This window comes from Nostoc sp., assembly GCF_036917755.1.
Classification (GTDB): Bacteria; Cyanobacteriota; Cyanobacteriia; order Cyanobacteriales; family Nostocaceae; genus Nostoc.
Window position 1 is genome coordinate 1 of sequence record NZ_JBALFC010000068.1, and the last position, 57671, is coordinate 57671.

General features: G+C 41.7%; 40 protein-coding genes and 3 pseudogenes (1 of these 43 running past the window's edge). 20 read left to right on the plus strand and 23 right to left on the minus strand.

All coding sequences use genetic code 11. The features are described from left to right. The 6 genes and pseudogenes from V7L05_RS16020 to mfd form a co-directional block, all read right to left on the minus strand. Window positions 1–792: pseudogene (locus tag V7L05_RS16020) on the minus strand (hypothetical protein); the annotation flags it as partial. Between the two features lie 195 nt (window positions 793–987). Next, window positions 988–1194, minus strand: coding sequence for a DUF5615 family PIN-like protein (locus tag V7L05_RS16025; protein ID WP_335165378.1), 207 nt, complete (start codon window positions 1192–1194; stop codon window positions 988–990). Beyond that, window positions 1191–1415 (minus strand): DUF433 domain-containing protein, encoded by a 225-nt coding sequence (locus V7L05_RS16030; RefSeq protein ID WP_335165380.1) that lies wholly within the window; start codon window positions 1413–1415, stop codon window positions 1191–1193. The genes V7L05_RS16025 and V7L05_RS16030 overlap by 4 nt, the downstream gene beginning before the upstream one ends. A 142-nt stretch (window positions 1416–1557) precedes the next feature. Further along, window positions 1558–1908 carry a DUF5615 family PIN-like protein gene (locus tag V7L05_RS16035; protein ID WP_334946605.1) on the minus strand — a complete coding sequence of 117 codons (351 nt, stop codon included), beginning with the start codon at window positions 1906–1908 and terminating at the stop codon, window positions 1558–1560. Then, on the minus strand, window positions 1905–2234 hold the full coding sequence (locus V7L05_RS16040; RefSeq protein ID WP_335165382.1) for a DUF433 domain-containing protein: 330 nt from the start codon (window positions 2232–2234) through the stop codon (window positions 1905–1907). Before V7L05_RS16040 ends, V7L05_RS16035 begins: the two co-directional genes overlap by 4 nt. A gap of 27 nt (window positions 2235–2261) precedes the next feature. Then, entirely contained in the window at window positions 2262–5873 is a 3612-nt protein-coding gene (mfd, locus tag V7L05_RS16045) for a transcription-repair coupling factor (protein WP_335165384.1), read from the minus strand. Window positions 5874–6113: 240 nt separating this feature from the next. Here mfd and V7L05_RS16050 point away from each other — a divergent pair, with 240 nt between their 5' ends. Continuing rightward, window positions 6114–7442 carry a hemolysin family protein gene (locus V7L05_RS16050; RefSeq protein ID WP_334789981.1) on the plus strand — a complete coding sequence of 443 codons (1329 nt, stop codon included), beginning with the start codon at window positions 6114–6116 and terminating at the stop codon, window positions 7440–7442. Here the strand turns inward: V7L05_RS16050 and V7L05_RS16055 are convergent. The 4 genes from V7L05_RS16055 to V7L05_RS16070 form a co-directional block, all read right to left on the minus strand. Next, window positions 7396–7527 carry a hypothetical protein gene (locus V7L05_RS16055; RefSeq protein WP_335165387.1) on the minus strand — a complete coding sequence of 44 codons (132 nt, stop codon included), beginning with the start codon at window positions 7525–7527 and terminating at the stop codon, window positions 7396–7398. The genes V7L05_RS16050 and V7L05_RS16055 overlap by 47 nt on opposite strands. A 352-nt stretch (window positions 7528–7879) precedes the next feature. Beyond that, window positions 7880–9061: an aldo/keto reductase gene (locus tag V7L05_RS16060; RefSeq protein ID WP_335165622.1), complete on the minus strand. Its 1182-nt coding sequence runs from the start codon at window positions 9059–9061 to the stop codon at window positions 7880–7882. A 414-nt stretch (window positions 9062–9475) separates the two neighbouring features. Next, on the minus strand, window positions 9476–15421 hold the full coding sequence (locus tag V7L05_RS16065) for an amino acid adenylation domain-containing protein (RefSeq protein ID WP_335165389.1): 5946 nt from the start codon (window positions 15419–15421) through the stop codon (window positions 9476–9478). A 231-nt stretch (window positions 15422–15652) separates the two neighbouring features. Beyond that, window positions 15653–16552 (minus strand): methyltransferase domain-containing protein, encoded by a 900-nt coding sequence (locus V7L05_RS16070; RefSeq protein WP_335165390.1) that lies wholly within the window; start codon window positions 16550–16552, stop codon window positions 15653–15655. A 989-nt stretch (window positions 16553–17541) separates the two neighbouring features. Here V7L05_RS16070 and V7L05_RS16075 point away from each other — a divergent pair. The 7 genes from V7L05_RS16075 to V7L05_RS16105 all read left to right on the plus strand — a co-directional run bounded on the left by V7L05_RS16075 (window position 17542) and on the right by V7L05_RS16105 (window position 28694). Beyond that, entirely contained in the window at window positions 17542–18984 is a 1443-nt protein-coding gene (locus tag V7L05_RS16075) for a sugar transferase (protein WP_335165392.1), read from the plus strand. A 408-nt stretch (window positions 18985–19392) separates the two neighbouring features. After that, window positions 19393–20787, plus strand: coding sequence for an oligosaccharide flippase family protein (locus tag V7L05_RS16080; protein WP_335165394.1), 1395 nt, complete (start codon window positions 19393–19395; stop codon window positions 20785–20787). A gap of 66 nt (window positions 20788–20853) precedes the next feature. After that, window positions 20854–21957: a glycosyltransferase family 4 protein gene (locus V7L05_RS16085; RefSeq protein WP_335165395.1), complete on the plus strand. Its 1104-nt coding sequence runs from the start codon at window positions 20854–20856 to the stop codon at window positions 21955–21957. A gap of 7 nt (window positions 21958–21964) precedes the next feature. Further along, window positions 21965–23209: an O-antigen ligase family protein gene (locus V7L05_RS16090; RefSeq protein WP_335165397.1), complete on the plus strand. Its 1245-nt coding sequence runs from the start codon at window positions 21965–21967 to the stop codon at window positions 23207–23209. Between the two features lie 215 nt (window positions 23210–23424). Continuing rightward, window positions 23425–24600 carry a glycosyltransferase family 4 protein gene (locus V7L05_RS16095; RefSeq protein WP_335165399.1) on the plus strand — a complete coding sequence of 392 codons (1176 nt, stop codon included), beginning with the start codon at window positions 23425–23427 and terminating at the stop codon, window positions 24598–24600. Window positions 24601–24738: 138 nt separating this feature from the next. Further along, the gene (locus tag V7L05_RS16100) at window positions 24739–25932 is read left to right on the plus strand and encodes a glycosyltransferase family 4 protein (RefSeq protein WP_335165401.1); all 1194 of its coding nucleotides are present in this window, start codon (window positions 24739–24741) and stop codon (window positions 25930–25932) included. Window positions 25933–26456: 524 nt separating this feature from the next. After that, window positions 26457–28694 (plus strand): GumC family protein, encoded by a 2238-nt coding sequence (locus V7L05_RS16105; RefSeq protein ID WP_335165402.1) that lies wholly within the window; start codon window positions 26457–26459, stop codon window positions 28692–28694. A 540-nt stretch (window positions 28695–29234) separates the two neighbouring features. Here the strand turns inward: V7L05_RS16105 and V7L05_RS16110 are convergent. The 6 genes from V7L05_RS16110 to fabI form a co-directional block, all read right to left on the minus strand. Next, window positions 29235–30590, minus strand: a complete 1356-nt coding sequence (locus tag V7L05_RS16110; RefSeq protein ID WP_335165404.1) for a choice-of-anchor Q domain-containing protein — start codon at window positions 30588–30590, stop codon at window positions 29235–29237. Window positions 30591–31811: 1221 nt separating this feature from the next. Continuing rightward, window positions 31812–33287: an SLBB domain-containing protein gene (locus V7L05_RS16115; RefSeq protein ID WP_335165405.1), complete on the minus strand. Its 1476-nt coding sequence runs from the start codon at window positions 33285–33287 to the stop codon at window positions 31812–31814. 400 nt (window positions 33288–33687) lie between these two features. After that, the gene (locus tag V7L05_RS16120) at window positions 33688–34671 is read right to left on the minus strand and encodes an ABC transporter ATP-binding protein (protein ID WP_335165406.1); all 984 of its coding nucleotides are present in this window, start codon (window positions 34669–34671) and stop codon (window positions 33688–33690) included. 83 nt (window positions 34672–34754) lie between these two features. Continuing rightward, window positions 34755–34895 carry a hypothetical protein gene (locus V7L05_RS16125; protein WP_335165407.1) on the minus strand — a complete coding sequence of 47 codons (141 nt, stop codon included), beginning with the start codon at window positions 34893–34895 and terminating at the stop codon, window positions 34755–34757. A gap of 10 nt (window positions 34896–34905) precedes the next feature. Further along, a complete protein-coding gene (gene hisB / locus V7L05_RS16130; RefSeq protein ID WP_335165409.1) occupies window positions 34906–35541 on the minus strand; it encodes an imidazoleglycerol-phosphate dehydratase HisB in 636 nt (211 codons plus the stop codon). Window positions 35542–35642: 101 nt separating this feature from the next. Continuing rightward, window positions 35643–36419: an enoyl-ACP reductase FabI gene (gene fabI, locus V7L05_RS16135; protein ID WP_335165410.1), complete on the minus strand. Its 777-nt coding sequence runs from the start codon at window positions 36417–36419 to the stop codon at window positions 35643–35645. Between the two features lie 379 nt (window positions 36420–36798). On the opposite strand from fabI, the gene ntcA reads away from it, so the two are divergent. From ntcA to V7L05_RS16155, 4 genes and pseudogenes are all read left to right on the plus strand, one after another. After that, on the plus strand, window positions 36799–37470 hold the full coding sequence (gene ntcA, locus V7L05_RS16140) for a global nitrogen regulator NtcA (protein WP_010998529.1): 672 nt from the start codon (window positions 36799–36801) through the stop codon (window positions 37468–37470). Window positions 37471–37638: 168 nt separating this feature from the next. Beyond that, window positions 37639–39129: a DUF3084 domain-containing protein gene (locus tag V7L05_RS16145; RefSeq protein ID WP_335165412.1), complete on the plus strand. Its 1491-nt coding sequence runs from the start codon at window positions 37639–37641 to the stop codon at window positions 39127–39129. Between the two features lie 153 nt (window positions 39130–39282). Beyond that, window positions 39283–40585: pseudogene (locus V7L05_RS16150) on the plus strand (RNA-guided endonuclease InsQ/TnpB family protein). A gap of 111 nt (window positions 40586–40696) precedes the next feature. After that, window positions 40697–41149, plus strand: a complete 453-nt coding sequence (locus tag V7L05_RS16155) for a Holliday junction resolvase RuvX (RefSeq protein WP_335165414.1) — start codon at window positions 40697–40699, stop codon at window positions 41147–41149. An 80-nt stretch (window positions 41150–41229) separates the two neighbouring features. Here V7L05_RS16155 and V7L05_RS16160 read toward each other — a convergent pair whose 3' ends face one another. The 3 genes from V7L05_RS16160 to V7L05_RS16170 form a co-directional block, all read right to left on the minus strand. Beyond that, window positions 41230–41493: a DUF3146 family protein gene (locus tag V7L05_RS16160; RefSeq protein ID WP_118171445.1), complete on the minus strand. Its 264-nt coding sequence runs from the start codon at window positions 41491–41493 to the stop codon at window positions 41230–41232. Between the two features lie 89 nt (window positions 41494–41582). Beyond that, window positions 41583–41723, minus strand: a complete 141-nt coding sequence (locus V7L05_RS16165; RefSeq protein WP_335165416.1) for a ribbon-helix-helix protein, CopG family — start codon at window positions 41721–41723, stop codon at window positions 41583–41585. 702 nt (window positions 41724–42425) lie between these two features. Then, a complete protein-coding gene (locus V7L05_RS16170) occupies window positions 42426–42842 on the minus strand; it encodes a hypothetical protein (protein ID WP_335165418.1) in 417 nt (138 codons plus the stop codon). A gap of 386 nt (window positions 42843–43228) precedes the next feature. Between V7L05_RS16170 and V7L05_RS16175 the strand changes: the two genes are divergently transcribed. From V7L05_RS16175 to V7L05_RS16190, 4 genes and pseudogenes are all read left to right on the plus strand, one after another. After that, the gene (locus V7L05_RS16175; protein ID WP_335165419.1) at window positions 43229–44095 is read left to right on the plus strand and encodes an aldo/keto reductase; all 867 of its coding nucleotides are present in this window, start codon (window positions 43229–43231) and stop codon (window positions 44093–44095) included. A gap of 134 nt (window positions 44096–44229) precedes the next feature. Continuing rightward, entirely contained in the window at window positions 44230–44556 is a 327-nt protein-coding gene (locus V7L05_RS16180; protein WP_334906336.1) for a DUF433 domain-containing protein, read from the plus strand. Next, window positions 44556–44756 (plus strand): annotated as a pseudogene (locus tag V7L05_RS16185) (DUF5615 family PIN-like protein); the annotation flags it as partial. The gene V7L05_RS16180 and the pseudogene V7L05_RS16185, both read left to right, overlap by 1 nt. A gap of 72 nt (window positions 44757–44828) precedes the next feature. Further along, the gene (locus V7L05_RS16190; RefSeq protein ID WP_335165421.1) at window positions 44829–44999 is read left to right on the plus strand and encodes a hypothetical protein; all 171 of its coding nucleotides are present in this window, start codon (window positions 44829–44831) and stop codon (window positions 44997–44999) included. 263 nt (window positions 45000–45262) lie between these two features. Here V7L05_RS16190 and V7L05_RS16195 read toward each other — a convergent pair whose 3' ends face one another. Further along, window positions 45263–46660, minus strand: a complete 1398-nt coding sequence (locus tag V7L05_RS16195) for an amidase (protein ID WP_335165423.1) — start codon at window positions 46658–46660, stop codon at window positions 45263–45265. Window positions 46661–46868: 208 nt separating this feature from the next. Here V7L05_RS16195 and V7L05_RS16200 point away from each other — a divergent pair, with 208 nt between their 5' ends. Further along, window positions 46869–48332 carry a hypothetical protein gene (locus V7L05_RS16200; protein WP_335165425.1) on the plus strand — a complete coding sequence of 488 codons (1464 nt, stop codon included), beginning with the start codon at window positions 46869–46871 and terminating at the stop codon, window positions 48330–48332. A gap of 283 nt (window positions 48333–48615) precedes the next feature. Here V7L05_RS16200 and map read toward each other — a convergent pair whose 3' ends face one another. The 3 genes from map to V7L05_RS16215 form a co-directional block, all read right to left on the minus strand. Further along, window positions 48616–49443 (minus strand): type I methionyl aminopeptidase, encoded by an 828-nt coding sequence (gene map, locus V7L05_RS16205; RefSeq protein WP_335165426.1) that lies wholly within the window; start codon window positions 49441–49443, stop codon window positions 48616–48618. Window positions 49444–49767: 324 nt separating this feature from the next. After that, entirely contained in the window at window positions 49768–50292 is a 525-nt protein-coding gene (locus tag V7L05_RS16210; protein ID WP_335165427.1) for a cupredoxin domain-containing protein, read from the minus strand. A 102-nt stretch (window positions 50293–50394) separates the two neighbouring features. Then, complete coding sequence (locus V7L05_RS16215; RefSeq protein WP_442937116.1) at window positions 50395–53106, minus strand: M16 family metallopeptidase; 2712 nt, start codon at window positions 53104–53106, stop codon at window positions 50395–50397. A gap of 971 nt (window positions 53107–54077) precedes the next feature. Between V7L05_RS16215 and V7L05_RS16220 the strand changes: the two genes are divergently transcribed. The 3 genes from V7L05_RS16220 to V7L05_RS16230 form a co-directional block, all read left to right on the plus strand. After that, window positions 54078–54869: an SAM hydrolase/SAM-dependent halogenase family protein gene (locus V7L05_RS16220; RefSeq protein ID WP_335165430.1), complete on the plus strand. Its 792-nt coding sequence runs from the start codon at window positions 54078–54080 to the stop codon at window positions 54867–54869. 544 nt (window positions 54870–55413) lie between these two features. Continuing rightward, window positions 55414–55644, plus strand: coding sequence for a cryptochrome/photolyase family protein (locus V7L05_RS16225; RefSeq protein WP_442937115.1), 231 nt, complete (start codon window positions 55414–55416; stop codon window positions 55642–55644). Window positions 55645–55793: 149 nt separating this feature from the next. Further along, a protein-coding gene (locus tag V7L05_RS16230) for a PAS domain-containing hybrid sensor histidine kinase/response regulator (RefSeq protein WP_335165431.1) crosses the window boundary here: on the plus strand, window positions 55794–57671 show its 5' portion. The gene runs 408 nt beyond the window's last position; only the first 1878 of its 2286 coding nucleotides appear in the window; its start codon is at window positions 55794–55796; its stop codon lies beyond the right edge, outside the window.

Below are 57671 nucleotides of genomic sequence, written 5' to 3' on the forward strand. Positions count from 1 at the left end.
TTGGTATCCAAGTTCTGTGGCGAGGTTGGTTAAAATTGCATGACCTGTGTGAAGGTTGGCAACTTGCAAAACAGACTTAACGGGAAAAGTCAGATCCTTTACTACATCCAATACATCACTTTTTTCGTCCCAACCTGATTGTGCTATCTGAGCAATACGATTTCGTAATTCGAGTCCCTGGAGATGCTCAGTCGCATCTTTTTTTGCTAGATGCTCTGCCAGAGAAGCCAACCTCAAAAATCTTGCCTCTTGATTTTGAATTTCTCGACTTTCTCGAAATGCAAATAATCCTTGAAAAATTCGTTTAAGCAAAGGATCAAGGTTGTCAAAAGTACTGCAGGCAGCAGAACAAAGCTCTTTGAATACAGGGTCGTTATATATTTTTCGCACATCTGTAAGCGTTACCCGCATTGGTTTTTGAACAAATTGATAAGGGGAAACTTGTCTAGCAATAAATTTTGCGTGTTGACCATCATCACCAATCCACACACCAGAAATCCCATTTCCAACAGCCCCGACACGCCCGATACTTGTATTATTTCCAGGCTTGAAGAGGAATAATCTAATTACATCGATAATTCTTTCCCCCTGCTCCAGTAATTGCTGTAAAAATTTTTCGTTGTTGTTTAGACTTCCGATTGAAGCTAAATCTTGAGCATTAAAATTTACTTCAAAAGCAATGCAAGTGAAATCCTTAAGTCTCTTAGTTTCCAGACTGTCCATAGCCTCTAGAGTCAAATTATCCATTGCTGAAATAGGGCTAAATAAAGCGTAATCTTTGAATTGAATCACGCCAAGATATTCATATGGCTGACGATACACTTCATGTAGTCCTGTCGGGCTAGGTGTGTAATCTGGCTGACAGCCATATAAAGCAGCCGAGTAAACAACAAAATCGCACGTTAGGTGTAAACCTTCGACTGTAGTAAGAACTTAATACATACAGCAGTAAATAATTTTACAATAGGTATAAGGTTAAACTAGCAATCAAACAATAGCCACCTCTGGAATTGCACCTTGCATTCTCCCGAAAGCATCAATCAAATTCTGCAATTGTTGATCTGCTTTAAAAATCTCAAGGTCTTCAGCATCTCTCAGACCAACATCGCGTAAAGATAAGGCTGTTATCCCAAAAGTGCTAGTAATCCAAGTTGCGATCGCAGGTGACAAATGTGCATCTACCCAGATCATCATGCTACTAACACTGGATGGTTAAGCTTACGCGATGCGTATATAAGTCCTGCTTTAAGATCATCCGCCTCAATATCCGGCATTTCTTCCAAGATTTGTTCAGCACTAAGTCCAGATGCAAACAAGTCCAGTACATCTGACACCCGAATTTTCATACCCCGAATACATGGGCGACCACCACATTGTTTGGGATTAAATGTAATTCTTCTAAGTAAGTCTGACATAGGTTTGTTTTCATTTGATGACTAATCTTTTTCTACTGATCAAACAATAGCCGCCTCTGCGATGTCTACGACGGGCTATGCCTACGCACTTTGCATTTTGTTTGGTCTATGCCGATACATTGATCAACCATTCCAGCGCATTTCAAAGAGGCAGCTTTGCAATCCGATCAACCCATTCCTCTGCACTGGATATCGCCCAAATTATCAGCAGTTCCTCGATCGCAACTTCAACTGGTAGCTTTTGGGAAATAATGATCACTCCTGCACTATGATTGCTGGTAATGAACTCGGCAAACTCTGATGGCATTGTTTTACGGTCATGGCTGACGAGGATACGTCTTTGCTGTGCTGCGATCGCCAATACTTCAGAATCTTTTACACCTTCTAATTCAGCAGCCAAGGCAGTTTGGAAGTCAATGGTGGGTTCTTGTCGCAGAACTCCCGTAACGATCGCTTGATTCAAATCAGCATCGGCTTGGTAGCTAACATTCACGATTCTACCTGTTGTCTTGCTGCCTTGGCTGCCATGAGCTTGTTATACAAAGCAGGATCGGCGGTTTGTAGTGGTTGAGGCATAGTATCAAATGCTGCTGACTCGGCTTTTAGATAAGCATCAATATCAGCACGATTGGCTAGATAAAACGCGATCGCTCCATAAACTTGTTCAAGTGTCAGTAACGGAAAAGAATTAACAATGCTTTCAGGCGATAATCCTTTTTGGAAAGCATAAACAATCGAGTCCAGGGAAATCCGAGTTCCTGCAACCCAATAAGCATCTTGACGATATTCTACGTAAGATTTAACTGTGATAACTGACATAGATTTGTTTTGACTCTATTCATAAAGTTAAACTACAGCCGCCTCTGGAATCGCACCCTGCATTCTCCCGAAAGCATCAATCAAACTCTGCAATTGTTGATCCGCCTTAAAAACTCCTAACCCACGCACCGTCACTTTACCTGGAGAATAGACAAAGCGCGTCTTGAGATTTTCTGGTAAATTCGCCGCCAACAAATTCCAAGCAGGTTCCTCCATTGGCGTTTCTAAAACAATGTGCTGCTTTTGTTCTGGTTTAATCCGGCTAAATCCGATTTTTTTCGCTAGCTGTTTGAGTTCCATGACTCGCAAAAGTTGATTTGCAGGCACTGGTAAACTACCATAGCGATCGCTCCACTCGGCTGCAATTAGCTTTAATTCTGATTTAGATTTAGCTGTAGCCACCGCCCGATAAGCACTCATCTTTTGATCCAAATCGGTAATATAATCTGCTGGGATAAATGCCGTCAGGTTGAGATCAATCTGGGTATCCTCAACTTTCGGTATTTCTTGTCCTCGGATTTCCCGAATTGCTTCTTCTAGCATTTCCATGTATAAATCAAAACCGATGGCATCCATTTGACCGGATTGTTCTGCACCTAGCAAGTTACCCACGCCTCTGATTTCCATATCCCGCATTGCTAGCTGATACCCAGAACCTAGCTGAGTAAATTCCTGAATTGCTCGTAAACGTTGCCGTGCCGCATCAGATAACATCCGTTGCTTCGGATAAAATAACCAAGCATGAGCTTGTATACCTGCACGTCCCACACGACCGCGTAATTGATATAGCTGTGCCAATCCAAAGCGATGAGCATCTTCAATCAAAATTGTGTTGACTCGTGGAATATCTAAGCCAGATTCAATAATTGTCGTACAAACAAGGATGTCTGCGTCGCCATTACTGAAGGTGAGCATGGTCGATTCTAACTCGCTTTCATCCATTTGACCGTGAGCGATCGCAAACCTAGCCCCCGGTAACACTTCTCGTAAATTGGCTGTTGTCTCTTCAATTCCGTCCACTCGTGGAACTACATAAAACACCTGTCCACCTCTGTCTAATTCTTGACGAATTGCACTGCGGATACTTTCGGAATTAATCGGTGACAGATGAGTTTTAATCGGGCGTCTGGTTGGGGGTGGCGTGGTAATCAAACTCATTTCCCGAATTCCCGACAAGGACATATACAAAGTCCGGGGAATGGGAGTGGCTGAGAGGGTAAGCACGTCCACCTGAGTTTTCAGGCTTTTAATTTTCTCTTTTTGGTTTACCCCAAATCGCTGTTCTTCATCCACCACCAACAGTCCTAAATCCCGAAATATCACGCCTTTACCTAAAAGCTGATGTGTACCAATCACTACATCTAATTCACCCGTTGCCAATCGCTTTTGAATATCGCGGCGTTCTTCAGCCGAACGAAAACGGTTGAGTAAACCGACATTTACGGGGTAGGGAGCAAAACGTTCTTTGAGTGTATGGTAATGCTGCTGTGTTAAAATAGTCGTCGGCGCAAGGAGTGCCACTTGTTTACCGGCGGTGACTGCTTTGAAAATAGCACGAATCGCCACTTCCGTTTTTCCGAAACCGACATCGCCACAAACTAAGCGATCCATTGGGCGATCGCTTTCCATGTCACGTTTCACATCTTGAACAGCTTTGAGTTGATCCGTTGTGGGTTGGTAGGGGAAAGAATCTTCCAATTCCTCCTGCCAAGGCATATCACTGGGAAAGCTAAAACCTTGTTGTTGCGATCGCGCTGCATACAGTTTCAACAAGTCCACCGCCAATTTTTTGATCGCTTTGCGGACTTTATTCTTCGTATTTTCCCAAGCTTTCCCGGTCATCCTGTTAAGTTCCGGTGCTTTATCACCTGCGGCGCGGAACCGGGATAAAGCACCGACTTGATCGGCTGCGACTCTGAGTAACCCGTCAGCATACTGCACCGCTAAATAATCACGGGTTTCGTTATTAATCGTCAAACTTTCCAGCTTGACAAATTTGCCAACACCATGATTTCTGTGAACTACATAATCACCTGGACGCAGTTTATTGGGGTCAACTTGTTTAGAAGTAGCTTTGTGACGCTTGCGGATATAGCCGGGAGTTGCCAAGGAATGCTGCCCAAAAAATTCCCGATCTGTAACGATTACTAATCGGTACGTAGGCAGGATAAAACCTTCTAATTCGGCCAGACCAGAATATTTTAGGGCTATGGGAGTATGGTTGATTTGGAGCTTATCGATCGCTAGGTAGTCGCGGGGATTGGGGATAAACTGAGCCGGACAATCATGTTCTTGCAAAAGCGAGACGGAACGCGAAGGTTGAGCAGAAAGCAGCCAGATCGAGAAATTGCGATCGCGTTCTTGGCGGATAGTCTCAGCTAGTTTAGCAAACTGGTGCGGCATGACTGGAACAGGTCGGCTGGCCAGATTGATCCCACTATTTTCCTCTGACAGTTCCGACAAATATAAGGTTTTAAACCTGACAACATCAGCCAAACACTCATCAAACGAACGGTGAATCTTAGGTAATGAATGGGGAGTAGGGAGTGGGGAGTGGGGAGTGGGGGTAGATTCTTCCCAATGCCCCATGCCCAATGCCCCATGCCCAATTCCCCATTGTTCCTCAGCATTTTCTACCCAGCGATCGCTATGAGCATGACACTGTTCTGGCTCGTCAATGGCAATCAGGGTATTTTCTGCTAAGTAGTTTAGCAGAGATGCTGGTTGCTCAAAAGCTAACCCCAAAAACCGACGACTACCCTCAATTAATGATGAGTTATCACTGCTAAGTTCTGAGTCAGAATTTAACTCATAACTCCTAACTCCTAACTCAGAACTATTCTTCAGTGCTGCCATCACGACGGGAGTAAAGCTGGTGGGGGTAAGAATTAACTGGTCAACTTTATCGAGGGCTGAACGTTGAGTTGCTGGGTCAAATTCCCGCATTTGCTCGATTTCATCGCCAAACCATTCCAGCCGCACTGGGAACTCAGATGAAACCGGAAACACATCAACAATATCACCCCGCCGGCTCCACTGTCCTTCCGTTTCCACCAAAGGCACCCGTTCGTACCCCAAAATAGTTATTTTCTCACTAAAGGCATTCAAGTCTAATTCCATCCCCCGCTTCAGGGTAAGACAGAATTGCCCAAAAGCTGCTGGTGGAGGCAAATGAGGTTGCAGCGCCCCTTGAGTAGCCACAATCGCCATCTTAGGTAATTGAGAATTGGAATTTGGGATCTGGTTTTCTTCCCCATGCCCAATGCCCAATGCCCTATGCCCAATGCCCAATCCCCCATGCCCAATGCCCAAATCTGCCAATACCTGCATTTGCCCCCAACTCATCTCAGTTTCCGGGTCAAAAGGTTCGTAAGGAGAAGCCTCGGAGGTGGGGTAAAAATGTACTGTTTGCCATCCCATTGCCTCCAGTTGTGCATAAAGGCGTCCAGCTTCTTCCAGAGTGGCGCAAACCACGAACAAATCCTTGCCACTAGCTTGGGCTAATGCCGAAGCCACCAGAGCCTTGGGCAGCCGGGGAATGCCATTTAACCGCAATTCTTGTTGTCGATTCAGCTTCGAAATAAATTCAGTGGTGAGCGGCGATCGCGCTAAGGCACGCACAATAGAAGAAAATGACATAAGTACTACTAGCGATGGGAGTCTTTGTGGATCAGAAAATCTTGAGGCAGTTTATGTCAACCATTTTAAAAGTGTTAACAGCCTTCTTATTCCTTCGGTGGGAGAATAATGCACAGCCACTAATAGACTTAAGAACTATAACTATTACTTTGTGTACAGTTAAAGCATTTATCGAAGAACCTTTAATACTAGATACTAGGGATTGAGCTACGTTCGCTCTGATAAGCCGCAATTTTAAACATGTCCTCCATCACTTTTGAAATTTTAATCATTTTGGTGCTAATTATTGCCAACGGTGTGTTTTCTATGTCTGAGATGGCGATTGTCTCAGCACGGAAAGTTAGGCTACAACAGCTTGCCAATCAAGGAGATGCCAAGGCAAAGGCAGCATTGAAACTAGCTGAGTCTCCAAATCATTTCCTGTCAACCGTTCAAGTGGGTATTTCGCTGATCGGTATCCTGACTGGTGCTTTTGGAGGAGCAACAATTGCCAACCGACTGGCAATCGATGTAAAACGTGTCCCCTTGTTAGCACCTTATAGTGAACCACTATCTTTCGGAATAGTGGTTTTGCTGATTACCTATTTTTCACTGATAGTTGGCGAATTGGTACCGAAGCGTCTGGCATTAAACAACCCAGAAAGGATTGCATCGATTGTAGCTATTCCGATGCAAGCTTTGGCGGCGATCGCTTCTCCAGTAGTCTTTCTGTTAAGCGCTTCTACAGATTTGATCCTGCGATTACTGGGAATTACAGCTTCTACCGAGCCGCAAGTCACCGAAGAAGAAATTAAAATCTTAATTGAGCAAGGCACTGAGGCGGGAACCTTTGAGGAAGCCGAACAGGACATGGTAGAGCGAGTCTTTCGTTTAGGCGATCGCCCTGTCAGCTACTTAATGACACCCCGCCCCGATATTGTCTGGCTAGACTTAGACGATTCTGCCGAAGAAAATCGCCAAAAAATGGTTGATAGCGCCTATTCTCGGTATCCAATTTGTCAGGGGGGACTTGACAATGTGCTGGGTGTTATCCCTGTCACCGACTTATTAGCCAGAAGTTTCCGAGGAGAACCACTAGACTTGACGATCGGATTGCGACAGCCCGTATTTGTGCCAGAAAGTACTCGTGGCTTAAAAGTTTTGGAATTGTTCAAGCAAACCATCACTCACATGGCGCTAGTAGTCGATGAATACGGCGTGATTCAAGGATTAGTCACTCTCAACGACATCATGAGCGAAATCGTGGGTGATGTTCCTTCCACAGATGGGCAGGATCAACCACAAGCTGTGCAACGCGAAGATGGTTCCTGGCTTTTGGATGGGATGTTGCCTGTAGAGGAGTTTTTGGAACTTTTCGGTATGGAAGAGTGGCAACCCGATGAACGCGGTAGTTATCAAACTTTAGGCGGTTTTGTGATCACCAATTTAGGTCGTATTCCCGCCGCAGCAGATTATTTTGAATGGCAAAGTATGCGAATTGAAGTCATGGATATGGATGGTAATCGCGTTGATAAAGTCTTAGTTATACCAAAGGCAAGTAAATCAGCAGATACGAAAAAATCTGACTAGTATTGGGAATGGGGCATTGGGCATTGGGCATTGGGCATTGGGCATTGGGCATTTGGAATTGATAATTATCGTTTATATTTTCCATGAACTGTGCCCAATATCACATGGTGTGTTAGCCTAAAGCCCCTCCTAGTACTTACGCACTGTACAAATTCATCGTGATGTGAATTAACGAAAATAGGTTGTTTCAGGCTTTTCTTAATTATTCTTTGATCGTAATACCATTTCTTTGTGAAGCTGCGCCAAACCCTTTTAACTTCTTTCTTCGCGTCCTTCGGCGAATTTATTTTGATAAGTTACTAACTGTAGAGGTAATTCTATTTGTTTTGAATGTTGCGAAAATAGAGATTTCATTTTTGTTAGCCAACTTGATTAACTAACTATTGATTGATATGTAGTCACTTATTATATCATTAAATATACTAAGTTTCTAATCCTCAACTCTGAGACAATCGCTTCACCTCTGCACCCGCCAACATCTGATGGGCTTGTTCCAGAAGTTGGGGGATTTTATCAGCGTGGGGATTGCCGGCGAGACATTGGCGCAAGTTTAATTCATCTAGTCGATCAGCTTTGTTACCGGGGAACCAGTGGTCGGCATTACCAAGCAAGTTGTAGCGCATTTTGCCATAGTCTACCAGATCGTAGGCGATCGCTAGATTCCGCAGCCACAAAATCACCCGAATATTTACCTCACCAGGGGTTTGGTCAAAGGTTGGTAGATTTGTCTGCCAAGATTTTACCCAATCTTCTCCCAAAGTAGCGATCGCTTCTGATTCCAACCTTGCTAAAATTGGTGGCAAAATTGACGATGCATGATCTACTAATTCTAAAGTCTTCAGGTGTTCATTAAAATCTTGTGGTTTTGCGGCTCCCAGGCTCAAGGTATGCACCTCTTGATGACTCAAACAAAACAAATCATTAAACACCATTGGACTCAACGGGGCGCAAAGATTTACTAATTTTTGTGGAGGTTCATACAACAAACCTCCTTTATTAGATGGGCTAATGATAAATATCCCCATATCATGGCGTTTAGCTGCTTCAATTGCCGCCCAATTCCATTGATTAATGTAGTACCAGTGCAGGTTCACGTAATCAAATTGATTGGTATTAATTGTCTGTACAATCATATCTGTTGAGCCGTGTGTGGAAAAGCCAATAAATCTGACTTTTCCCTCAGCTTGCAACTGCTGGGCTACTTCTAAACAGCCACCCGGACGGATGCTGTAGTCTAATGACTCAGCATGATTGATGCCATGCAATCCTAATAGGTCAACATAATCTAGTTGGAGATTTTTTAATGATTGTTCAAATGCATTACGAAATTCTTTAGCATCTGCCTGTGGGTTGATTTTAGTCTGAACAATCAACTTTTCACGGGCAAACTTGGGCAATATTCTCCCCAATTGCATTTCGGAAGTGCCATAACCACGAGCAGTTTCAATATGATTAATCCCAACTTCCACCGCTTTTCTAATAGTGGCTTCTAGATTCGCCTGGTTATCAGCAGGAATTTCATTATTGGGAACATCCTGCCATTTGAACTGATATCTCATGCCACCGCAGGAAAACACTGGCATCTGTAATTCTGTGCGTCCAAATCGTCTATATAGCATCATTAGATTGTGGATTGCTTACCAACTTAAAATCTCAAAACGACAGTCATTCGAGCTTTCAGTGCCACAATAACAATAATTACCTCTGTTCAATCTGTGACACTAGCAAGATTCATCGCATTATTAAATCGGTCAGGTCTTTTGATTATTCGACAGTTATAGCGTTTCCTAATCAGATGACGACATCATAACCCCCTCTCGAAGTGCGGGGAGAGGGGGTTGAGGGTGGGGTTCTTGTACGTCACTCAAGCGAGAACCGCTACATCAGTATTCCTGTTCCACAGAGTAATTATCTCATCGTAGTTACCAATAGCAAGCATTTTTCCATTATTCTCTCAATTAGTTTTCAGATTAAGAAATAAGAAAACAACCCAGCAGGGCTGAGTTGATACCCTTCGGGTGACGCTCGTACCGTTAATTCTTTGGAGACTGCGCCTGAGTTAAGCAATTTCTCAAGATTTCGGCTAATACCTGTACGTTGGGTTCCTTAAGTAGGTCAAGATGAGATCCAGGAAGGTAATGGATATCTAATCCTTCAGGCACTAGGTCGCCCCAGCCGAATTGAGGATCGTATTCTGTGCCTATAGCTTCGTCCCGATTTTGATCCTCTGTCCGCAAAAGTATAGCTTGACCAAGATAAGGTGAAAAGATATATTGACTGATGGCTTGAGTGTTAGCATCTATAATTTTTAAGTGCTTGTCAGTTACAGGGAAATCAAGTACCTCTTCCACGTAACGGTTATATCTATTTTCGAGATGCTGCTTCCGCCAATAGCTCCATTTCACAGCCTTTTGCCAAAGGTAGCTAGGCCCTTGTTGAACAATATTATTTAAATGCAAAAAAATTCGCTTCAGAAATGACGCCCGCCAGCTATAACCTAAACGACAACTATCAAGCATAACTAGAATACCAACTTCTTCGCCTTGCTCTTGGAGTTGCCGAGCCATCTCGAAAGCAACTACACCCCCAAAAGAATAACCTCCTAGAAAATAAGGCCCATTGGGCTGAAGGGTCTGAATTTCTTGAATGTAGTGAGTTGCCATGTCTTCAACCCGCCTATGAAAAGGCTGTTTTCCATCTAGTCCTTGTGGCTGTAGTCCATAGAAGGGTTGCTCTGAACCCAGATGCAGTGCCAATTCACGGAAACACAACACTTCTCCACCCAGTCCGTGAATACAGAAAAAAGGTGGTTTGGAACCGTTGGGTTGAATTTCTACTAGGGATGACCAGCTAGATTTTGATTTGTTTAAGGTTAAAGCCAAGTTTCTTGCTATATCTTCTTCTTGGCAGATTATTTTGGCTAGAGCCTCGACAGTACCTGAGTGGAAGAGAATGGCAAGAGGTAGATTTTTACTAAATGTTTTCTCAATTTGCCAAAACAGTTTTACCGCTAATATGGAGTGTCCCCCTAGCTCAAAGAAGTTGTCCCTGACACCGATAGGCTGGACACCTAAAATTTGTTCCCAAATTTGTATTAGCTGGCGTTCCACCTCGTTGCGCGGAGCAACAAAGGTGGCTTCTGGCTCTTGCCTGGATAAGTCTGGTGCAGGTAGAGCGCGGCGGTCTACCTTGCCGTTGGGGGTTAAGGGCATGGTGTCCAGCAAGACAAAAGCCGAAGGTAGCATGTACTGTGGCAACTTTGTCGAGAGGAAACGCCGGATATCGCTAGCCGTAGTTGCTGACTTCTGATTCGGTATAATGTAAGCCACCAAACGTTGATCACCGGGAACATCTTCACGGGCAATGACTACAGTCTGGAGTACGTCTGGGTGTTGGGCTAATACGGTTTCAATTTCCCCTAGCTCAATGCGTATCCCACGGATCTTGACTTGATGATCTCGGCGACCGAGAATTTCTAGAGAGCCATCTGGACGATAGCAGCCGCGATCGCCTGTATAATAAAGCCAATCTTGTTGATCGTTCCGAAAAGGGTTCTTGACAAACCGAGAATGGTTTTCTTCTTGAGCATTAATGTAGCCCAAACTGCGGAATGGAGTTCGGATCACAATCTCGCCCGGTTCACCGATGCCGCACGGTTGGTGATTTGGTGTGAAAACTAGTGCTTGGGTTTGAGGCAGTGGCAATCCTACTGGCTGTACCCCTGGTGGACACTCAACAGGTACTCGGTAATAACATTTAGCCAAAGTTGTCTCTGTCGGCCCATAGAGATTAACAATTTCACCAGATTCTGGAAAAGCTTCGCGCCACCGAAGCACAAGTGTTTCCTTCAGAGGTTCCCCAGCTAAGAACAACCAGCGTAAGTTACGTAAAGAGACTCCTGACGGCACATTGGCTAACCATAATTGCGCCAGCGAAGGGACTGTATGCAGCACAGAAATTTTTTCATTTTCCAAGTAACGCAGAATTTTAGTCGGTTCTAAGTTATCCCCTTCTTCTGGCAAACATAGGGTTGCACCACTAGTCAAAGGTAAGAAGATATCTCTGAGGACGACATCAAAGGAAAGACCAGTTAATTGGGCAACGCGGTCTTGCTGATTAATTTCAAAGGTCTGCCGTTGCCAGTTCAGAAAATGCGCCAACCCTTTGTGACACCCCAGCACCCCTTTAGGTACACCAGTTGTCCCCGAAGTAAAGAAAATATAAGCTGGATCGTCAGCAACGATTTCAGGCAGGTTTACTGCTTGAATGCTCTTGTTGCATGAATTTATGGCTTCTCCTGTGTCTGGGTTTACACAGATGATAGTTAAAGAATCCCATATTTTTTCATTTTCTGGGCGCTGACCATCAATATATAATATATATTTGGCTTTAGCTTCCTGTAGCATCATTCGCTGGCGATCGCTGGGAAGTTTTGGATCGATGGTGAGTAGCACACCGCCACTCAAGAGTACGCCAACCATACTGGCAATCAGTCCAAAGCTCCGTGTCCCAAACAGGGCCACGACATCTCCCCGCTCCACTCCCAAAGACAACATAACCTGTGCTAAGGTTTGAGCTATTTTGCCCAATTCCCCATAGTTCCAAGTGCGAAATCCTTGACGGAGTGATGAATGTTCCGGCGTGCGATTTACCCAAGAGGTAAACATTGTTGTCGCCAATTCATACCGTGGTTCTGGCAAAACCACCGTTGGCTCAGGCAGCAAAGGTCGCGCTTCTGATGTGACAAGAGAATATAAACTAATCTGCCTCTCTGGAGCCGCAACAATTTGATTCAGCAAGTGATGGAACTGATGAAGCATTTCCATCATCCGCTCTGAAGTAAACAAATCGGTGTTGTAGACTAAATCAAGTTTGATTCCTTGGTTTTGTTCTGTAACGTACAAGGTTAAGTCGAACTTGGAAGCTGTTTCTAACATCGAGACTGGTTCTATAGCCACTCCAGGTAGTTCCAGTTGGACGTCCCTAAAGTTGAGCATATTAAACCACACTTGAAACAGTGGGTTGCGACTGGTATCTCGCTCTGGGTGCAGTTCTTCTACCAGTTTCTCAAAGGGCATATCTTGATGAGCATAAGCATCTAATGCCATCTGGCGAACTCGATTTAGCACCGAACTAAAACTGGGGTTGCCGACAAAATCAGTCCGTAAAACAACGGTGTTAATAAAAAATCCGATTAACCCTTCAATCTCAGAACGGTTACGGCCAGCAATCGGAGAACCGATGAGAATATCTTCTTGCCCAGTGTAGCGATGCAGTATTGTCCCAAAAGCCGCCAGCAATGTCATGAATAGGGTGACACCTTTCTGATGCGAGAGTTCTTTTAGCGATGCACTCAAAGTCTGCGGTAGCATCAGGGATTGCACTGATCCCCGGTCAGTTTGGACTGGTGGCCGTGGTCGGTCGGTTGGTAATTCTAATACAGTATTAGCACCTGCTAACTGAGTTTTCCAGTAGTTGATTTGGCCCGAAAGTACCTCACCTGATAGCCATTGGTGCTGCCACACAGCAAAATCGGCATACTGAATGGGCAATTTTGGCAGGGGGGAAGGCTTACCGCTCAAAAAGGCTTCATAAACGGCTGCCAACTGCTGCCAGAGAATGCCTATTGACCAGCCATCTGAGGCAATGTGATGCATTACTAACAAGAGTATATGCTCCTGTTCGTCTACTTGCAGCAAAGTAGCTCGCAGCATCAAGTCAGATTCTAAGTTGAAGGGGCGTTGCGCCTCTTGATTTAGCAGACATTCCACTTGCTCGTGTGTTACCTGAATCGTTTTGAGTTCCACTGGCCGAGGCATGCCAATTACTTGTATGGGGCTACCATCAACTGATGTGATAAAGTTGGTTCGTAGTGCCTCGTGATGGACAACGATCGCATCTAGTGACTGTTGCAATATACCCACATTTAACTTGCCCGTTAAGCGCTGTGCATTCGAGAGGATATATGCTCGGCTGTTGGGTTGCAACTGCTCCAAAAACCAGACTCGCTGCTGGGCAAAGGATAAAGGGGCTGACTCCCGGTTGGCTATTTGGGGAATAGTTTGATTTTGGGGATCATTTTCTTGAGTCTGGTTTTGAGTGATCGCTTCAGCTAAAGTAGCGATCGTGGGATTCTCAAATAAGAGTTGCAACGGTATTTCTATCCGAAAGACTTGGCGAACCCTAGACATAACTTGAGTGGCCAGCAGTGAATGACCTCCCAATTCAAAAAAATTGTCGTGGATGCCTACTTGTTCCAGACGTAAAACTTTTGCCCAGATGCTAGCTAAGACTTCTTCTGTCGAATTCTGAGGTGGAACAAAGTTAGTTGACAACTCAAGAGTAAATGTATCTGGTGCAGGCAAGGCGCGGCGGTCTATTTTACCATTGGGATTTAATGGTAGGGTGTCCAAAAATACAAATAAACTAGGCACCATGTATTCAGGTAGCCGAGTTGACAAAAACCGACGTAATTCAACCTGGCTAGGAATTTGCTCTGGACTGGCAACAACATATGCCACGAGTTGCTTGTCGCCAGGAACATCCTCTCTAGCGATGACTAAAGTCTGTGTCAGTGCCGGATGTTCACCTAATATAGTTTCAATTTCTCCCAATTCAATTCGGAAGCCACGAATTTTTACCTGGTGGTCAATGCGACCAAGGAATTCGATATTACCATCACTTAAATAACGTGCCAAGTCCCCAGTTTTGTAAAGACGTGCCCCTCTTTCAAAGCTAAAAGGGTTAAAAATAAACTTATCTAAGGTCAATTCTGGACGGTTCAGATAACCTCGTGCTAGACCAATACCGCCAATGTGCAGTTCACCTGATTCACCAACAGGCACAGGCTGCAAATTTTCATCGAGGATGTGAATCTCTGCATTCGTAATGGGACGACCAATGGGAGCAATGGCGTAATTAGTACCGCGCTGGCAACTCCAGAAAGTGGTATCAATGGAAGCTTCTGTTGGGCCATAGCAATTATACAGAACATTGTCCAAATTAAGTTGGGCAAAAAAGCGCTCTATGAGTTCGCCAGGTAAAGCTTCACCACCGCAGGTAATGTGCCTGATGAATCGGCAATTTTCAATTCCCTTCTCTTCCAGTAAGACACGCAGTATGGAAGGCACTAAGGCTAGGACGGTGATTTGCTGCTCAGTAATCACCTTCACAAGGTAGGCAGTATCTTGATGCCCACCAGGCCGAGCCATGAACAATTGCCCCCCGAAGCACAATGGCCAGAATATCTGCCACACTGAGGGATCGAAGCTAAAAGAAATAGTCAGTAAAACTTTGTCTGCCTGAGTTAATCCAAAGGTTGTTTGCTTCCAGTAGAGTTGATTGCAGATCCCCCGGTGAGGGATCATTACACCCTTGGGTTGTCCTGTAGAACCAGATGTGTAAATTACGTAGATGAGATTATCAGTTGTCGTCTCATTTACCGGATTTTCTTGACTATTTTGGATATTTCCTTGCCAGTTTGAGTCCAGACAAATTACTTGCGCCTGATGCGGTGGCAAGTTCTTGAGCAATTTTTCTTGGGTTAACAATACTGGTGTCTGCGTGTCGTCCAAGATGAAAGCTAAACGTTCTGAGGGATATGCCGGATCTAAAGGCACATAAGCACCTCCAGATTTGAGAATTCCCAGCAACCCGACAATCATCTCCAAAGAGCGCTCCACGCAAATGCCCACAAGTACTTCCGGCCCAACGCCTAATGTACGTAAGTGGTGCGCTAGTTGATTAGCCCGTTGGTTTAACTGCCGATAAGTCAGGTGTGTACTTTCATATACTACAGCAATGGCTTCAGGCGATCGCTCAACTTGCATCTCAAACATCTGATGGATGCATAGATCCTGATGATCAACTGCTTGGCTGTCATTCCATTCCTGTAAAACTTGAGTGCCGATGATGTGAGTTAAAGTATCTAACGGAATATTTTGTTTATATTCCGAAGTCTGGCTATTATTTATCTGCATTTTCTATATAAGTTTCAGTCGATCTATCAATTGTCGGAGTCATCCACAGCAAAGTAGCGATCGTGTTTAATACAATTGTACTTTGATCTTAATTAAACATCAAAGCACTTCAACTGAAGTTTAGACAAAAGTGGATGTGAGCGATTATAGACCCCAATCTATAGAAAATGAGAGAAATACCACTAACTCTCACATACCAAGATAAAACTTACTAAACTCAAAAGTTGGTGTCTAATTTTTAGTTATTACCAGTACCTTCATTTCCGAATTGAGCAGAGGTTGATGATAATTTTTCTTGATATCTGGCACGGGTTTTCCATCTACAAAAACTTTGTAAATTTTTGCTTGACAATTGCTCGGCAAATTGTCAATAATTCTTGCTTTAAACGCAGCCGGACTATAAGTTCTGGCAAAGCCTTCATATGGACCCCATCCAGCAAAGGTTGCAGTATTGTCAAAAATTGTGAGCGCTGTTTCAACATTGGACTTCTGAATCTGTTTATTATTCCAGATTTCTGCATACTCGTTAGCTAGAAATAGCGGTGCAATTACAAGTTTTCTGCCCACTCTCAATAAACGTACTGCCTCTTTAATAAACTCAATATCCAAATCATCTCGAAAATGTTCAAAAGAGTGATGACAGCTAATTCCATCTAAAGATTCATCTGGGAGAGGGATTGCATCAATAGAGCCACCAATGTATTTAATTCCATCTGCGGCTTTTCCATCTAATAAAGAGTCTTGACAGTAAGCAGTCAATTTAAAGTCACAAACCGCCATTAAAGCCTTGATATATTCAGCTTTTTCACCCCCGGCAGCATCTAGTATTTCATCGCCCTCTTTCAAATCTAACAGAGTCATTGTCGTGAGGTATTCAAGAGGCTTGGAATGGACATAACCAAGCTGATTGTATTTACTAAGTACATCGGAATTTACAAAATTCTTATAATCTTTTTCAGAAAAAGATAAATTGTTTATTTCTACCTGAGTTTTCCCTATTTCCGAATCATCTGTGGGTCGCAAAATCCGATTGACTTTTAAATTATTTAGATGCAACTTTGTCAGCCAACGCCACTTTTGTGTGTTCAGAAATCTGCCTAATCCATTTATATTTAATTTGCTGACTACCATATTTTTACCCCACACTTTATTGATATAAACTCTAGATCACAATTAAATCCAAAGAATTAATTTTTGATTTTAGCCAACAACAAGCATTTAATTAAACCCTTCATTATTTAGTTAAATAATAAGTTTGTGTTTGTTTGGAATTAGCCCATCTCAATAAACTAATCGATTATAAAAGTACATTATCGTTTTTTAGTAAAATCCGCCGAACTAAAAAATAATTCTTACCGAATCTTCATTTTGTTTCCTTATATATAAAATTAATGTAAAGTTATAATATTATTTTCTTAAAGAATTACGCTAACTTCATAAAAGCTATGTAGTTGGGTTTTATTTGTGTAACTTCACTCTTTTGGTAGAAACTATAGTCCCGTCGGTAAGGTAACTGCCCTTTTGGGGCTTCAAAGCTTAACAACATGAAATATGTAAAGTTTTGTAACAATAGTCAACTTTTTGATGCTTTTCGTTATATGTTGTGTGTGTAAGTTTTGTTAATCAGTAATTATGCGTAAATAAACAGAGAAGCTTCTAAGCAAAACTGAATTAGTCTAAGTAAATATGTTAGAGTAATTTTGAAAGGAATATCATTGTATCATAGAAGTGGAACTCTGCAATAGAACTGTAGTCATTCAGTTCATCTATTACGCACATTAAAAATCCTAATATTTTTACCTGACCTACTTAATCATTATTAATGTCAGGAATTTTATTCAACCATAAGTTAACTCAGCAACAAATCTTTTTTGGCATCAAAACTCAAAATTTCCAGGCTAAACTGGATTCTACCCTCCAACAAAAGCTAAGTATCTGGGTAGTAACCGCACTCAAACGATCCTGGAAGATGCTTTTGATCAAGAACTTAAAGTTACTCCAAAGAAAATGGTTAATAGTAGACTACAAAGGGCAGGTTTCTTTGAAATAAAAATGTGAGATCCCCCACTTGTCTTATATAAGTTTGCATCAAATTTTAACTACACCAAGTGTTCCTAACTATGAGTAATCAAAGCATTACAACAAATAAATTCAGTGAAGTACCTTTGGATTTGCGTGCATCTGGATTTGTCAGAGTACGCAAGGGTTCGTGGTGGCTGAGATTAACAACATTGTTTTTAGTAGACTATACTCTTTTATTCCTAGCTTGGATTTTAGCTGGATATCAGTCTTCTTATGGGCATTTTACTTGGTATATACCGAGTAATTATTTACCGATTTTAATAACTATTGGGATTCAAATAGGATCATTAGCTATCGAAGGTATTTATCGAGAAGGTCAAAAACGCTACGACTATTTCAATATTATCAAATCGCTAACTTTCGCTCATGGATTAATACTCCTTGTTTCTTTTTTGTATAAACCAGTTGTTGATATTACACGTCCAAGATTAATATTATTGTCTTGGTTGTTGAGTATATTATTTATCTGTACTGGGAGATATGCAATAAACATTACTCTTGAATATCTGCGTAAGCAGAAAAAAGTAGTTCGTTCTTCGGTATTCATTATTTGCGATCCTCAAGATCATGAGCAGATTGCTAGCTTTATAAAAAAAGAAAAACACTACATCGTATCTGGAACGGCGAATGCTAGTTCATTAGACAGATATCAACGTCAACAAACATTGAATCAACTAAATCAATTAGGTGTAACAGAAGTTTTTATATCTTGGGATGCTCTAAAAAATAGAATGTTTTTATGCTGGTTATTTCAAGCATCGGGTATACAAGTACATATTTTACCGATGGAATTAAAACCAATTTATAGAAACGTAGAATTTCATAAAATCGGAGGAATGCCTTGCCTGAGTTTGGATTGCCCGATAATTACAGGCAAAGATTTTTGGATAAAGCGTACTTGTGATTTTTGTTTCGCGACTTTATTTGTAATGTTATCATTCCCTATTTATATAGCTATAGCCATAGCTATAAAACTGGATTCTCCCGGCACAGTATTTTACAGACAAACTCGTGTAGGTTTACATGGGCAACAGTTTAAAGTATGGAAATTCCGAACTATGAGGTCTGATGCGGAAAAATTACAGAAAGAATTAGAAGCATTAAATGAAACGAAAGATGGGATTATCTTTAAAATTAAAGACGATCCTCGCGTTACCCGTGTTGGAAAATTTCTTAGACTTTATAGCTTAGACGAATTACCTCAACTTTTTAATGTTATTTTTGGAGAAATGAGTATAGTAGGACCTCGCCCTTTACCTACCAGAGATGTTGATAAATTTTCTGAACATCATTTTATCCGACATGAAGTTTTACCTGGAATTACAGGTCTTTGGCAAGTCTCAGGCCGTTCGGATATTTTAGATTTTGAACAAGTGATTAATCTTGATCTTAACTACATCGAAAATTGGTCGCTTGGATTAGACTTTGAAATTCTCCTCAAAACAGTTATGGTAGTTTTGAAAAAAGAAGGTGCCTACTAAGGTAATAAAAACCAAACCATTATACAGTTTAGGTATTAATACAACTATTGCAGTTTGATAGTAAAATTTTTCATGCCTTAAATCTAGATTTTTCTACTTTACTGATTGAAAAAATACGTGTCTAAGCGCGATAAAAGCTTTGGGATTTACAACCCAAGAGATTTGTTAATAAATTTTCTGATGAGTTGCACACTCAAGCGTGCGATGATAGAAGCTAAACGAAAATGCATTTTCGTTCTTGATTCCTATGACTGGTATGTATGGAACATCTCAAAAAACTTCTAACTCTATATCAGAAAAAGTAAGTTATGAGATTTATAGGTATTGGTAATTCAAAATTAACGAAATAAGCTGATTAATAATTTAAGAATGGTAGAAAAGTACAAATTCATAAGTAATTCCCTCTCAATGATAGTCAATCGGTTAGCGCAAAGCATTACAGCCTTTGTATTAACCGCTTCTATTGCTCGTACTCTAGGAGCTGAGGCTTTAGGACAGTATCTCTTAGCATATAGCTACTACTTTATCTTTGTGGGCATTGCTTCACAGGGGCTAAAGACATTGTTTACCAGAGAACTAGCCCGTGAGCCAGAAAAAACACCAATTTATTTAATGAGTGGTACTTGGCTACAGTTAATATTTAGTTTTTTCAGTTATGGGGTGTTGGTAATTGTAGTATTTTTACTTCCCTATAGCTCCAAAACCTCGACTATTTGCTACATCATGGGCTTAACGATCATTCCTTTTGCACTTTCCAACATCACTGAGGCAATTTTTCAAGCTCAAGAAAAGATGCACCTGATTGCCATCTCTACAGTGCCAGTGTACATCCTCCGCGTCATAATAATGATTTGGGCGATGCAACTGAAATACGGAATTGAATCTCTGGGGGCGATTTTATGTTTTTCGGAAACGCTAATTTTAGTAATTGAATGGATTTTCATCATCCGGTTAGTCAAAATAGAATGGCAGATTGATGGGAATTTTGTTTTGAATACAATTAAAAATGCGCGGACATTTTTTGCTATTGAAGGAATAGCTGTACTCAATGGCAGAGTTCAAATATTGATTCTTTCATTGTTAGGAAATGAGTTTTTAGTGGGTCTGTTTGGTGGAATAACACAATTGCTACTACCCTTTTCGATTATTGCTAACAGTATAACTTTAGCAATGTTTCCCAGATTTTCAAAGGCAGTAGATCAAGGACGGGATAGGCAGAGGCAGATAGCTGAAAATGTTATTGAAATTCTCCTAATTATGGCATTACCCTTATTGATTGGTCTGTTATTTTTTGGTAAAGATTTACTAGTTTTGATCTATAATCCTAGCTTTGCTCAAGCAAATTTAGCACTTCGTTTAAGTGCTATATCACTTGTTTTTTTGCCCTTTATCCGCTCACTGGCCTATGTACTTGTAGCCAATGGTTTTGAGATAGTTAACCTGCGTGAAGTGGTTATTACGACTACATTAGGAAGCTTGGGAGGTGTGGCATTAGTTTCCCAATATCAGTTACTAGGTGCAGCGTTAATGGCATTATTAATGACTATTATTGGTTTTAGTCAGTATATTTACTTCACCTATACTCGCCTATTTTCGTTAAATTTATGGCGAATTATGCGCCGACCCTTACTAATATGCTTTTTGATGCTACCTATATTCATTTTATTGGAAAAAATTAGCTTAGACTTTCTGTACACTCTAATTATTGCAACTTGTGCCTATGGTTTATTTGTGATTTATCTCGGTATTCGTGCATTTGGCGGGTTTCGTTTTTTGTGGATGAAACTTTTAAAAGAGCAGTAACTGTTTAATATAGAATCCTACCAGTAAGGCATCCAAATTTGTGGAATAAATAATATAATTTTAATTATGATTAAAGTTGCTTTATTACATTTTTGCTTTGAAGACTACACGATTGAACTAGCAAATAGTCTGGTTAAATATGTTGATCTAACGCTAATTCAGCCGCAAAAAGTGTCAAATGTCTGTAGCAATGTTCTTGATTCTAGTATCCGCGTCATTAGCTTTAAAAAACCACGGATTCGCGACCCGCGCAACCTGTTGTCTATGGGCACTATGATGGATATCATCAAAGACATACAGCCAGATGTTTTACATGTGCAAGAAACTAACGATCCTTGGTACGATTGGACTTTGTTACTCAACAAGATGCCACCATTGGTGACAACTATCCACGATATATTTCGTCACCCAGGGGATAAAATTGCTGTATTTGGTTCCGATTATACCAGGCGTATTGCCTTCTACCGTTCCCAACAATTGATTGTCCATACTTATCAACTAAAAAAGATTTTAATTGAACAATTTCGTATACCTGAACAGCGAGTCAATGTTTTACCTCATGGGGAACTTGGTAGTTTGTATCAGCGTCGGGGTAGTCAAAATATTCAAGCCCGTGAGCCATATACCTTGCTATTTTTTGGACGCATCTTGCCCTATAAGGGATTGAAATATTTACTTGAGGCTATGCCCTTAATTGCTGAATGTATACCTGAAGTCAAGCTGATTATTGCTGGAAGGGGAGAAAACATCAGGCAGTATTTCCCTAATGGTTATGATGAAAAACGCTACGAGATTATTAATGGCTTTATCCCCATTGAAGAAGTAGGTAATCTATTTCAACGCAGTACAGTAACAGTTCTGCCATACATCGAAGCGTCTCAAAGTGGTGTGGCAGCTTTATCTTATGGAATGGGAACGCTGGTTGTAGCTTCTGAGGTAGGGGGATTGAGTGAGATAGTTCAGCATAAAAAAGATGGGTTGTTAGTTCCACCCCGTGATGTTAAAGCTCTAGCTGATGCGATAATTTGTTTATTAAGCGATCGCGACTTACAACAACGCATGCAAACTGCGGCACTAGCTCGTTGTCAGGAAGATTTAAATTGGTCAAATATTGCTGCTCAAACAGCCCAAATTTATTATAAAAAAATGAATATGCAAAATAAAAGTTAATTATTTTATGAGAAAACTACTAATTTATGCGGAGCAGGGATTCACAGTTGCAGCCTTGCTAATTTATTCAGGGGCAATCTTAACTCTCGTCCTGTCAGGAGGAGCAGGACAGGATGAGTTGGTAGAATATGATAGCTCCTTGATTCGGGTTGCTTATTTCATAATCTATGCAATTACCTTATCACTACTAGTTTTGCGTTGGAAGAAAGCTCTTTATATCCTTGTCTTGAATAAAGATATCTTCCTTTATTCTTTATTAATGTTGGCAGTTGTTTCTATTATTTGGTCTTTTGAACCCTCAACAACATTAAAAAATACTTTTACCCTGATTGGTTCCAGTTTATTTGGTCTGTATTTTGTTTCGCGATACAGCTTAAAACAGCAATTCTATTTACTTGCTTGGACTTTTGGGATTGTTATAGTATTGAGTTTCATTTTTGCTCTAGCTTTGCCTAAATACGGGATACAGAGCGACCTTGGTAAACCACTGTGGCGTGGAGTATTCACCCACAAAAACGGTTTGGGAGGAAGGATGGTAACGAGTAGTATAGTTTTTTTTCTCCTTGCTTATCAAAGTCAAAGACGTAGTTGGCTTTTCTGGGGGGGGTTTAGCTTCTCAATAGTACTCTTACTGCTTGCTGGTTCGACTTCATCTCTATTTAATCTATTAATTATAATATTGGCATTTTTTGCTTTTCAAATTTGGCGTTGGCCATACCCGGTGATGATACCAACCCTAATAATGATGGCAACTATCAGCCAAAGTTTATATTTGTGGTTGTCTAATAACGCTAGTGTCGTGTTCACTTCAGTTGGTAAAGATGCCACACTAACGGGTCGAACAGACTTGTGGCCATTAGTAATCGATATGATTTGGAAACACCCTTGGCTCGGTTATGGTTATGGCGGATTCTGGCAAGGATGGGATGGCGAATCTGCTTATATTTGGCTCAATGCTGGATGGACTCCAAACCACCCCCACAATGGTTATCTGGCTCTTTGCCTTGATTTAGGTCTTTTAGGGTTAGGGTTATTCTTCTTAGGATTTTGGCGCAGTTACCTGCAAGGATTCATTTTGATGCGTAGTAGTAATAGCGCATTAGATATTTGGCCACTTATGCATATGACATATATATTTTTAGCTAGCCTTACTGAATCTAACTTACTGGAATCGAATAGTTTGACTTGGATACTTTATGTGGCGGCATGTTTTTCCGTGAGAATGAGACATGAAAGAAAAATAAAATCATGAAACAAAAAAAGACCAATTTATAGCATAGAGATTGCGAAAAAACTCTGAAGCGATTGTTTTTGTGCTTGGCATTTATCCCACACAAAAATTGCTATAATCGCTTTCTGAGCAGGACAAATGAATCTTTAAATAAAAACCTTCCAACTCTAGAATAAAGCAGAAAATCATCGGATTTTAACAAGATTTCATGCAATTACTTTGGTCTTTGAAAAGCAATGATAAATTCTGATTCTTTTGTTGATACATTAACCCAGGAAAGCCCAATTATTCAAAAAGTACAGCCTATGTGCCGAACTAAAACTCTCAAAATTATCCTGTTAGGTCCTAGCTTACTCCAGCAGGGTGGCATTTCCAATTACGAGAAGCTTTTTTTGGAGTATGCTCCTTCTGAAGTTGATATATGTCATATTATTACTCACCAAGAAGGAGCTACAGCAATCAAAATCATGGTATTTTTGAAAGCTATATGTAAATTTTTGTGGATGTTAATCAGTGGAGAAGTTGATATTGTTCAACTTGAAATTTCACAGCGCGGGAGCGTTTTCCGACAGGCAATTATGGTACTTTTAGCTTGGGTATTTCACAAGCCGATAATTCTACATGCTCACGGTAGTCAATTTCATGTTTTCTATGCTGATCTGGCCAAATGGATACAGCAATTGCTAAGTTGGGTATTTTGCAAGTGTCAACGCTTAATTGTATTATCCGAAAGTTGGAGGAGCTTCTACATAGAAAACCTTGGTCTGAAACCTGAACAAGTTGTAGTTTTTTATAATCCAGTAAAAATTCCTGCTGAAGTTCCACATCGTTCCGGATCTAAAAAAGCGAACTTACTTTTTTTAGGACGAATTGGTCAACGTAAAGGCGCATTTGATTTGATCGAAGCCTTTTCTCTTTTGCCCACTGAACATAAAAATATATCTACTCTGATTATGGCAGGAGATGGAGAGATAGAACAAGCACGTAATTTAGTTACGACTTTAAATCTAGAAGATTATATCAAATTGCCTGGGTGGATCGGGCCACATGAACGTGATATTCTTTTAACTGAAGCAGATGTTTTTGTGTTGCCCTCTTACAATGAAGGTCTTCCATTAGCAATGCTGGAAGCAATGGCTTGGGAGTTACCAGTCATAGTTACACCAGTGGGAGGTATACCTGAAATAGTTACTCAATCTGAAAATGGATTAATCGTTAATCCAGGTAATGTTCAGCAGTTATCAGATGCCATTAAGTCTTTGATTGAAAATGAGACTCTGAGGCTTTCTCTGGGATCTAAGGCGAGAACAAGTGTTTTTCCTCTTAATATCAAAAACCACTGGCTTTCTTTCCTTGATTTATATCGTTCAGTGTTAAATTCAGATGATCAATTGAGTGTAAACAGCCAATAACTGTAAGTTATGAGGTTGCAGATATGTAGGTTATTCAGCGCAGTTTCGCCAAGTATGACTAAAAGTTCCCCAAAGTAAGGTAGATTTTATAATTGACAAGTGAGTGTTTTACTAAACTAATTAAAAATTGAGATTATTATGGCATCACCAAAGAAAGTACTAATTATCGTTGAAAATCTGCCAGTTCCCTTTGATCGGCGGGTATGGATGGAAGCAACTACTTTGCAAAAAGCTGGGTATGAAGTTACCGTAATTTCGCCGACAGGTAATGGTTTTGAAAAAGACTACGAAGTTATTGAGCAGATTCACATCTACCGTCATCCTCTACCACCAGAAGAAAGTTCGGTCATTGGCTATCTCCGAGAGTATAGTTGGGCGATAAACTGGCAATTCCGTCTAGCTAAAAGGGTATGGCGAGAGCGTGGTTTTGATGTTATACATATTTGTAATCCGCCGGATTTACTTTTCTTAGTAGCAGGATGGTTTAAATTATTTCATGGCACATGGATGATCTTTGATCATCATGACCTCAGTCCAGAGATGTATGAAGCTAAGTATCAACGGCGCGATATTTTTTATCATGGATTACGCTGGGCTGAACGGTTGACCTATGCCACAGCAGATATGGCAATTTCAACGAACGAGTCACACCGAGAGGTAGCTCTTAACCGTGGGCACAAGAAACCAGAGAAGGTCTTTGTAGTTCGGAGTGCGCCTGACCTTTCGCGCTTTCGCCGAATGCCCCCAAACCCCAAATATCGTAGAGGTAGAAACTATTTGGTAGGGTACATGGGTGTTATGGGCGAACCAGAGGGAATTGATTATCTCCTGAGAATGGTAGATTACATTGTCCACAAAAAAAATCGCTCCGATATTCACTTTATGCTAATCGGTAGTGGACCTGCTGCTGAAAAACTCAAGGACTTATCTAAAGAGTTAGAAGTGACTGAGTTCGTAGAATTTACAGGGTTTAAGCAAGGGGAAGAACTTTTAGAGCGGCTTTCCAGTTGCGACGTGTGTGTAGAGCCCTCTCCAACATCTACTTATAACGAAAACTGCACCATGAATAAAATCCTCGAATACATGGCGATGGGAAAAGCAATTGTCCAGTTTGATTTGCGAGAGGGAAGACGTTCTGCACAGGAAGCATCTCTTTATGCCAAGCCTAATGATGAGGTGGAATTTGCCGAGAAAATTCTGGAGCTTCTAGATTCTCCTGAACGTAGAGAAAAGATCGGAGCCGAGGGGCGACGCAGAATGGAGGAGATCCTGGAGTGGCAATATCAAGCTCCGAAACTGTTAGAGGCTTATGATAAAATCTGGCAAAGCTAGCAGCTACTTTTCAGAATCACTATAATCACTATTTAAGTGAGGCTGAGTAGTGAGTAGATGTTTATGGTCAAAAATCGTCAACTGACTAGACGGCGAGTTTTTTTCTTGGCTGAGGAACTTTGGCTAGTATGGATAATTTGACAAGGGGTAGAGCCATATAATATTATTTGTTTGAGGAAAAATAATCAAGCCTTTGATAATCCAGAAATAAATTTTAATTCTAATGGCTAATGGCAAAAAGTTTTTAACTGAACGTCCTGCTGCTCAAGGGTTGATTTATGCTGTTGCAGTTAGGAAACTTTTAACTCATCCCAAATCCTAAATTTACCAAAGCTTTTGCTCAATAGCTCAATAACTGTGTCACATTTGTGCCCCAAGCCAATGGGAACTAAATTTTTAACTCCAATAGTCTATACTATTGTCATATTGTCAAATCATAATCAGTCTTGTCAATTGCAACTGGTTTGCCACTGCTCTAAGTCAATTTTTAGTTTCTTGCTTAAGACCTGTACTTTGGAAGATTTATGTCAGAAAAATTTATGGAATCTAGAGAATCTATTGATTTAGACCTGAGTCATTACTTATTGATATTGAAACGATGGTGGCGACCTGCTACTGCGATATTTGTAGCTACAGTGATGCTCAGTGCTATAGCTACACAATTTATGAAGCCATCCTATGAAGCAGAAGGAAAACTGTTATTCAGGGTTCCCTCTTTTAAAGTAGCTGGAACTAGTCTTTCGCCTAGTTACGCTGAAGGAGGAGACTCAGCAGATTTGAAACCCTTGGTAGCAACTCAAAATCCGATAAGCAGTGAGATGGAAGTTATTTCTTCGCCTACTTTTTTGCAGCGGACAATAGACAAACTACAACTCAAAGACAACGAAGGTAAACCTCTAGAAGTAGAAGCGCTACTAAAAGACCTGACCGTAAAAATTCTTGGTGGGACAGATGTATTGCGAATTACCTATAGCAGCCATGACCCCGAAGAAGCAGCGGCAGTGGTCAACACAATTATGAATTCTTATTTAGAAAATGATATTACGACAAATCGCTCTGAGGCAGGAGCAACTCGTCAATTTATGGCCAAGCAGCTTCCTAAAACTCAAGCCGCTGTTGAGAATGCAGAAGTAGCGCTACGTATATTTAAACAAAAGTATCAGATTGCAGATTTATCAGAGGAGACAAAGTCAGCCGTTGCGGCTATTGGAAATCTAGACAGTGAGATGGATACTGTTAAGGCTCAACTGGATGAGGTAAACGCCCAAACCAATGAACTGCGCCAGAAAGTAGAGCTAAATTCTCAGCAAGCGATCGCTGTGAGTGCTCTTAGTCAGTCACCAGCAGTACAGGGAGTTCTGGCACAACTTCAAGACACTGATCGGCAGTTAGCGATTGAGCGCAGCCGTTTCCTAGATGACAACCCGGTAGTTATTAACCTAGAAGCAAAAAAAGCTAATTTAAAATCTCTCTTGCAACAGGAAGTTGGCCAGACTATTGGCAATCAAACACAAGTTCCCCAGAGCCAATTGCAGATTGGACAGCTTAGACAAGGACTGATCCAAAGTTTTCTACAGTCAGAAATACAGCGCTTTGGCTTAACTAAAAGACTCTCCTCTCTATCTAATTCCCGTTCTAGCTACGAACAGCGAGTGAAACTCATACCCCAATTGGCACAAAATGAGCGGGAGTTAGAACGGAAAGTTGAAGTTGCAGAATCGACCTATCAAACTCTATTGAAAAAGGTTCAAGAATTACAGTTAGTTGAGAATACAAATGCAGCTACTTCCCGGATTATTTCTCAGGCTTTAGTGCCCAAAAAGCAAGTACTAATCAAAAAAATAATTGTTTTGCTGCTAGGAGTGATGTTCGGTTTATTTTTTGCCACCACAACTGTGCTGTTTCTAGCGATGAGAGATAGATCTCTAAAAACACTTAAAGAAGTTAGAGATGTATTTGGATATACTTTGCTGGGAATTGTTCCTTTGTCTGTTAAAAAGGTTCGCTCCCGTTCAGAATCAACAGCTCAAATAATTGCCGTCAGAGACACTCCCCACTCTTTAACGAGCGAAATGTATCGGATGATTCAAGCCAATCTGAAATTCCTGAGTTCAGATAAAGTACTCAAAACGATCGTGGTAACTAGCGCAGTTCCTAAAGAAGGCAAGTCTACAGTTTCAGCTAATTTGGCGGCAGCGATCGCTCAACTAGGACGTAAAGTTTTATTAGTTGATGCAGATATGCGAATTCCTTCTCAGCATCATCTCTGGCAACTAACTAATGCAGTTGGTTTGAGTGAGGTTCTTGTAGGTCAGGCTGAATTTGACATTGCTGTATCTAAGGTAATGGATAACCTTGATGTTTTAACTGCTGGAGTTAGACCTCCTAACCCACTTGCTTTGCTTGACTCAAAACGGATGGCATCACTAATTGAAAATTTCTCATCTCAATATAACTATGATTTTGTGATTATTGATGCTCCTCCCCTGCTTTTGGCAGCCGATGCTTTGACTTTAAGCCAAATGACTGATGGGATTTTGTTAGTAGCTCGACCAGAGGTAATTGATTCTAACAGTGCAGCTGCTGCTGAAGAAATGCTACAGAGATCCCGTCACAACGTCTTAGGTTTAGTTGTGAATGGTATTATTGATAAAAATGAATCTAGTAGTTATTTCAACCATGCTAAAGAATACTTTAGTCATCAAGATTTGACAAAACAGGTTAAGCAACAAAAACGTATTCCAGACAAAAGCTCTGTATAAACTAGGATTTAGTTTGATAAGTGAACTGAACACCATAATTGGTATATCATGTCTGTTTAATTGTCCAGAAAATAATCAGCCTGCAAAGGCAAGCTGATTATTTTTAGGACTAGCCTTTTCAAGGTGACTCATAAAATCTCGTTTTTTCTCTCTGTACCCTTTGTGCCTCTGTGGTTTAAAAGTAATTTATCTAACTACTCCAGACGTAGAGAACACAGAGGCAATAAGTTAAAAAGGGGTTTTTTTACCAAAATTTTTACCCACCTTGAAAGGGCTAATTTTTAGGACTTACGCACTTTACAAAATAATCATGGTATGCATTTACCACAATAGCTCCTTTTAGGCTTTTATTAATCATTATTTGATGGTAAGTATACCTACGCGTAGGGGCAATTCATTAATTGCCCCTACGAAAGATATGGGTTTTCCGCCGACTACACGTATTTTGGTTTTCTTGTCAATGCGTAAGTCCTAATTTTGTGTAATCGTAGACTTTAGTGTGACGGAACTATGGGCAGATAGCAGGACATGATCTAAACATTACCGATATTCGTATGCCCCAATATCATATCTACCAGCACGACGAGGTTTACCTGTGCAATCAGTTTTCAAATCCTTCCAGTAGTAACCACTATTGATCGCCGGACTCCTTGCTTTGAGTCTAAAGTCACCATTTGAGGGATTCACAAACTTTGGATCTCCAATGATATCGTTAGCTCCCATCACAGTGATCACAGCACCCTTGGTGTAAAGATTGTAGTCATAGGTGACGTTGGTATTCTTCATATTGCTGTTCGCATTTTGACCAGGCTTAGCATAGATAATATTATTGAAAATCTTGACATCAGATGAATAACCAGCATATATTTGCCCTTTTTTAAGGGTTGGAGTTTGCCCGTTCTCATATGCTGTGTTGTTGACAATATCGATATGCTCACTCTCATGGGTATGAATACCCGAACCGCCATTCCTGTAGGTGACATTGTTTGCAATTAAAGTCCGTCCTCGATATGCACCACGTTTACCAAGTTTTGAAATATCGACAATAATGCCATTACCGTCTGAGATTGTTCCAGATCCAACCCAGGGAATGTACATGCGATTGTTGTAGACCCTGTTGTTGGTCACGAACATCTTGTATCCCCGGTTGTTGTCAGTATTGCAATTCATCAACAAGGAAATGCCACTGTTACCATAGACACTATACCAGGCGTTATTAAACACAGTGTTATTATCCACCTTTACATAATCAGCCCCGATTACTGAGATACCTCCGGCTCCACAGTTATGCACTTTATTGTTCAGAATATTTATGTGATGAACAGGGCGATCGCGTCCCTCAATGTTTATGCAGCTTCCATTTGTACGCGGATTTGATGTGTTCCACTTCTGACTTAAGGCATAACCAAGGCTGATATTGGCATTGTTCCCTATGACCTCTAGCCCGTTAATCTCGATATATGAAACTCCATTTGACAACCCGATACCACTCCATGTATTGTGCTGAATTTTTGGGGAATGTCCAGGATATGCTTTATACCTAATCCATGCTTTTGCATTTCCAGAACGTTCAATACTTACTACACTCCCAGCATTGCGTGAATTTTTGTACACTCCATTCATAATCAATACTGTGTCGCCAGGGTTAGTCAGATCTGCTGCCCTTTGAATTGTCCTAAAGGCGGATGAGGTAGTGAGTCCGCTATTTCTGTCGTTTCCATTACCACTAACATAGTATGTTGTCGCAGTTGAAACTGCGCTGATCAGCTTGCGACTAGGTAGTCGCATTTCTTGAACAGTGGATGACTGACGAACATCTCTAACTAAAGACTCTGTTATTCTCTCTCCTTGAACCAAACCTGTTAATGCCCAGGGAAGTATAAGAGATGCGCTCAAACTGAGAAAACTGAAACCATAAATCATCATAGGGAAAAAATAGGGTATGTTGTAAAAACTGAATCGTCAACAGTCAGTAGCTCTAGCCTTAGTCAGTAACTCAGTATTCGATCCGGTCGTGTAACGGTTGTATGTAAGTTTATACAGGGCTTTCTTAGGCTTATACCTGCGTATTTTCGCGTAAATATGGCTGAAATGCATGTATTTTTAGCAAAAGAGGCAGGAGGCAGGAGGATACTGCACTTCGGCAAGGTGGCACAGTCAGCCCTTTGGCAAGCTCAGGGTAAGACCTGTCGAACTCCTCAGTGACCACTTTCTGTCTCGTGCCGCGATTCTCGTGAGCAAGGGTTTAAGCCCCACTCCAAATCTCTGATTTGGTGTTCTGCAATCAGTGTAGGTCTGAAGCCTACACTGCAAGATTAACCTCCTGCCTTTTGCCTCCTGCCTCCTGCCTTCTTCACCCTGTCTTCAAGAAAACAATAACTATCTGGTAAAAGTACTGAAGAAAAATTATCAGTATCCAGAGTTACTCATTAATGGACACCAAGCAACCGTACAAATGGTGTCATTTCCAATTCGACATCATTCTACTGTGTATACGCGGTATCTGTGGATAAGATAGTATATCTGTTATCAATCAGTTAATTTACTTAAATAATTCTTATGATAATAATAATCAATAAATCACTAAAAGGAAGGCAGAGAATATCATTTATCGCCTCTGCCTTCTAAAATATTCTCATTATCATAATAAATTTGAGTACTTACAACAAAGTTTGTCCAAAAAATACTCTCACCGAAGAATAAAGCTAAAGTTGCTACGGCACAAGGCTTTTGACCAAAAAATCATGATTGATAGCATTCTGTTAGAAAATAAAAGCTTCAATCTTCTGACTATATAAGGTTTAAAAGTTAGCTACGATTTTTAGTTAGCGAGAGTGCTGGAAGAGCGATATTAACTCTTGACTATTAACTCATCCCCCGGCTTGAAGCCGGGGGGAAATCGAAGTCATTAGTCATAAGCACCAATGACCAATGACAGTACAGACGCTTTTTCCTCATGTCTCTAATGACAATGGAAAGGCGGGCGGCTATCCCGGACACCCAAGAATGTTGGGATGGGATTCCCGCCGATTTTCGTTGAGCTTTGATTCAAGGATAGTGCAACTTTAGGGACAAAGAGGGTTGACCAACGCCCCCAATTTACATCTATCTCTTAAACTAGAGTCCGAACAAGTTGAGAAGATTCAAGACAATACCTAGAGGTCCAGTTACAGTGCCTACGGTATCGCCAAAACTAGCTGCACCAGATCGGCTGACTACCACGACGTCATTATTGCGGAGTATAGGATTAGTTTGCTCATTAATCCCGGCGGAGAAATCCATTTTTACTATACGTTTAGTGACAGAACCATTAGGGTTGAGGCGAATCAAATCAACAGCCTTACTACTAGCTCTGGCATCATTAAATCCGCCAGCAGCAAGTATAGCTTGATTTAAAGAGCTATTCGGCTGAACCTGTGTTAAACCTGGTTTTTTAACTTCACCTACCACACCAACTTGAATAGATGTAGGAGACAAAGTAGTGGTAGCTAATTGAGTGGCTTCTGCGGCGTTGATTTCAGTTGCTGTCGGAATAACAATCGTATCTCCATCCTGCACGATAATGTCTTGATTGGCATCACCACTCTGCAATAGCTGCCAAAGATTAATATCTATAGCTTGTTCTGAGCCAGTTCTTGTCGGTCGGCGTAGCTTGAGATTACGAACATCAGCCTGTGCTGTAATTCCCCCAGCTAGTTGAATTACCCGCGTCACATTTGGTAGACCAGTGGGACTGGCGGTGCCACTGTTAGTGGTTGCGCCTGCGCCCCCTTGAGCATCTGTATTGCCTGGGGTGACAAGATACGAACCGGGACGGTTAACTTCACCAATAATTGTGACTGTTCGGGGTGTGGTTTGGCTGGCGGCAAAGTTAGCTGCAAATATATTTCGGGATTCTGCAACGTTGAAGTTGGTTGCAGTTGGTACAACTATAGTATCTCCATCCCGCAAGGTAATATCCTGTGTTAATCTGCCTGTTTGGATCAGGTCCTTCAAATTGATGCTGACAGTTTGCTCTGAAGAACGTCCTATTTTACGCCGTAATTGAACTTGAGTCACATCCGCAGCCAAGGTTACTCCCTGCGCTGTTGTTAATGCGGCCAATATAGTGGGATATTGTACGCCTGGATTGTTCCCTGCGCCTCCACTCAAGCTCAGAGTATAAGCTCCTGGACGTGTCACCTCTCCGGCAACGAAAATATTAATGGGACGAGGCGATAACAAATTGACTGAGATTAAGGGACGTTTGAGGAAGCGAGCATATCTTCTAGCAATTTCGTCAGCAGCTTGTTCAGTTGTAAAACCGAGAACTGATACACTGCCAATTAAAGGCAGGTTGATCGCTCCACCTGGCGGAATTTGGTATTCACCTGTATATTCGGGTACTTCAAATACATTTACACGGATGAGATCCCCGCCTCCTAATGAATAATTAGTATCTAATTGTGTTGCTGTGCTTGGTGTTTGTGTAGTTGGTGGTAATGGTTGTCCCTGAGCTAGACTGACACATGGCACAGCGACGTTGACAGCACTTAACAAAGCCACACCCACAACTGGCTGAGTTAGGAATTTAAACAAACTTGTGTTAAGCATATTTACCTGAGATTCTGAAACTACAATCAATAAAGTACTGTCTAAACATTTTTATTTTGACTATACCTAAGTATTCAAGTTCCCCGACACTCTTATTTTCCTCGAAAAGTGTGATTTTCCGGAGGAAATTTGTTTATTGAATTTGAACTTTTAGTGAAGTTCACTTAAAGTTAATGCTGCTGAAATAGAGCAATTATCAAAAAATATAGGATTTACGTAACTAAACGCAGTTTATGCAATAAATTTTTTGTTAACCAATAAATACAAATAACCTTGAGAAGAGATCGGAATTTCATTTTGTCTGGGTTTGGGTTGATAAAGATCAACTCAAAAAGCAGAATTTTTGGATTTTGCTCCTCAACATAACTCACAATTTACTCTTTGGCAAGAAGCAAGAAGACTAATTGAGTGAGTTATTTTTTCTTTGGATTTGTTGAATAAAAAACTCTTCTAGGGAGTGACGCGACAAATTCATCGCAATAATTTTACCCCCCATGAGCCGAAGACTGGACAGGAAATCATAGTAATCATCTTGTAGTGTACCTTGCCAGGAACCATCAGGCTCAAATCTGAGAGTGGGTATCCATTTTTTGAGAATTTCCCAGTCACCACCTTGACCTTTAACGTGATATGTATTTTCCCCGCCTAAGAGTTCATTGAGGGAACCAGAGCAAATTAGTTCACCTTCAGCGAGGATAGCAATGCGATCGCAAATCTGTTCTACTTCACTAAGGATGTGGCTGTTGAAAAAAATCGTCTTGCCAGCTGCTTTTAGTGCCAGGATAATTTCCCGCATTTGGTAGCGCCCTACAGGATCAAGACCAGACATTGGTTCATCGAGAAAAACCAATTCTGGCTCGTTAATTAGCGCCTGTGCCATACCAACACGCTGTAGCATTCCTTTAGAATAGCGACGCAACAGCTTTTTGTGGGCATCGGCTTGCGACAAACCCACTAATTCCAGCAGTTGGGGAATGCGTTGGCGTTGGACACTTTGGGAAATTTGGAATAGTCCAGCTGCTAGCTGCAAAAACTCCCAGCCGGTGAGATAGTCATACAAATAGGGATTTTCGGGCAGATAGCCGATATGTTGCTTAACACTGCGATCGCCTATGGGTTTACCCAATAATAATCCCCGTCCAGAGGTCGGACGAATAATTCCCAGCAACAATTTTAAAAGGGTGGTTTTACCTGCACCATTTGGCCCCAGCAACCCAAAGGTTTCGCCTTTGTAAACTGTTAAAGAACAGTTTTTGAGACATACGACTTTTTGATTTAGCCAAAAACCAGTGCGATAGACTTTTCGCAACTCAGAAGTTAGGACTACTGGCGGAGTGTCTATCGTATTAAGTTGAGAATTAGGGTCATCTGCAACAGACTTCATCTCGGTTAAATCACTTACCAGCTTGATATTAATTACAAGTTACCCGGTAGGCTGATAATAACCATCAACTGCTGGTGTGTCAATTATTGCAAATTGGGGAGTGGGGGAGTGGGGGAGTGGGGGAGTGGGGGAGATGAGGGAGATGAGGGAGATGAGGGAGAAAGAATAACTAATAAATAAATATGTAATGCCCCATGCCCCATGCCCAATGCCCAATGCCCCATTTGACTCCTTTCATAAAACGCCCTTAGAACTGGGAATCAGTCCAGCACGACGGGGGTCGATTTCTACCGCCAGCCGCGTTGCCCTCGCAAACGCCTTAAATGTTGCTTCAATAATGTGATGGGAATTAATGCCATCCAGTTGCCGAATGTGCAGTGTCATTTGGCTATGGTTTACTAGTGCCACAAAGAATTCTCGCACTAACTGGGTGTCATAGGTTCCTACCCGTTGAGTAGGAATTTGCAAGCCGTAGCTAAGATGAGGGCGTCCAGAAAAGTCTAGCGCTACCTGAACTAAAGCTTCATCTAGTGGTGCGAGAAAATTACCAAAGCGGACAATGCCTTTTCTGTCGCCTAGTGCTTGGTTCAAAGCTTGCCCTAAGGTAATGCCTACATCTTCGTTGGTGTGATGGTCATCAATTTCCCAGTCTCCCTTGGCTTGGACATCTATATCAATCAGCCCGTGGGAGGCAATTTGATGCAACATGTGATTCAAAAACGGAACACCTGTTGCTGCTGTGCAAGTTCCTCTACCATCCAGGTTGATGGTAACTTGCACATCAGTTTCACCAGTGGTGCGGTGAACAGTGGCAATCCGAGGGGTTTTAGTTGACTGGTCGTAGTTTGAATTAACTTTGCTAATTTGCATAGGGAATGGGGCATAGGGCATAGGGCATGGGGAATGGAAAATGAGGAATGGGCAAGAATTTTACTAATACTCAATGCCCAATGCCCCATGCCCAAATTATCTTACATTCCCATAATTTCATATCCTGCATCTACATACAGAATTTGTCCGGTAATGCCACTGGACAAATCACTACACAAGAAAGCCGCAGCGTTGCCCACTTCTAGCTGAGTGACGGTGCGTCGTAGGGGAGCTACTTGTTCTACATGATGAATCATATCCAAAATCCCGCCGACTGCTGAAGATGCCAAGGTGCGGATGGGGCCTGCGGAAATGGCATTGACGCGGATATTTTGCGGTCCTAGTTCAGCAGCCAGGTAACGCACACTCATTTCTAACCCCGCTTTGGCAACTCCCATAACGTTATAGTTAGGGATTGCCCTGACACCGCCTAAATATGTGAGGGTGACGATACTACCTCCCTCTGTCATCAAAGGTTTGGCTGCACTACTTAACTGCACCAGCGAGTAGGTACTGATTTCTAAGGCGGTGTTGAAGCCAGAACGAGAGGTTTGGCTAAAATCTCCAGTTAAATCGTCTTTGCTGGCAAAGGCCAGACAATGGATGAGGATGTCTAATTTCCCCCACTGGTCGCGGATTGTCTCAAAGGTAGATTGAATCTGTTGATCATTTTGGACATTACAGGGAAGAAATAAGCTGGGGTTGAGGGGTTCTACCAACTCCGCGACTTTTTTCTCCATCTTGCCGCGTTCATCCGGCAGGTAGGTAATACCCAGGTTTGCTCCAGCTTTGTGCAGCTGTTGGGCGATGCCCCAGGCGATCGAGCGGTTATTGGCAATACCTGTAACAAGGGCATTTTTTCCAGTCAGATTTAGCATATAAATTCTTAATGCGATCGATCATTAGGAGCATACTAGAATCTGAGGCACGTTTTGTCTTTGTTTTACACAGGATTTGCAAAAATGAATATTGGTAAGAGTGTTTGCTGTGACAAAAATCTTGATTTTTCCTAAAGATATTCTCAAGATATCTTTATTTGTTCTTCAAAAAACCTTTTAAATACAGCGATTATAACTACTTATCAACAATTAATAGCTGAAAGGATCAACAATTATGTATCATTATGAACAAAGAGTTATGAAGAGATTAGTTTGAGTATAGGAAAGTACAGAAAGGTTGACGGTGCTTTATTCATTTTTCGGGTGTATTCTTAGGTAATCAGTTTTTGTTTTTCCGGCATTGGGTAGGGGAAGGGAGATGATCGTGACACAAGATAAAGCCCTAGCAAATGTATTTCGTCAGATGGCGACCGGGGCGTTTCCGCCAGTTGTGGAAACGTTTGAACGCAATAAAACGATCTTTTTTCCTGGAGATCCTGCCGAACGAGTTTATTTTCTTTTGAAAGGTGCTGTTAAACTTTCCAGGGTGTACGAGGCAGGAGAGGAAATAACGGTAGCGTTGCTGCGGGAAAATAGCGTTTTTGGTGTATTGTCATTGCTGACAGGAAATAAGTCGGATCGGTTTTACCATGCGGTTGCATTTACTCCTGTGGAATTACTGTCAGCGCCAATTGAACAGGTGGAGCAAGCACTCAAGGAAAATCCAGAATTATCAATGTTAATGCTGCGGGGTCTGTCTTCGCGCATTTTACAAACGGAGATGATGATTGAAACTCTCGCTCACCGAGATATGGGTTCTAGGTTGGTGAGTTTTTTGTTAATTCTTTGTCGGGATTTTGGGGTTCCTTGTGCAGATGGGATCACTATTGATCTGAAGTTATCTCATCAAGCGATCGCAGAGGCAATTGGTTCAACTCGTGTTACCGTTACTAGGCTACTGGGAGATTTGCGTGAAAAAAAGATGATTTCTATCCACAAAAAGAAGATTACTGTGCATAAACCTGTTACTTTAAGTAGGCAGTTCACATAAAAACAATTGGAGAAAGGGGAGTCGGCGCGTGTTGTATTTTGAAAGATGACACTAATAGCTAGAGGTAAATCTAAAATTGAGTAATTTCAGCTATTGCCAATTTCCACTTCTTTCCAGACAATGCTTAAAAGTAGTAGGCTGTATCTGGAAGGATTTCGGTAGCTAAAGATGACCACCGGATACATCCTCATCGCAGCAATTTTAATTCTGGGAGGCGTAATTGCCACCGTGGGCGATCGCATCGGCACACGAGTTGGCAAAGCCCGCCTCTCACTTTTTAATCTCCGTCCGAAAAAAACTGCTGTACTGGTAACGATTTTTACGGGTGGTTTGATTTCAGCATCAACATTAGGGATTTTATTTGCTGCCGACGAAGGCTTGCGAAAGGGAGTCTTTGAGTTAGAGGATATTCAAACAGACCTCAGACAGAAGCGGGAACAGTTAAAAACCGCCGAAACTCAGAAAAGTCAGGTAGAGAATGAGCTAAACCAAGCAAGAATTGCCCAAGCAAAAGCACAACAAGACTTGCAGGTAATCAATCAATACTTGCAGGCGGCGAATACCAAACAACTCCAAACACAAGCTCAGTTGAATCGCACCATTAGTCAACAAGCTCAAACTCAAACTCAACTCCAACGCACTCAAGGCCAGCTAGGTCAAGTTGTAACTCAGTACCAAAAAGCCATAGCTGAACTCCAAAGCGTTTACAATCAGAGAAAGCAGCTACAGGTGGCAGTTGAACTATTGAAGACAGAACGTCAACGACTGTACGCTGAAGCTAAAAAAGCCATTGACGAAGCCAAAACAGCTATTGTAAAACGCGATCGAGAACTTGGTAACCGCCAAAAAGCCATAGAAGCGCGCGATCAAAAAATTGCCCAACTAGATCAACTAATTCAAAAGCGTAATCTAGAAGTTGCAGCGCGAGAGCAAGTGATTGCCACACGGGAATCGCGCCTCAAAGAATTGGAAGCCCAACAAGAGCAACTAGAACTGGAAGTTGCAAGGCTGGAAAAATATTATCAGTCCTACCGCGATCTACGTCTAGGTAAACTAGCCTTAGTTCGCGGTCAAGTTCTGTCTGCTGGTGTAATTCGTGTTACCCAACCTGGTGCTGCTCGTCAGGCAGTGGTACAACTTTTACAAGAAGCCAATCGCAACGCCAACCTGGAATTAAGTGAGCCGGGTGGAAATATTGCAAATGTAGAGTTACTGCGCGTAACTCAGGATAGGATTGACCAGTTGAGCAAGCAAATTGGCGATGGTCAAGAATACGTGGTGCGAATTTTCTCGGCTGGTAATTACGTCAGGGGAGAAAAGCAGATAGAATTTTTCACCGATACAGCCCGGAATCAATTGGTTTTTTCGGGAGGTGCAGTGCTGGCTACAACTACTACCGATTCCAAAACCATGACATCCTATCAGTTACAGCAGCGCCTGGAACTACTGATTTCTGCTTCCCAATTTCGTGCGCGTAACGCCGGAATTGTCGAAAATGTGCAGGTTGATGGGACTTTTTTGCGCTTTGTCACCCAATTAAGACAGTATAATCAACCTTTGGAGATCAAAGCGATCGCCGCAGAGGACACTTATACAGCCGGGCCGTTGAGAGTAAAATTAGTGGCTATAGTTAACGGAAAAATTATTTTTAGTACTTAAAAAATTATTTTTACAGAAACACTCGGTAAGCCTAAAGCTCAGTCACAAAGCGTGCTGATATCTAAGCGACTCGTGCGGTTTTAACCGCATTCAATCTTTCGTGACCGTTGTTTTTTACACCAACTATGGTAGTATAAGATAGGGGTAAGAAGGATGCTTGTTTTTGAGTTTAAGGCTTATGGAAAATCAGCCCAGTTTACAGCAGTAGATGAGGCAATTCGGACTGCTAAGTTCATTCGTAATAGCTGTATTCGCCTATGGATGGATGTTAAAGATACAGGTAAAAACGATTTGCAGAAATATTGTGCTGTACTTGCAGCTAACTTTCCCTTTGCTAATGAACTCAATTCAATGGCTCGTCAAGCTTCTGCTGAACGAGCATGGTCTTCTATCTCTCGGTTTTATGATAACTGCAAGAAGGGCATTCCAGGTTTAAAGGCGGAAAACGGGGTCTTGGGGTCTCCCCCCCAGTCGCCACAACGGGGGGAACCCCCGCAAGGCGCTGCTCTTCAAGTAGAGCGATTTTCCAAGACAGGGTATCCTCAATTTCAAAAAGATTGCCGTTCTGTTGAATACAAAACATCAGGATGGAAGCTTGCAGATAACCGTAAATCTATAACTTTTAGCGATAAAAAGGGTATTGGAAGATTAAAACTTAAAGGTACTCGTGACTTGCACTTCTACCAAATTAATCAAATAAAACGGGTTAGATTGGTAAAACGCGCCGATGGTGTGTATGTTCAGTTTTGTATTGATGTAGACCGTTCTGAGAACATAGAACCAACTGGCAACACAGTTGGATTAGATGTTAGGTTGAAGGAATACTACACCGATTCTGATGGTGTTATGGTTGAGAATCCTAAGTTTCTTCGCAAGGGCGCTCATGTTCTCAAACGTTTGGGGCGGCGTGTTTCCAGAAGGGTAAAAGGTTCAAAAAACAGAGGTAAGGCTAAACAGATTTTCGGGTTACGCCACCTCAAAATAAGTAGGCAACGTAAAGACCATGCTGTGAAATTAGCACGGTGCGTAATTCAGTCTAACGACTTGATAGCCTATGAAGATTTGAGGATTAAAAATATGGTGAAAAATCATTGTTTAGCCAAGTCTATTAATGACGCATCTTGGTATCAGTTTCGTGTCTGGATTGAGTACTTTGGTAAAGTATTTTTAAGAGTCACGGTTGCGGTTAATCCGCAATATACTAGCCAAGAATGCTCTAGCTGTGGGGAAGTTGTGAAGAAAACACTATCAACTCGAACCCATGCTTGCAAGTGTGGGTGTGTGATGGATAGAGACGAAAATGCAGCTAGAAATATCCTTAGTCGGGGATTGGGTACGGTAGGGCATACCGGAACCTTTGCGCTAGACGCTCTTCCCTGCTTTAGGAGATAAGCCCTCTACTCTTGTTGGAGTAATCCAGCAGCAGCAAGTCATATCTTTGATTAAAGAATCTTAGTGTCTTTAGACCTGAGAGTGTCAAACTAAGATTTAAACATATTTGAACAGCAGCTAAAATGCTTACTGTAATTGCATTTCTTAATTCTGAATTTTGAATTTTGAATTTATTATGAATTTCCGTGAATTTTCACCAACGCAACCAGTCATTTTGGGGTTTGATCCAGGTCGAGATAAGTGTGGTTTAGCGGTGATGGGACTGGATCGGCAACTGTATTATCATCAGGTCGTGCTAGCAAAAGAGGCGATCGCTACCATTGAAACACTGCGTCAAAAGTTTCCCATCTCTTTGATGGTCATGGGCGACCAAACTACAGCCAAGCAGTGGAGACAGCAATTATATCAGGAATTGACAGAACCTCTGAGTATTATTTTAGTGGATGAGCGCTACACAACTTTAGAAGCCCGCGATCGCTATTGGCAAATGTACCCACCCAAAGGGCTAATAAAGCTATTGCCAAAGGGTCTGCGACAGCCACCAAGACCGATAGATGACATTGTTGCCATCCTCTTAATCGAAAGATACTTAAATCGCCTCACTGAATCAGCAGTCAACCAATTTTAAATTTTGGATTTTGGATTTTGGATTGAAGAAAAAATCTAAAATCTAAAATCTAAAATCCAAAATTGAATCGCTCCTAACTTTTAAAGTTCCGCCCGAATAGTAAAAGCATAGTCTCCTCCAGGCTCTAGCTGGTAATCTTGTTGCTCTAAGAATCGACCGAGGGGTTCTTTGATTAAGGCGCGGCCTTGGGAAGGTTTGACGGCAAGTTCTCCCCGGCGAAAATGCCACTGGAAATGCCACTCAAACTCACCCGCATTCACTTCACCTTCAAGGAAGCCGTGTTGCCAGGATTGGCGGGTAATTCTGACATGGGCAATGGTTTCTGGCAGACGTTTTGCACTCACAATGCTTTATGTCAAGTGTAGAATAACAGCCGATCATGTAGGCTACTTATTTTATTTACCGGAATTAATGGGTTTAAAGCCCCGTCGTTCTACAACGACTTTTGTTCTATTAGTGATCGAAGAAACTCCCTTATGATATCTGTTTTGGTTCGCTTTGATTTTTTTGCATATCGCTCAAGGGCTTTCATCTCTTCTTGGGAAACTCTAACGTGCAACTGTTTTTCAAGCATCTTGTGTACCAATGTGCTACACTAATTATAGTGGAAAGGTAATCAACCACTTAAAAAACCTAGCCGTCGAAAGACAAAGCGCTGAACCTTGACAATTGAATCTAGGCGGTTCTACTGCATTGTTCTAGTTTCCTCCTAGCAGTAGGTAAAAGATTCATAGGAGCTAGACAACTCAGAATTTTGAGACTATTTGTTTCAAACTAAACAGGACTTGCAGCAATGCAACTAGGGTAGGGCATACCCGAAGTAACGCTTGGGGAGAGCCTCACCTCTGGCTTAGACGACGCAAGGAATCTAAGCTAAGTGATCTCATTGAGCCAAGAATCCCCGTCGATTTATCGCGGGGAGTGTCAACAAACATAGCTTAATTAGACAAACCGATAAAGTCAGTAGTCCGAAAAATTCTACGATCGCTAAAAAATGGTAGTCTGTGATACCGTTTATTCAGGAATGTACAAAAGCCGATTTCTAGAGATAAATTATAAGCTGAACTTATAAAACAGTTTCAAAGCAACTAAAAGCAACCAGATGGCAAGTAAATCTTTCATGGTTGCGGTCTACTACTTGACATAAAAATTCAAGCATCTGTTTGAGGGTAATTTATAGATGAGAAAAAACTTGACTAGAACTTCTTTTTGATGGGCATTAACGATGCATAGGTTATTTCATGCTTTTCTTAATTATCCTGCGATCATAAATAGACTATGCTGATTTATATTGCTTTTCTTGGATATCAAAACGCAGAATATTTTCTAGTGGATGCTCGATAATTTTGTTACCACGCCAGCTTTTACGTTCGATAAATACCTTATCAATACTTTTATAGAAGGTGCAGATAGTTACAGGTGATGTGGCAAAATAAGCAGCGATCGCCATAATAATCAATATAAATAAACTTAAGAAAAATAGATAATTACGCTGATTCTGGTGCACTAATAGGGAAGTTTGCCCAGAGTTGATGAAATCGTTGATTTTAAAGGCAATTTCCTGATTCTCTTGATAGCTAACATGTGACAGCAGGGCAAAGTCTCCAAATGGATTCACAATCATAACTTGATAGGTTTTGCTCCCTTTGCTACCAGCCTTTGTAAGAACGTATGCTTCCTGGAGATCAAACATTTTAAGTTTCTCCATACTTCCCAGCAAATTAAACCGCTTGAATTCACAGTTAATTTGGTTTGGTGAGATGCGAACGCAAGTTATTTTAACTGAAGCAGAATCAAAAACTAAGCAGTAAATCAAAAAGCTTAAACAGACAGTAAAAATGCACCACCCACTAAACCAATATCCGAGTGGTCGATGCTTTAGCTGTAATCTGGTACGCGTTTCCTCTACAATTTTCATCTGTAGTTGTATATAGAATATTTAACCCCTGAGTAGAGTATTCCCCTCGTAGCCCATTTACTGATCATCAAATCTAAGTACTAGGGAAGATTTCTGATGAATCGCTAAAAAAGCTTTGGCTAACTGATGGATAATTGGGGCAGAAAGCTATAGCTAGAAGCATGGAAACCAAACAGCTAGGAAAAACTGGTATATTTGTGAGTGCGATTGGTTTGGGTGGTATGCCCATGTCAATTTCTAATCGCCCTCCCGAATCGCAATCAATCCAAGTTATTCATCGTGCCTTGGAGTTGGGTATTACATTTATTGACACTGCCGATTCTTACTGCAAAGATGAGTCAGATAAGCACCACAACGAGCGGCTAATTCACAAAGCACTTAGTAGTTACAAAGGCGATGTTAGCCAAGTAATTGTGGCAACTAAGGGCGGGTTGATGCGTCCCAATGGTAGCTGGACAAGTAACGGCAACCCAGAACATTTACGCCAAACAATTCGAGTCAGTTTTGAGGCGTTGGGTGGTGCTAAACCCATCGATGTTTGGCAATACCATTCTCCCGATACTAATTACACCATTGAAGAATCTCTTGCGCCAGTTAAAGAAGCAGTGGAAGCTGGTTTGATTCGGTTTGTGGGAGTTTCTAATTTTTCCGTTGAACAAATTAAGCGATCGCGGGATATTGTGGATATTATCTCGGTGCAGAATCAATACAGCCTTTGGCAACGACAGCCAGAAAATGACGGCGTGTTGAAGTATTGCGAACAGCAAGGATTGACCTTTTTGCCTTGGAGTCCCTTTGGTGGTAGGCGTCGCCATCAGGACTTGCAAGATATCCCTGCGATCGCTCAGTTAGCTAAAGAAAAAGGCGTGTCGGTGTATAACATCGTCTTGGCGTGGTTGCGTTCCAAGTCCCCCGCTATTTTGCCAATTCCTGGTGCTAGCAAGGTTTCCAGCATTGAAGACTCAGTACAAGCTATCAATGTGAAACTATCTGATGAAGAAGTGCAAAAAATTGATCGAGCAACTTAATTTCATCAGTTCGTAGTCTGTACTGTCTTCGCTACAGCGCAAACTACGAACAATCTTTACCCATCAGTTATTCATTGATATACCAGAGTTAAAATATTGAATACAGTCTTTTATCATGGGTTGGTAGTAATGCTATGACGCTTCAAAGGTTGGAACCAGAACTACTTGCCTTAACGCCAAACGAGAAAGCACAGGCGATTCAAATACTAGCTCAAAGTTTAGGCAATCCTTGGCGGGGAATTGAGAAAATTCCAGGGGTATGTGGTGGCGATGCGTGTATTACAGCAACCCGTATTCCTGTTTGGGTATTAGTTAATGCTCGGAATTTGGGTATTAGCGAAGCTCAACTTTTGAAAGACTATCCAACTCTATCTGCAACTGATTTAACCAACGCTTGGGTTTATGCCACTGTACACCCAGAGGAAATCGCAACAGCCATTAAGGAGAATGAAGAAGACTAATGGCTCGTTTGTATGCAGATGAACAGTTTCCTTATCAGGTTGTGGAGTATTTACGTGATTTGGGGCATGATGTTCTTACTGTCCAAGAAGCAGGAAACGCTAATTTAAAAATTCCTGATGACGAAGTTCTTGCATTTGCAAGTAGCAATGAGCGAGTTATTTTAACCTTAAATCGCAGAGACTTCTGCAGGTTGAGAAAGATATTTTAAAAATAGAAGTCGGAAATCCGACGATTTGGTTAATGAATATTTTGCAAACAGAGGAAGAAAACAATGAAACCGACGGAAATTAGACAGCAAGGATATAAAGCCCTAATTGATGCTTTAGGGGTAGCAGGAACGCTGAGATTTTTACAGCAGTTAGAAGTGGGCTATGGTGACTATACCAAAGAACATCATCAATGGCTCGATCAACTCACAATAAATGACTTTCGTAACTATTAGGACTTACGCAAAATATCTCTCAAACTCTGATTTCTCCGTGTCCTCTGCGCCTCTGCGGTTCGTTATTCCGTAACTCGTGCGTAAGTCCTAACTATGTTAAACAAAAAAAAGTTGAATAAAAATAACAATAACATCATTATATTTACTTATCTGAGAATCCCACCCTTTCAAGGGGTGGGAGGATGTCAATTTGTCTGCTGTTTCTAAACTTGCAAACACAATAATTTGTGAAAGTTGTTCCAGGGATGCCTGCATGATTAGCCTTAGATTGCAAAGGCTGGACGATGATCAATCCAAGGGTTAGCCGCTTCTAATTGTGCTGCTAGGCTGATGAGTGTGGCTTCAGCCGCAGGTTTACCAATTAGCTGCACACTCATGGGTAAACCCTTACTATCAAAACCTACAGGAATTGCGATCGCAGGTTGTCCAGTTGCATTAGCAGGCGGACAAGGGGCAACCCATTGAATAATATTTTGGAATGTCTCTTCTGGACTCAGCGAAGCCCATTCCCCAACCATGATCGGTGAATGTAGATAAACTGGCAATACCAGCACATCCACGGTATCGAAAAACGCCACAATCTGCCGTGCCACTATCTGCATTTGAGAAACTGCTTGCAGGTACTCGGCAACAGAACCTGTGCGTGCAAATAGCCAGCGATTCACTGGTTGCAAGGCTTCAACAGGAAGTCCCGACGCAGCTACCCCAGCTTGCCAGACGATTTGAAATGGTTCAATTAAACCGCTAAAATCTGGGGATTTCTGTTCAACTTGGTGGCCGAGTTGTTCTAATAACTCGACTGTTTGGCGGACACCTTGCTGACAGTTGGCGTCAGCTTCTCCCAAAGGAGAAATGTTAGTGTCAAAGGCAATTCGCAAAGCACCGAGTTTTGTCTGAGTGGCGGCGAGAAATGATGGTTCGGGATCTGGCAACCAGTAAGGATCGCCTGTGACATAGCCAGAGATGGTATCCAAAAGGGCAGCAGCATCAGCGACAGTCCGGGCGATCGGGCCGTTGGCGGCAATTCCAGCTAGGCGTTCGCCTACGGGTGCTTTACTCACCCTGCCCCTAGATGGTTTTAGTCCCACCAAACCACAACAAGCCGCAGGCCCCCGAATTGAACCACCGCCATCAGAACCTTGAGCGATCGCACATAATCCGGCTGCTACCGCCGCCGCCGCGCCACCACTGGAACCGCCAGGGGTATATTCTAAATTCCAGGGATTTCTGGCTGGGGGAAAACCCGTAGGTTCGCTGTAAGGTAATGAACCTAATTCGGAAGTGGCTGTTTTACCGAGAATAGTAAATCCAGCTTGCTTAATCCGGGTCACAACCCCATCATCATAGTTAGGGACATTGTTCAGTAATGCCGGATTACCATAAGTACAGGTAACACCTGCTACAGCGTTGAGGTCTTTAATGGAAATCGGCACACCAAAAAATGGCGGTAGTTCTGAGGTAGTTGTCAATAATTCGGTTTTGGCTTTGGCATCTGCGATCGCTAATTCTGCCGTCACCGTAAAATAACTTCCTAATTGGGGATTCAACTGCCCAATCCGTTCTAAATATATTTCCACCAACTCTAGCGGTGATACTTCCCGGCGACGGATTAATTGCGCCAACTCTAGCGCTGGGGTAAATGCTAAATCAACTTCATTCATACGTTAGTGAATGGGTAATTTTGTCTTTCTCTGGGATTTTAAAACTTAAATTGTTACTTTAGCAGGATTTCCGGGAACTATACATTTTATGGCTCCTGAGATTTGTGACTCAACTAGGATGCTCAGATGCAATAGGCGTGGTTACGGTCTTGCTCAAGCCATTTTAATTGTTTCGCATAAACTTTCGACAAATCCTTAAGGGGTATTTATGGCTAACCTAGAAGTACTTGTGAGTGAATTGCCAACACTGATTCAGAGTCTAAAACTGACTATTGGCAATTCTAATCAAATCACCGAACAAATTATCCTGATCAATAATGCTCAGGAACAACTACGGAATCTTAAAAAATTAATTGCTCAGGAATTGAAATTTGATCGCATCAAAAATTCGGCGATCGCTACACTTTTTCAAATCGATACAGCAGCTAGTTTGTTTGTACTTAATGTGGGATTAGTAGATCCAGCGATCGCAGAAAAATTTGGCCACTCAGAAACTAAAATTTCATTAAATGATTTACAATCAAAAATTGATGACTGGATTGAATGGGGTTATTTTTTGCAGGCAATTGCTGCTGATATTCTCAGTGATGTTCAGTTGGTTAATCAACTAAATTCTGATATTAATCATCTCAGCCTCACCGCCAATTTCCAGCGAATTGCTGAAAGCTTAAAGATTAACTTAGACTTAGGCAACTCTCATATTTTACAACGTCAAATTCAAAAAATTAGCAACTATCAAAATGATTTATTACACTTACAGCAGCAATTAAATTATATTTTTAATGCTATTAAAAGTAGTCATAGCTTATTGAATATTTTATTAGGCGTGTCTGCTTTCTATGGTAAATCTAGTTTCGCCTTAGAGTGGTTAGATGATGACCATGAATTAATTATATCGAGTGAGGGAAAATTTCAAGAGTTTACAGATATTCTTAATGATTGTGATTTTTTCCAAGAACAACTTCCTACTTTAATTATTCAGAATGACACTTTAAGGGAACAGGCAGAAGAAGCTCTCAAAAAGATTGAACAAGAAAGTATTAAGGAAGCAATTATTACTCAGCAAGTAGAAGTAGTACCAAAGTTTTCGACACAAAAAATAGTACGTTCGGCTTTGTTTATAGCCTCAAGTTTATTAATCTTAACTTTTGGTGGTTGGAAAATTAAAGAGCAAATTCCACAATTGCAGCAGATGAGTCTAAGTTTTACTCAAGAAAGAAGTGCGCTCGCCAAGTTTAAATCTGCTCAAAAACTCGGCATGGAGGCTGCTTCTCTGGTTCAAAATCCACCGCATCCTTTAAAAGTCTGGCAACAAGCACAAAACAAATGGCAACAGGCAATAATCTTGTTAGATAGCATTCCCGATCAAAGATCAGTTAATGACAGGGCAAAGAATAAATTAGCTTACTATCAGATTAACTCTAAATATATCAGTCAAAGAGTGTTAATTGAAAAGAAAGCTATAGCAAACTTAAAATCAGCCCAAAAGCTAGCTATAGAAACTAATTTATTGGTGCAAAATTCACCTCATTCACGACTAATTCGGCAGGAAGCAAAAGATAAATGGAAGCAAGCAATCAATTTATTAGAAGCGATTCCAGAGAGTACGTTTGTCTCTATACAAGCTAAAGAAATACTTCCTATTTATAAAACTAACTATGCGGCTATATAGCGTTTCCTAATCACATGAGTTACATCATAGCTCCCTCTCGAAGAGCGGGGAGGGGGTTGGGGGTGGGGTTCTTGTACGTTACTCAATCGAGAACCGCTATAAGTCAAATATAGCGCTTCCCGCTATTATGCAATACAGTTTTTCTTCTTGCCCCTCTCCTAGCATAGCTTTCAGCTTTGAGGATGTACCTTATAGCTGCCGGAAGTGCTGTATAGTGTTTATCATTCAGATGAGTGTCAAGTTTAAATTGATGAGTAAGTAAGTTCGTAGTAAGGACTAACAATTACACCTGAGAACGGTCAGTCAAAATCTCATAACCAGCCTCTGTCACCAACACTGTATGCTCAAACTGAGCCGACAAAGAATTATCCACAGTGACTGCTGTCCAACGGTCAGATAATGTCCGCGTCTGTCTAGAACCCGCATTTAAAATTGGCTCAATTGCCAATGTCATCCCCGCACGCAGTTTAACATTTGGCATCTCGCGGGTACGGTAGTTGAATACTGAAGGTTCTTCATGCAGATTACGACCGACACCGTGTCCCGTGAACTCTTCAACTATACTAAAACCGTTAGCTTTCACATGGTCTTCAATTGCTCCAGCTAAGTCAAGTAGGTATACACCAGCCTTTACTTGTTCAATCCCCTTATATAAAGCTTCTTCGGCGACGCGAATTAATTTAGCAGCTTCTTGCGTCACTTCACCGACAGCAATTGAAATGCAAGAATCACCATGAAAGCCTTGGTAATAAGCGCCCGTATCTACTTTTAATACATCCCCCACGCGAATTACTTTCTTAGGACTAGGAATGCCATGTACTGCTTCATTGTTAATGCTGGAGCAGATAGAACCTGGAAAACCGTGATATCCTTTAAAACTGGGTGTTGCACCCATTTCGCGGATACGTTTTTCTGCATAAGCATCCAAATCAGCCGTTGTCATTCCTGGCTTTACTAGCTCGGAAATTTCTTTGAGGACAGTTGCTACAATTCTCGCTGATTCCCGCATGATTTCAATTTCACGCGGCGATTTAATTTCAATTCCTCGGCGTTGTTTTTTCGCAGTTCCAGGCTGAGTTGTTTGAGAAAGTAAGTTACTGAAAATGTTCATAGGAAATTAATAATTACTGGTGGCTCTGCCGCTTAAGTATCAATGCTTTCTCTAGATTACTTGAGAAATAATATCTATAATTTAAGTTATTTTAATCCCTGATCGGGATTCTTCGAGTTTAGCCGCTAATGTATATAGAATAACATATTCGCCTACTCCTGAGGTGTTGGACTTGAATCAAAAGCGCCATAACTTATTTTTCGCTGCACACTATGGGACTTAGTACAGCTTTGGGTAAAATCGTGGGGAATTGAGGGTTGGAATTTTAACGCAGAGGCACGCAGAGGAGCGCGGAGAATTCGCTACTGCTCAATTCTTTAATTTTTAATTCTTGATGGCAATCCCTCCAGTCATACCTGCTTCCGTATGTCCCGGTATTGAACAACGTAAGCCATAAGTGCCAGATTTCAGGGGCACAAATACCCATTCTGCCTCAGCACCCGGCTTGAGTTCCAGTTCGTGAATGGCTCCTTTTATTTCTACTTTGCCTGCTTCAACTTTTTGTGTCCAGATGCCATCGGCAAAATCTTTAGCAGTAAAATAGTGCTTCAGTTGGCTGGGATTGGTAAGCTGTAGTTGATAGCGTTTGCCAGCGAATAATTCCAGATGATTTGGCTCAAACTTGAGTTCGTTAGCCTCATTACCCAAGCTAACTGTAATTTCTGTGGCTGGTTGCTTGAGCAAATCGCCAGACAAATTTGCCGCTATTGCTGGAGTAGCAAGGATGAAATTTAGTCCCAGGAGCAAGGTTAATATCACGTAGTTGCGACGTAATATTTGCAACCAAGCAGTAGTGGGTAAATTAACAGATGTAATTACAATTTGATATAAATGGTTGTAAATTTTCATCGGTAGTTCTCAAAAGGCAATGCTAGTGAGCAGGAATAATTAATCGGTAGCGGGAAAAAAACTTTACCCATTCTTTATATTATCCATGCCCAATGGCAATTTCTACCTAATGCTTTTTTCTGGTGAGACAGATGGCCCAGCAGTGACGACCACGATTTGATCTGGGTGGAGTAACTCACGAGCCGCTTGGTTAACTTGGTCAAGGGTGACTTTCTGGATTTTATCAGTGAAGGAGTGCAATTCTACTTTATCTAGTTCATACACCTCATTCATCAGAATTCTATCGGTTAATTCTTCTGGGTTTGCCAGGGAAACGTTGTAGTTGCTGATGAGGGTGCGTTTAGCTGTTTCTACTTCCAGTGCGGTGACGCCTTGTTGATGAATTTGCTGTAAGATTTGGCGGGTGCTAGCGATCGCTTTAGTGCTATCTTCTGGACTAGTCTGCATCTCAATCACAAATGTCCCGGCATTCTTCCCGGCTTGGAAGTAGCTATAAATTCCATAACTCAAACCTTGGCGATCGCGCACTTCTGCACCCAGTCTACTAGATAAGGTATCGCCTCCCAAAATCTGGTTTAATACTAAGGCTGCATGAAACCGAGGATCATAACGGTTAATACCTGTGCAACCCATATATGTCACAGCTTGGGTTTTACCTGGTAAAACTGGGTTGACACTCACTATTTTCTCCGGCATTGATACCGGGGGATATTTTAATCTGGGTGCTTGGCCGCTAACTTCCCAGTTACCAAACTCATTTTTAATCAGCGATCGCACTTTGTCCAGATCAAAATCTCCTACCAGCGCTAGCACTGTCGTGTCTGGACGATAATGTTTAGCTTTGAAATCAATCACATCCTGGCGCTGAATCTGCTGTAAACTCTCCTCTGTAGGAAAAGTATGTAAGGGATGTTTTTTCGGGTAAATTGACTGAACAAATATTCTTCTGGCTACTTCTGATGGCTCATCTAATTCATGTTGCAGATCAGTTAAAGTTTGTTGGCGATGCAGTTCCAATTCTTTTATTGGAAAGGTACAATTTTTAACAACATCTGCCAATATCTCCAGGAGTATCGGCAAATCCTCTGCTAAACTATCACCCTCAATATGCACACCTTCGCGGTAGCTTTGAAAGTCTAAACTCGCTCCTCGTTCTGCCAAGACTTTGGCAATAGTTAAGACATCCTTACTATTAGTGCCATGTAGCAAATTCTCTGCTACAAAAGCAGCCAATCCAGCTTGATTATCTGGATCAAATTCCGTCCCGGCCTGAATGTGTCCGCTCAGGGTAACGGTAGGAGTACTATGATCTCTTAACAGTAATATCCGCAGTCCGTTGGTAAATTTAAATTGCTGTGGTAGGATTTGGGCGATGTCTTCTCTACGAGAGCCTTTGCCAACTACGGCAAGCAACGCATCTGTAGCCAAATCCACAGGTGGTAAGTATTTCATCACCTCAGAAAAAAGCACAGGTGCTACAGGTGAGAAATTTTCTGTCGTATGGGCTGAGTCTGGTTTGTCACCAACTTCTGTTATCTGCTTCTGGGTTGGTTCAAAAAAGCCTATTGTCCGGGCTTCTTTTGTCAAGTATTTGTTAATCACAGCGACAATATCCGTCGGCTTCACCAGACGGACAGCCGCCAAATAGCGGTCTGTGTAGCGATAATCACCCGTAGTTGTCTGATCATTGCCCAATCGCATTGCTTGGGAGGTGATATCACGGTTACTTAAAATTACATCTGCCGTTAATTGGGTTTTGGCTCGTTCAACTTCCTCAGATGTCACGCCTTTTTCTGCTACATTAGCGATCGCGCTACTCAACACTGAGTCAATTTTTTTCAAATCTTGTTTAGATCCAGCCGTTACCAACACCTCATACCAGCCAGATTCTCGCAAACTGGTGACGGATGCTGTAACTTCATTAGCTAAACCTGACTCCACCAATGCCTGATGAAGTCTAGAATTCCGTCCCTCAGTGAAGATGTAATCCATCACATCCAACGCCGGCACATCCGGTTGATTTGCATCCGGTAGCGGATACACAACTTGTAACAGTCGTCCTGCTCCCGGTTCTCGTAATACTATCGGGGATGAGGGGGATGAGGGGGATGAGGGGGATGAGGGGGAAATAACTCCTGCCTCCTGTCTCTTCGGTAGCTTGCCAAATACTTCTTTAATTGTTTCGAGGGTGTTTGCAGTTTGAAAATCTCCAACAATCACTAAGACGGCATTATCGGGAGTGTAAAAATTGCGGTAATATTTCTGTACCTGCTCAACTTTAAATTTTTCGACATCGGCTTTGGTGCCACCTACAGGCAACCCATAAGCATGATTGGGAAACACCGCCTGCATGACAGCACGATTCAGGCGATATTCTGGGCTATTCTCGTAACCTTGCAACTCCGAAATTACTACCCGCTTCTCACTCGCTAATTGCTCTGGCTCAATCTGGGAATTTTGCATTCTGTCTGCTTCCAGCACTAAGAGCGCTTTCAGCTTGTTTCGTTCCACAGTACCGTAATATGCAGTTTGGTCATAGCTGGTGAAAGCATTGGAATCACTACCTAAAGCACTAAACAAACGTCCAAATTGAATCGGACGATTTAGAGTGCCTTTAAACATCATGTGTTCCAACTGGTGGGCAATGCCATTCACGCCCGGTTCTTCGTTGCGTGAGCCAACCTGATACCACACCTGCACCGTCACTACTGGCGCAGTATGCACTTCTTTTGTCAGGACAGTTAGGCCATTCTCCAGTACTGTCTTGCGGACATTTTCTGTCAGTGTTGAGGACATTATTCTTTTTATTAGCAAGGTTGACTGGTATTTTTATTTGTTAGATTTTGTTAGATGTAATTGCATATTATAGGAATCATATTTGATTTTTGAAATTATTTGCGTAGACAGGGAGTGGGGAGTGGGGAGTAGGGAGTGGGGAAGAAACCTTTTCGGGGTGTACTGATTTTTTTTAAAATCAAATACCAGTCCTATAGCTATGATCGGGTTGATCGCTCAACAAAAAACCGCTACTAGCCATAAGCCTTTAATTAATAACAGCAAGGGATATTTATACAATCTGGAAAATCCCTAGTTTTAGTTAGAAATTAAGTTACCGAAAAATTGGGTCTAAAGCCTCCCCCTTCTAGTTATACTTTTTCTGTGATCGCTGTATAGCTGTTCATTAGAAAAGTAATCTTCTTTAGCTTTGCAGCAGGCAAGTTCACAACGAGCTTGGTGATGCGGATATTCCTCAAATACTTTTGAAAATAACACTTTTTGTTCGTGTTGAGCAAGAGTACGTGCAAAAATAGCCTTGTCACACAATGCAAGGATTTTGCGAACGCGAAGAGCGTGTCGGAGATAAAAGTTGCGTGCGGGGGTGGAGGAGTTTGAGCAAACTTTTCAAGACAGATTTTAGATTTTAGATTGAAAAGAGCAATCAAGTCAGGGGCTTATTATTTAATTTGAGATTTTGTTTTTAGACCCCAGCAAATCTACGATTTGCTGGTCTTCAATCAGTGGCAGGTCGGAATCCTTTACTGATTGATTCTGAATTCTGAATTCTGAATTCTGCATTCTTCTTCAAGAATATCTGTCTGGAGTTGGTTGCGTTCTTCGCTAAAAAGTGAACTTATTATTTTCATTGCGTTGACTAAGAGTTTAACGTTACTAATAGGGGTGAAATGAACAGTTGTCTGCTGATTTCACGCTGTAATCACATGATGACTGAATAATTCATAATTAGGTTGATTGCAAATTACGACTCTTAAGGAAGGAGGAGCAGAATGTTTATCTGCGTCATTGCAGACTACGGTACAGGAGATCCGGCATTTATTGAAGTCACACAACGTCTGCTGATGGCTTTTCCCGATGCCCAAATTCATTTGCTTTCGGTTCCAGCATTCAGTACCTTGGCAACAGGATTCTGGATTGCCCAACTGGGACTCAATCCAGGGCCTGGCGATCGCCTAATTTATCACAACTGTGCGCCTCGTCAAGATGATCCCGAAGCCCGTCGGGATAATGAAGGTGAAGGACTAACTTATGCCCTTTTATCCAATGGTGTAAAAGTAGTGGGTGTAAATGCGGGCTACACTCTCTCCTTTATCAAAGACTATACAAAAGAGTTGCGAGTGGTCAACGTTTCTCGCGGTGGCTCACAGTTTCGCTCACGAGATGTGTTTCCTCCGGCGGCGGGGGCGATCGTGGGTGAAGATTTTAGCCTTCTGGGAGATAGCCTTTCTCCTGAGCAAATCCCAGATGTTCCACCAGATCGAATTGCCTGGATTGATGGCTACGGCAACATCAAAACAACTATTGCGGCGCATACAGTTAACTTTGAGCCTCAAACCAAGATCGTAATCCGAATTGGAGATGTGGTCAGTGATGCAGTGTATTCTGATGGCAGTTTCAAGGTATCTGAAGGAACTTTAGCCTTTGCTCCTGGTAGTTCCGGTTGGTCAAAAGGCGATTCAGGAGAACCATTGCGCTTCCTAGAACTGTTTCTGCGAGGAGGGAGTGCTTGGGAGCGCTTTGGCCGTCCCCGTGTGAATCAGCAAGTAACTCAAATCGCCTAAATCAAATCCACTCCCCCACACCTTACAGATAAGTACTATCTATGTTTATAGCGTTTCCTAATAAGAATGAGCTACAGCTTAACCTCACCCCGATAAATCTGTGCTTTATCTCCCCTCTCCTTAATAAGGAGAGGGGCTGGGGGTGAGGTTTTGATCTGATGTACTTCATGCACCTAGGAACCGCTATAGGGAGCATCTCAATGAGTGTAAAAAGCCTTGTAAAACCTCACCCCAACCCTCTCCTTAGTAAGGAGAGGGAGCAAGAATCTTTGGCTCTCCTAGACTAGTTATAGAAAATTAATACTTGATATCAGGTTAAGTCCTTACATAGTAGGGGATTCAATAATCAGAAAGCATATTTTTATTAAATATGTGATTCTATTTTAGCAGAATCTTGTTATACCAAGTGTTTTAGGTGTTTTTTAGTATTAATTTATCAAACGAAGTCTAGGAGAGCCGAATCTTTTTTCTCATCTGGTATATTTGCTTTCACTGAGATGCTCCCCCGCTATATCTGTAGGTATGGGTATTAGTGGTAATAACAATGACAATTGGGATTTGGATATTAGGCGACCAACTTTATGTAAAACAAGCAGCTTTAGAAAGTTGTTTTAATCAAGAGAACGTGCCTGTAATTTTGATCGAGTCACTGCATGATCTTCAAGTAAGACCTTACCATCAGCAAAAGCTGGTCTTAATTCTGACGAATGTATTCTTCTTCAAGTTTCTTGTAGATTTATTTTTGCTTAAAGTCTCAGACTGTTATATTTTTTAAATCTATTCCGTAGAACTCATATTGGAGAGAGAAATCTGTATCTTCTGACCAATGTTCAGAGAGCAGCTTTTGGCGTAGATTCCTATCTATCAATACTTGCTTGTCGCCTATTCACACTCAAGCTTGTTAGTCTTAGCAAAGTGAGCAATATGAATGTAGATCAGTTAACTCAACAAATAGAGGACTTGCGCTTACGAGTGACGAGACTATTGCAACGTACTCCTACTGAGTCACACTCACAACAAGAGCTAACAAAAGAAGCTTTCGAGGAACTTCAAATTGCTTTGGAAGAACTGAAGGTGGCTTCAGAGGAAATAGAAGCAACACGAACAGCAGTAGAGAAAGAGCGCCAGCGCTACCAAGAATTATTTGATTTTGCGCCGGATGGTTACTTGGTAACTGATATTTACGGCATTATTCTTGAGGCTAACCATGCCGCTACCGTGCTACTCAATATTTTAGAGCGATTTTTGATTCGCAAACCCTTGGTTAGTTTCATCGGACAGTCAGATCATCAGGCTTTTTTTGATTATCTAACTAAGATGCAGCAGTTTGACCGGGGTGGGGAATGGGAAGTGTGTTTACAACCACGGGAAAAAGTCTGTTTTGATGTTGCTTTAACTGTAGTTACCGTCCGTGACGAAAAAGGTCAGCCAGTTGCTCTGCGCTGGCTAATGCGCGACATTAGCCAACGTCGGGTTTTAGAGTTGGAACGCAAGCAGTTATTTGCCAATGAGCAAGCCGCCCGGATTGCAGCCCAAGCGGCAGAGAAGCGCTCTAATTTTCTAGCTGAAGCAAGTCGTATACTAGTATCTTCTTTAGATTACCGCACCACCCTAAACAGCGTCGGGCAATTGGCAGTGCCTACTTTCGCCGATTGGTGTATTGTGGATGTCGTCGAAAATAATTTTCCAGTCTTTAGTAACCCAGTTATCGCTGCATCTGAACCGGCGAAGGAAGCACTCATCCGAGAACTACAACAACGCTATCCAATTCCTGTTGATGCTGATTATGGTCCACCAAAGGTTTTACGGACTGGTAAACCGGAACTAGTAACAAACATTCTTGAGTCTTCATTACACAAAAAGGCATGGAATGAGCAACACCTCAGTCTGTTGCAAGTTAAGTCTTATATGGTCGTGCCACTGTTGGTGCGTAAACACAAGCTGGGGACAATTGTATTTGCGTCTGCACAACCAGGACGCCATTACACTCTTGTAGACTTAATAATGGCTGAAGAACTTGCCCAACGGGCAGCGTTCGCCATTGAAAATGCACAGCTATATCGGCAAGCCCAGGAAGCTAACCGCATTAAAGAAGAGTTTTTAGCGATCGTTTCCCACGAACTCCGTACACCTCTCAATTCTATGCTGGGTTGGGTTCAAGTAATACGTAATCGAAAATCGGACGAAGCAACTACCTCTAAGGCATTGGAAACAATCGAGCGCAATGCCAAACTTCAAAGGAACCTGATTGAAGATATCCTGGATATCTCACGCATCGTCCAAGGTCAAGTCCGCCTAAATATCCGTAAAGTTAACCTTATACCGATAATTCAGGCGGCAATTGAAACTGTACATCCCACATCGGAAATTAAGGATATTCAAGTTGAGTATAATTTTGACTCCTCAGTTGGTCAGATTATGGGTGATGCAGAACGCCTGCAACAAGTCGTCTGGAATTTGCTCTCTAATGCTGTCAAGTTCACACCTAGCGGGGGGCGAGTTGAAGTAAATTTGCAACAGGTAAACTCAAATGCCCAGATAACAGTCTCTGACACAGGTAAGGGAATTAGTGCTGACTTTTTACCTTGTATCTTTGAGCGCTTCCGTCAAGCTGATAGCACAACTACTAGAGCAGACAGTGGTTTGGGGCTGGGGCTAGCAATTGTAAACCACTTAGTAGAAATGCACTCAGGCACAGTCTATGCAGTTAGCAAAGGGGAAGGACAGGGAGCAACATTTACAGTGCTTTTACCACTAGTAGAACCACAAGCAGAGCAGCTAATCAAAGAGAGTGAAGTAAAA

Excerpts from the sequence above, each read along its gene's own strand:
- V7L05_RS16220 (WP_335165430.1), top strand. The coding sequence starts at position 54,078 with ATGTTTATCTGCGTCATTGCAGACTACGGTACAGGAGATCCGGCATTT.
- V7L05_RS16225 (WP_442937115.1), top strand. The coding sequence starts at position 55,414 with ATGACAATTGGGATTTGGATATTAGGCGACCAACTTTATGTAAAACAA.
- V7L05_RS16180 (WP_334906336.1), top strand. The coding sequence starts at position 44,230 with ATGACGCTTCAAAGGTTGGAACCAGAACTACTTGCCTTAACGCCAAAC.
- V7L05_RS16080 (WP_335165394.1), top strand. The coding sequence starts at position 19,393 with ATGATAGTCAATCGGTTAGCGCAAAGCATTACAGCCTTTGTATTAACC.
- V7L05_RS16060 (WP_335165622.1), bottom strand. The coding sequence starts at position 9,061 with ATGCTATATAGACGATTTGGACGCACAGAATTACAGATGCCAGTGTTT.
- hisB (WP_335165409.1), bottom strand. The coding sequence starts at position 35,541 with ATGCAAATTAGCAAAGTTAATTCAAACTACGACCAGTCAACTAAAACC.
- V7L05_RS16125 (WP_335165407.1), bottom strand. The coding sequence starts at position 34,895 with ATGGGGCATTGGGCATTGGGCATGGGGCATGGGGCATTACATATTTAT.
- V7L05_RS16200 (WP_335165425.1), top strand. The coding sequence starts at position 46,869 with ATGGCTAACCTAGAAGTACTTGTGAGTGAATTGCCAACACTGATTCAG.
- V7L05_RS16030 (WP_335165380.1), bottom strand. The coding sequence starts at position 1,415 with ATGTCAGACTTACTTAGAAGAATTACATTTAATCCCAAACAATGTGGT.
- V7L05_RS16195 (WP_335165423.1), bottom strand. The coding sequence starts at position 46,660 with ATGAATGAAGTTGATTTAGCATTTACCCCAGCGCTAGAGTTGGCGCAA.
- map (WP_335165426.1), bottom strand. The coding sequence starts at position 49,443 with ATGAACATTTTCAGTAACTTACTTTCTCAAACAACTCAGCCTGGAACT.
- V7L05_RS16175 (WP_335165419.1), top strand. The coding sequence starts at position 43,229 with ATGGAAACCAAACAGCTAGGAAAAACTGGTATATTTGTGAGTGCGATT.
- V7L05_RS16170 (WP_335165418.1), bottom strand. The coding sequence starts at position 42,842 with ATGTTTGATCTCCAGGAAGCATACGTTCTTACAAAGGCTGGTAGCAAA.
- V7L05_RS16145 (WP_335165412.1), top strand. The coding sequence starts at position 37,639 with ATGACCACCGGATACATCCTCATCGCAGCAATTTTAATTCTGGGAGGC.
- V7L05_RS16095 (WP_335165399.1), top strand. The coding sequence starts at position 23,425 with ATGATAAATTCTGATTCTTTTGTTGATACATTAACCCAGGAAAGCCCA.
- V7L05_RS16070 (WP_335165390.1), bottom strand. The coding sequence starts at position 16,552 with ATGGTAGTCAGCAAATTAAATATAAATGGATTAGGCAGATTTCTGAAC.
- V7L05_RS16090 (WP_335165397.1), top strand. The coding sequence starts at position 21,965 with ATGAGAAAACTACTAATTTATGCGGAGCAGGGATTCACAGTTGCAGCC.
- ntcA (WP_010998529.1), top strand. The coding sequence starts at position 36,799 with ATGATCGTGACACAAGATAAAGCCCTAGCAAATGTATTTCGTCAGATG.
- V7L05_RS16065 (WP_335165389.1), bottom strand. The coding sequence starts at position 15,421 with ATGCAGATAAATAATAGCCAGACTTCGGAATATAAACAAAATATTCCG.
- V7L05_RS16165 (WP_335165416.1), bottom strand. The coding sequence starts at position 41,723 with ATGCTTGAAAAACAGTTGCACGTTAGAGTTTCCCAAGAAGAGATGAAA.
- V7L05_RS16055 (WP_335165387.1), bottom strand. The coding sequence starts at position 7,527 with ATGGAAAATATAAACGATAATTATCAATTCCAAATGCCCAATGCCCAA.
- V7L05_RS16050 (WP_334789981.1), top strand. The coding sequence starts at position 6,114 with ATGTCCTCCATCACTTTTGAAATTTTAATCATTTTGGTGCTAATTATT.
- V7L05_RS16105 (WP_335165402.1), top strand. The coding sequence starts at position 26,457 with ATGTCAGAAAAATTTATGGAATCTAGAGAATCTATTGATTTAGACCTG.
- fabI (WP_335165410.1), bottom strand. The coding sequence starts at position 36,419 with ATGCTAAATCTGACTGGAAAAAATGCCCTTGTTACAGGTATTGCCAAT.
- V7L05_RS16100 (WP_335165401.1), top strand. The coding sequence starts at position 24,739 with ATGGCATCACCAAAGAAAGTACTAATTATCGTTGAAAATCTGCCAGTT.
- V7L05_RS16190 (WP_335165421.1), top strand. The coding sequence starts at position 44,829 with ATGAAACCGACGGAAATTAGACAGCAAGGATATAAAGCCCTAATTGAT.
- V7L05_RS16115 (WP_335165405.1), bottom strand. The coding sequence starts at position 33,287 with ATGCTTAACACAAGTTTGTTTAAATTCCTAACTCAGCCAGTTGTGGGT.
- V7L05_RS16075 (WP_335165392.1), top strand. The coding sequence starts at position 17,542 with ATGAGTAATCAAAGCATTACAACAAATAAATTCAGTGAAGTACCTTTG.
- V7L05_RS16040 (WP_335165382.1), bottom strand. The coding sequence starts at position 2,234 with ATGTCAGTTATCACAGTTAAATCTTACGTAGAATATCGTCAAGATGCT.
- V7L05_RS16120 (WP_335165406.1), bottom strand. The coding sequence starts at position 34,671 with ATGAAGTCTGTTGCAGATGACCCTAATTCTCAACTTAATACGATAGAC.
- V7L05_RS16025 (WP_335165378.1), bottom strand. The coding sequence starts at position 1,194 with ATGATGATCTGGGTAGATGCACATTTGTCACCTGCGATCGCAACTTGG.
- V7L05_RS16210 (WP_335165427.1), bottom strand. The coding sequence starts at position 50,292 with ATGAAAATTTACAACCATTTATATCAAATTGTAATTACATCTGTTAAT.
- mfd (WP_335165384.1), bottom strand. The coding sequence starts at position 5,873 with ATGTCATTTTCTTCTATTGTGCGTGCCTTAGCGCGATCGCCGCTCACC.
- V7L05_RS16085 (WP_335165395.1), top strand. The coding sequence starts at position 20,854 with ATGATTAAAGTTGCTTTATTACATTTTTGCTTTGAAGACTACACGATT.
- V7L05_RS16155 (WP_335165414.1), top strand. The coding sequence starts at position 40,697 with ATGAATTTCCGTGAATTTTCACCAACGCAACCAGTCATTTTGGGGTTT.